We start from the raw sequence: 49224 nt of genomic DNA, 5'->3' as shown, positions 1-49224 counted from the left end.
GCGGCAGGGCTATCGCATATGAGCGAGGACTCGATGAGGCGACTTCGTTGTGGCCATCCTTCGAGACGCCCGCCTTTGGCGGGCTCCTCAGGATGAGGTCTTGTTTCGTGGCAAAATCCTAGAACCCTCATGGTGAGGAGCGCCGCCTGCGGCGCGTCTCGAACCATGAAGGCCGGGCTCGCTCACACGCTCAATGGGCCATATGCGATAGCCCTGCTTCCCGCAGGGGCGGTGGTGCCGATGCACAGCCACGCCGACCGGGAGACGTTTTACATGCTGTCGGGCAAGCTCGATGCCCTGAATGGAGACCGGTGGCAGCAGCTTGGGCCAGGCGATGTATTCGATGTGCGGGCCGGAATGAAGCACGCATGGAGAAACTCGTCGCAAGCCGCCGCTACGATGATCTGCGTGACCACCAACAAGCTGGCCGGATTCCTGCAAGAGATATCTATCCCGGAAGCGGGTTCGTCCGGCGAAGAGCAGGCTCAGCGCTTCTTCAAGCTCGTTCAAGCCCACGGCTATTGGCTGGCCAGTCCGGAAGAGAACGCGGCGATCGGGCTGGATGTCAACTGGAACGGCTGACTTGCCGCGCAACCCGCTACGGCCGTTCCAGCGCGCGGCCGAATTCGACCGGGCGTAGCGCTTGCGTGTGGCACTGCCAGTCGCCGCTCTTCGACTTCCTGAACGCGAATGATTTCTCGATCCGGACGCGGTAGGCAACGGCAAGGTTCTGCCGGACGATCAATGACGGCTCCGGAAAGTTTTGCCGGACCGTCGTCGACGCTTTCGGCTGGCCGGTTTGCGGATCCCAGCACGTGCCGGTGCAGTTCGATGCGATCGGGCTGCACACCGCAAACGGCGCCAGCACCTTCATCTCGATCTCCGCGGTAACGATGGCTTCCTGCGCCGACACTTCGGTGTCGAGCTGGCTGACGCGGCTGATCCGCAGGAAATTCTCGCAGGTGTTGGTGGAATGGATTTTTCCGACGCAGAGATCGACCGCGTCGGCATCAGGCGAGGGCGAGAGCACTTCGCGGCCGAAGATTTTCCGGGGATCGCCCTTGGCGTCGGCGAGCTCTGCCGATTTCTGCTTCATGTAATCGGCGAGGCACGGCTCGGTGCTCTCCAGTTCTTCCAGCGGCACATTGTCCTTGTCGTCGAGGCCGCACAGCCGGTCGCGGATCCGGGTCCACCTGGCGTATTCGGTCAACGCGCCCTTGACCTCGTCTTCCCTCAGCTTGCCGATCAATCCTACGAACAGCGTGTTGATTTCCCGATTTGCGATCGCAAGCGCCGGATCGCTACAGATCACCAGGCCCGCGGTCGTATTGGTCGCAAGGCAATCGAAATTGGCATCCTCCAGAATCGCGATCCTGTCCGCGGTCACCTTCAGCAGGCACGCTTTCACGCGCGAAAAGTTTTCCGGCGCGACCGCAACGCCTTGCCGGACGAAAATCCCGCAGCTCGAATTGCGGCTCCTGATCCACTCCACATTCTCTTCGATCGCCATCCGGCGATCGGCGATCCGGTTCAGCCGGGCATCGACGGCGCTGCCGAGCCGCGCGCCGGCCCGGTTGAGATCGGGATCGCCGCAGAACAATTGCTCGGCGGCATCCCTCACTTCGGCACAGCGATTTTTTGCAAACAGCGGCAACATCTCCGCAATCGGCGGGGCACTTGCTTGCGTGCCTTGCGCGCAAGCAGGTTGCATCCAGCCGAGCTGGATGGCGGCGATCGCCAGCACAGTGAAGCGCATCCGGATTCCCTGCCCCAACAGATGCAAAACAAGCCGGCGTTCTGCCGGCCGGTTCAAAATGGAATTGCAAGCCGGATGTTTGTCAACCGGCTTGTGCGCTGTGCGCCGCGGCGTTTGGCCTAGTATGCCTGTGAGACCGGGCCAGGGGCGGCGGCGATGCTGAGCACGGCCGGCGGGGCGGGGCGCGGCAGGCCGGCGAGCAGCGGCACGGCGTCATAGCGTTTGGCGCCGTCGCGATCGATCACGAACAGCGGCCGGTAATTCCTGGCGTCGGCATCCTCGACCATCGCCATGCGGCGGTTGTCGAGCGTCAGCCAGCGTCCGTCGAGCTTTGCGGCTGCAATCGCGTGGTCCTCGCCGCGCATGGGATCGTGCACGATCACGATCCGCAGGTCGTCCGGCGCGATGCCGGCAAGCCGCAGCGCCACGAATTTGGCGATCGCGTAATCCTCGCAATCGCCGGCGCCGCGGGTGAAGGTGACGAGCGGCGAGGTCCAGACATCGATTTCGCCATATTGCGCCAGATCGCTGGTCGACTTGATCGCAAGGTTGATCGCGCGGTTGATCTCGCCGATCCGGGCGCGGCCTTCACGCGCCCGCGCTGCATCGACGATGGCGAGGAGTTTTAGCGCGGCCGGCGAGACGCACCCGTCGCGGTCGCCGTCGCATAGCGCAAGCTGCACCAATTCGTCGTCGAGGCGGGTTTGCACGGCAAGCCACTTTTGCAGCAAGCGTCCGCCAGGCAGGGGCGAGGCCGGAAGGCCGAACGGCTGATGCGCGGTCTCGGCGGCCGCCGGCGTATCCGGCACCTCGGCCCGCAGGCTGGACGCAGGTCCCAGCCAAATCAACCCGCACGCGAGCACGATCGCACGCAATGCGTGCAATTTCCCGAAAAGCCCCATCTAACGCCCCATGTCCGGGCATCGACGGGCGCTTTGGGCCTCGCACGTGACCGGATCGTTTCGCAGGGGCGAGGATGCGCGGGGGAACTTTTGATTGGCTTAAAGCGGCGGGAAACCGGGGAAAAAGCGCGAAACAGGCTGAAATCGGCCTCGCCGACTTGCTGAAAATTTTATCGATTGCCGCTCGGGTGTGTCCAAATAGCCGCTAACGGACTGTTATCCTTGATTTCTCGTAAAAATGGCTAATGCACAGCAGCAACACGCGATCTGTAAGCCAAATCACAGTTTCAACTTGCAAATTGCCGCATTATGCCGCCGTGGAACTACGGTGAAGCTGACCGAAGTATAGATTTCGATTTTTATACTATGAATACGCATGAAGGGGGCTACATTGGCCTCAATTGGGGGAAGTATTCTTATGAAGACAACACAGAATACTTTTGATTCTCAGTTTGTGCAGAAGAAATCAGGGCGTCCGGGCCCAGCCAGTTCATCTTGCACAAGCAATGGATGGTTTCACGAAGCACCTCCCAATGATATGCAAGCTTAACCTTTTGAGTATTTATTGAAAATTAACCTTCCGGGCAGGGTGGGTTCCTTTTGAACTTTGTCGACAAATTCGACGCTGGCCTACCTCTTTCGGGTGCCGGGCTGCACCCGAAGGCGTTACCGCATGTCGATTCGGTATCGGGCCATGCGCCGTCGGGTTCCGTCGTCGTCAAGGACGCCCACCTGCTCTTCAACGGCGACTACAGGAAGGCCGGTCTCGATCTCGTGATTTCAAAGGACGGCCAGGAAGTGGTCGTCCCGGAGTACTTCAAGGGCGACAAGCGCGCGGCGTTGGCTTCGCCCGATGGCGCGCACCTTACCGGCGACATCGTCAGCGCGCTCGCAGGTCACGCGCAGTACGCGCAGACCGCTGACGGCAGCGCGAGCGCGGCGAAGGTGATCGGTCATGTCACCAAGCTGGCCGGCAACGCGACCGTCGTCCGCAACGGCGTCTCGATCGTCCTCAACCTCGGCGACACCGTCAACCAGGGTGACGTGGTCCAGTCCGGATCCAATTCGACGCTCGGCATCACCTTCATCGACGGCAGCGTGTTCGGCCTCGGCTCGAACGCGAGGATGGTGCTGAACGAGATGGTCTACGACCCCAACGGGTCGAGCAACTCCTCGCTGCTCAGCCTGGTGCAGGGCACCATCTCCTTTGTTGCCGGCGCGACCGCCAAGCACGGCGACATGAAAGTCGACACGCCGGTCGCGACCATGGGTATCCGCGGCACCGCGGTGCTGGTCGAGATCGACTTCGAAATCCCGGGATCGGGCATCGCCCCGCCCGCCCGCTTCCAGGTGCTGGTCGAGCCCGACGGCACCACCGGCTCCTATGTGCTGCTCGACAAGGTCACGCTGTCGCCGATCGCGACCGTCAACCAGGCGGGCACGCAGACCACCGTCAGCGGCCAGGGCCTTGTCACCTTCCTGTCGTCGGCGCAGCTTTCGCAGGAAGCGCAGGACGTCATCAACAAGGTCTTCGCGCTGAAATTCACCGAGACCAATCCGAACACGACGACCCGTTTCTCCGACATCGGTGTGCCGGAAAACAAATTCATCCAGTTGGCGAATGGCCAGTTTGTCCCTGTGACGCTGCTCTCGACCTACGTCCCGAATGGCGCGAACCAGGGACCGCAGACGTCCAATCCCAGAGCAGGCGATCATATCCCCGGCCCGCCCTCGGTTACGACCTTCGACAGGGAGTTCGTCGAAAAGGTCGGCCTCAAGGCGAGCTCGGTGATCAACGGCGTCTCGGGCGGTATCAGCTATACCGACCCCAACGTGGGTGACGTCCCCACGGTCAAGACCGAATTCAATTCCTTTGTGTATCGCGATGCGAACCACCAGAGCGTGGCAACGCTCACGGACGAGCAGCGCACTGCGATTGGCGCGGTTACGATCCCGCTGCACGTAACGCAGGATCCCGCCGGCAAGAACGACGGCACAGCGACCTGGACCTACAGCATCGAAGACGGTGCGCTCGACTTCCTCGCCGAGGGCGAGCAGCTCGTGCTGACCTACATCGCGGAGGTCGCGAACAACTATCCGCTGAACAACGAAAGAGGGTACGGCTCCTTCACGATCACGATCACCGGCACCAACGACACGCCGATCATCGCGACCACCCATGGCAGCTTCACCGAGCTTCCCGGCACGGCCAACAGCGCGATCGACCATGCCGGCGGCACCATCACCTTCGCGGACGTCGACCTGACCGACCGTCCGACGGTGACCACGGCGTTCACCTCCTACACCTATCAAGACCGCAGTGGTAACGACGTCACGGACGCGCTGACGAGCGAGCAGCAGGCCGATATAGCGGCGGTCCAGGCCGTGCTGACGCTGACCCCGGCGTCAACCAACGGGCACAATGGTTCGGTGAACTGGTCCTACGACGTCGCCGACGCCAAATTCGACTTCCTCGCCGTCGACGAAGTGCTGATACTGACCTACACCGCCACCGTCGACGACCACCATGGCGGCACGGCGACCATCCCGGTCACGGTGAAAATCACCGGCACCAACGACGTGCCGACGATCGCAACTTCGGGCGATTCCATCACCGAGCGGATCGGCACCGGCAACACCGCGGTCAACGTCGCGCAGGGTACGGTCACCTTCACCGACGTCGACCTGACCGACCGGCCGGTTGTCACTACCTCGTTCGGCTCGTTCCAGTATCTGGACGAGAACGGCAACGACGTCACCGCGACGCTGACGGCTGAACAACTAGCAGCGATCAGCGAGGTCGATATCGACCTCATCGTCACGCAGACGGCCGGAAACGGCAACAACGGCTCCGCAACGTGGGTCTACAGCCTCGTCGACAGCAAGTTCGACTTCCTTGCCGAAGGCGAGACCCTGATCCTCACCTATGTCGCACACGTCGACGACGGCCACGGCGGATTCGTCTCCACGCCGATCACGGTATCGGTGAACGGCGCCGATGTGGCGGTTGGCGGCACCAACGATCTGCCGGTGGTGAATACCACCGACAATGCTTTCACCGAATTGGTGGAAGCGACGGGATCGACCGTAAACGATCAGGTCGCCGGCTCCATCACCTTCACCGATCCCGATCTCACCGATACGCATTCGGTAACGATCTTGAGCGTCACCGCGTCGGGCGTGACGTCGGGCCTCGCTGCCAACGGCACTGTGCTGAGCTGGCTGTCGCTGGGCACGCTCGTCGATTCCACCAACGGCGCGACCGGCTCCCGCCCGTGGACCTTCAAGGCGCCGGACAACAATTTCGACTATCTCGCCGATGGCGAAGTGTTGACGCTGACCTACACGATCGAAGTCGACGACCATCACGGCGGCGTCGTCACAAAGCCGCTGCATGTCACCGTCACCGGCACCAATGACACGCCAGTAGTATCCACCACGGACGGCTCATTCACCGAAGCCTCGAATACGAGCCAGCCGAACCCCACCGGGTCGACCGCGCTGGACACGGTGACCGGCAGCATCAGCTTCACCGATGTCGACCTCAGCGATACTCATTCGGTGACAATCGAGAGCGTCAGCGCGGACGGCGTCACGTCGGGCCTTGCTGACAACGCGACGGTGCTCGGTTGGCTGTCGCTGGGCACGCTGACCGATTCCACGGGCGGCGTGAACGGGTCGCGGCCCTGGACTTTCCAGGCTCAGGATCGGAATTTTGATTACCTCGCCGATGGCGAGCAATTGACGCTCACGTATACGATCAAGGTCGACGATCACCATGGCGGCGTGGTGACCAAAGAGGTGACGATCACGGTCACCGGCACCAACGACACGCCTGATGTTTCGACGACCGATGGCGCGTTCACCGAAGCCTCGAACGCGAACCAGCCGAACCCCACCGGCTCGGCTGCGCTGGATACGGTGACCGGCAGCATCAGTTTTGCCGATGTCGACCTCAGCGACACTCATTCGGTGACGATCGAGAGCGTCAGCGCGGACGGCGTCACGGCGGGCCTCGCCGCAAACGCGACGGTGCTGGGTTGGCTGTCGCTGGGCACGCTGACCGATACCGCCAATGGCCTGAACGGGTCGCGGCCCTGGACCTTCGAGGCCGAGGATCAGAATTTCGATTATCTCGCCGACGGCGAGCAATTGACGCTGACCTATACGATCAAGGTCGACGATCATCACGGCGGCGTGGTGACCAAAGAGGTGACGATCACGGTCACCGGTACCAACGATACGCCTGACGTCTCGACCACGGACGGCGCGTTCACCGAAGCTTCGAACGCGAGCCAGCCGAACCCGACCGGTTCGACCGCGATGGACACGGTGACCGGCAGCATCAGCTTCACCGATGTCGACCTCAGCGACATCCATTCTGTGACGATCGAGAGCGTCAGCGCGGACGGCATCACGTCGGGGCTTGCTGACAACCCAACGGTGCTGGGCTGGCTGTCGCTGGGCACGCTGACCGATACCGCCAATGGTCTGAACGGGTCGCGGCCCTGGACCTTCGAGGCTGAGGATCGGAATTTCGACTATCTCGCCGACGGCGAGCAACTGACGCTGACCTACACGATCAAGGTCGACGATCATCATGGCGGCGTCGTCACAATGCCGGTGACGATCACGGTCACCGGCACCAACGACACGCCCGTCATCACCAGCGGCAAGCAGGACGCCACGCTCTATGAACTGACGGATACCCACGGTTCGGCGTCGCTGCAAACCACTTGGGGTTCGGTGACATTCACCGATGTCGATCACTCCGACACGCATTCGGTCGAGATCACCGGCGTCAGTATTACGGGCGCCGATGCGGGCGCGCCGGACGAGGCAACCGTGCTGGAGTGGCTGAAGCTCGGCGCCTTCACCGATTCCGGCAACGGGGCAACCGGCTCCCGGGGGTGGGATTTCTCGGCCCATGATCATTATTTCGACTATCTCGCCGACGGCGAACAATTATTCCTGAGCTACACGATCGAAATCGCCGATCTGCATGGCGGCGTGGTCACACAGGCCGTCAACATTACCATCACCGGCAGCAACGATGCGCCGACGATTGAAGCGACCAACGGGTCGCTCCAGGAATTGCTGGACATGACCGGATCTTCGGCGATCGATACCGTCGGGGGTGCGATTACCTTCAGCGACGTCGACCTGACCGATCGCCCGGCCGCGAGCACGGATTTCGCATCCTTCACCTACACCGATGTTTCACAGAACCCGGTGACGCTGACAGCGGACCAGCAGGCCGCGGTGGCGGCCGTGGAAGCGACGCTGATCGTCACGCCGGCGCCGGCCAACATCAATGACGGCTCGGCGACCTGGACCTACAGCATCGACGACAGCGCCCTCGATTTCCTTGCCGAAGACGATACGCTGACGCTGACCTACACCGCGACCGTCGACGACGGCCTTGCCTCGGTGACGACGCCGTTCACCGTCACGATCACCGGCACCAACGATGCGCCGGTCGTTGCCGCGGCGCTGACGGATAGTGCGCACGAAGGCGATGCGGCCTTTACCCGGGACCTGCTTGCCGGCGCTTCGGATGTCGACCGCGGCGAGACTGCAACGTTGTCGGTCACGAACCTGTCCTTTCAAGTCGACAACGGCGGCGTTTCGTCCGCGGCGCCGTCAGGCATCTCTCTCGGTGCCGACGGCCGTACGCTCACCATCGACCCGAGCAATCCGGCGTTCAATTATCTGGCGGACAACGAGCAGACCGTCATCACGGTCTCGTACGACATTACCGACGTGCACGGCGCGACCGTGCATCAGACTGAAACGATCACCATCGACGGCATCAACGACGCGCCATCGATTGTCGGCGAAACAAATCCCTCGGCCCACGGCTTGATGGTCGTCAATCCGGTTTCCGTCACCATCGAGCCGGCAGGACAGAACACCAATTCGCTCGGTCTCAATACCGAGACCTTCAACAGCAGGACCGCCGGCTCGGTATCCAACAATGGGGCCGGCAGCGGCGATTTCACGAGCTCGGATCTCGGCGCCACGTTCGATGGCTCCGGCAACGCGGGCGTCGTGCAAGGCTCGTCCTCGGTCTCCGCTGCACCGTTCATGGGCCCGTTGCCCGGTAGTCAGGACACCACGAAATATCTGAGCATCGGTGCGGGCGGGACCGAGACCATCACCTTCACGACGCCGAAAAATGCGTTTGCCCTCTATTGGGGCTCGATCGATTCCTACAACACGATCAAGTTCTACGATGGGTCGACGCTGGTTGCTTCCTATACCGGAGCGGACGTCAGCCCGCTGTTGGCGAACGGAAATCAGGGTTCGTTCGCTTCGAACGGCTATGTCGAGTTTGTCAGCCTGCACAACTTCAACAAGGTCGTGCTTGGCACCGGCAATTCGAACGCGTTCGAAATCGACAATATTTCGGCCGGCACCGTTGCGGCGCCTCATGTCATGCTTGCGAGCGAGGTGTCCGGAACGCTCAGCGTTCATGATCCCGACATTGGTGACACGCTGACGGGATCGGTGACGGCGAGCGCGAGCGTTCTCTACAATAATTCGACGACGCTGCCGAACGGGGTCGACGTTTCGGACCTCATCAAGGCCGGGAACATCTCCTTCGACAGCGTCCAAAGCGACGGCGGGACGGACGTTCTGCACTGGAACTACGATCCGCACGGCGCAAATCTCGATTTCCTGCATGCGGGCGACGTGCTCAAGCTCAACTACACGGCGCAGGTTACCGACGGGCATGGCAGTAACGGAAGCCAGCAGCTTACGATCACCCTGGTGGGCGCCAACAACAATACGAACGTTTCCACCTTGCCGGTCGTCGACGGCACATCCGGCAACGACACCTTCAACAATGTCGGGGGGGATACCACGGTCTTCGGCAATGGCGGCCACGATACTTTCGTGTTCAAGCCGGGATTTGGCAGCGCCACCATCGCGGATTTCGATACGACCAACGACACCATCCATATCAGCTCGGCACTGTTCCCGAGCGTTTCTGCCATCCTGGCCGCAGCGGCGCCGGCCAATCTCGGCCACGATACGATCATCACCGATGCGGCTCACGACACGATCATCTTGAAGAACGTCACGGTCGACCAGCTGCATGCGTCGAACTTCCATCTGATCTGACGCCGCAAACGACGGTCCGCATGGCGGATCGATGTCGAGCCGAACGGATTTTCGCATCTGGCCCGATGCAAAAAATTGCCTGTGACCTGCGCCTGTGTGGTATGCAGACGGCATGAAGCTGAGAGCGATCCCGAGGTGGTTCAATCGGCGGTTCGGCTACGCCCGACTGATCTGCCTCGTGCTGCTGATCGGCTTTGCCGCCGCAAGGGTCTGGGACCCCGCGCCGGTCGAGGAGCTCCGGGTCCGCACCTTCGACACCTTCCAGCTCATCGAGCCGCGGGTGAAGACCATCCGGCCGGTCACCATCGTCGACATCGACGAGAAGAGCCTTGCCGATCCCCGGCTCGGGCAATGGCCGTGGCCGCGTACCAAGATCGCCGACATCGTCAGCCATTTGACGCGGCTCGGCGCGGTCGTGATCGGCTTCGACGTCATCTTCTCCGAGCCCGACCGGCTCAATCCCGATATTGCCGCTGACAATTTCCGCAATCTCGACGAAGCCACGCGCGAGAAACTGAAGGCGCTGCCGAGCAATGATCAGATCTTTGCCGATGCCATTCGACAGTCGCGGGTCGTGCTCGGCGAATTCGGTGGCCCCAACGTTCACGCCCTTGACAAGAACCTGCCGTTGACCGGGCTTGCAATGCTGGGCGACGAACCGCAGCCCTTCATGCTTCAGTTCCCCGGCCTGCTGCGGAATGTCGAGGTGCTGGAGCAGGCCGCTGCGGGACGCGGCCTGTTCACCATCAAGCCCGAACGCGACGGCATTGTCCGCCGTGTGCCGATGATCATGATGGCGCAGGGCGTGACGATGCCGTCGTTGAGCTTCGAGATGCTGCGGGTGGCCAGCGGCTCAAGCACAATCCTGATCAAGGCCGACCAGGCCGGCATTCAGTATATCGCCGTGAAGAGCATCCGGATCCCGACCGACGCCAATGGCCAGCTCTGGGTGCACTACGCGCGCGCCGATCCCTCGATTTACGTGTCCGCCATCGATGTGCTGGACAACCGTGTGCCGCAAGACCGGATCGCCGGCAAGCTGGTGCTGATCGGCACCTCGTCGATCGGGCTCAACGACACCAAGACCACGCCGGTCTCGCCCGCGATGCCAGGCGTGGAGATCCACGCCCAGATGCTGGAGAGCGCGCTGACCGGCGCGGTGGTGCAGCAGCCGAACTATGGATTGGCAGTGGAATTCTTCGCCGCACTCGTGCTCGGCCTGCTCGTCATCGCTTTTGCGCCGAATTTCGGTCCGATCACGCTGGTGGCGGTCGGTGCGGTGTTTGCGAGCGCGCTGGCCGGCACGGCTTGGTTCTTCTACACCCAGCACAAGCTGCTGGTCGATTTCACCTATCCGCTGATGTCGACCACCGCGATCTACCTCACGCTGATCTTCGCGAGCTTCGTGCGCGAGCAGGCGCAGCGGCGCCAGATCCGCTCGGCGTTCGGCCAGTACATCTCGCCCGCGCTGGTCGAGCAGCTCGCCCAGTCGCCGGAAAAGCTGGTGCTCGGCGGCGAGGAGCGCGAGATGACCATCATGTTCTCCGACGTCCGCGGCTTCACCTCGATCTCGGAATCCTACAAGAACGATCCGCAGGGCCTCACCTCGCTGATGAACCGCTTCCTGACGCCGCTCACCAATGCGATCCTCGAGCGCAAGGGCACCATCGACAAATACATGGGCGACGCCATCATGGCGTTCTGGAATGCGCCGCTCGACGACAAGCAGCATGAGATCAACGCCTGCGAGGCGGCGATCGACATGCTGGAGCGGATCGACGAGCTCAACGCGATCCGCGAGCAGGAAGCAAAGGACGCCGGTAACGCCTATATCCCGCTCAATGTCGGCGTCGGCCTGAACACCGGCGTCTGCGTGGTCGGCAATATGGGCTCCGACGTGCGCTTCGACTATTCGGTGCTGGGCGACAGCGTCAATCTGGCCTCGCGGCTCGAAGGGCAGTCCAAGGAATACGGCTTTCCGATCATCGTCGGCTCCAAGACCGCGATGGCGGTCAAGGACAAGTTCGCGATCCTCGAGCTCGACTTCATCATGGTGAAGGGCAAGAAGGAGCCGGAAGTGATCTATGCGATCGCCGGCCGCGAGGACGTCGCGCAATCCGGCCGTTTCCAGCGCCTGCGCAACCTCACCATCGAGATGCTGGCCTGCTACCGCAGGCGCGACTGGGAAGGCGCGCTCGCCGCGATCGAGCGCGGCCGCAAGAGCGATGACGGCCAGGCCCTGTCGCTGCTCTATAATCTCTATGAAGCCCGCATCCGCAGCTACATCGAAACCCCGCCGCCAGACGACTGGAACGGCGCGTTTGCGCTGCTGACGAAATAGTATTGTCGTCCTGCCCAGGCCACCGGTCGTGCGATGGGCGTCCGCCCAGGCCCCGCGCGAGCTGCCATCAAGCCGGGCGCTAGAAGCATGATCCGGACCCGGAGGGCCGCGTTAGCGCAAAGTGGACACCGGTTTTCCGAAAAGATCATGCTCAAACAAAAAGATAGAGCGGGGTGACGATTAAGAAAAGTCATCCGGCGCTAGCCGCCGAGGCCGGGGTCGGCCCAGCGTTCGATCTGCGAGGGAGGGACAATCTGCTTGGGCTGATAGGGATTGAGCGTGCCGGCGCTGGCGGTCCAGCCCTTCGCCAGTATCTGCATCGCAAACAACTTGGCGTCGATCTCGGATTTGAAGGTCCGGGTCGATCGCTGGGCACCGCCGTCCAGGGAATTTTCCTGACTAAATGTGACGTACCAAATATCGGGCTTTGTCATGCATTGTTAACGCCGTTGCAACATCCGGGTTCCCGTTTCCCGCCGCCCCGGCCGCAACGGCCATCGCCACCTTCCGGTCCCGTAAAATTCCGGCCGTCCGGACCTGCCGGGGCTGTTGCTTCCTGCCGGCGTTTAGGGTTAACGCGACATAAATGGACGATCCCTGCAAAGATCGGTAAAACGGCAGGAGTCGCGACCGTCACTTTTTTGAAGAGATCGTTTTTTATGCCAGCCATTCCCGGGCGATCCGAACTCGGTGAAGCCCTGCGCTCATGCCGCAACGCCTTCATCGGCGTCGGCATCATGAGCTGCATGATCAACATCCTGTATTTGACAGGATCGATCTTCATGCTCGAGGTCTACGACCGTGTGATCCCGAGCCGCAGCGTGCCGACGCTGGTCGGCCTCATCGTCCTGTGCGCCGGCCTCTACATCGCGCAGGGTATTCTGGACATGCTGCGCGCCCGCATCCTCGGGCGGATCGGCACCTCGCTCGACGAGGCGATGAGCGCCCGGGTGTTCGAGACCATCGTGCGGCTGCCGCTGATGATGGGCAACCGCAGCGACGGCATGCAGCCGCTGCGCGATCTCGACGCCGTGCGTTCCTTCCTCGGCAGCATGGGGCCGGGCGCGTTCTTCGATCTACCCTGGCTGCCGTTCTATCTCGTGATCTGCTTTGCGTTCCATTGGATGATCGGCGTGGCCGCCCTGATCGGCGCCATCATCCTGGTGACGCTGACCCTGATCACCGAATTCATGTCGCGCCGGCCGGCCCGCGACACGCTGGTGCTGGGCGTACGCCGCAACGACATTGCCACCTCCAGCCGCCGCAATGCAGAGGTGCTGGTCGCGATGGGGATGTCGGGCCGCCTGACCAAGCGGTGGACGGAAGCCAACGAGAAGTATCTGTCGGGCAACCAGACCGCCAGCGATGTCACCGGCGGCCTAGGCGCCATCGCCAAGGTGTTGCGCATGATGCTGCAATCGGCCGTGCTCGCGGTTGGCGCCTACCTCGTGATCCATCAGGAAGCGACCGCCGGCATCATCATCGCCGGCTCGATCCTGAGCGCCCGGGCGCTCGCCCCGGTGGATCTCGCGATCGCGCACTGGAAGGGGTTTGTCGCCGCCCGCCAGAGCTGGCATCGCCTCAACAAGCTGCTCGAAACCATCCCGGAGCGGAAGGAGCAGACCCTGCTTCAGGCCCCGGTCAAGCGGCTCTCGGTCGAGGCGATCACCATGGTGCCGCCGGGCGACCAGCGCGTGATCGTGCAGGACGTCAGTTTTGCGCTGGAAGCCGGCACGGGCCTCGGCGTGATCGGGCCGAGCGGCTCCGGAAAGTCATCGATGGTGCGGGCGCTGGTCGGCGTCTGGCAGCCGGTGCGCGGCAAGGTGCGGCTCGACGGCGCGGCGCTCGACCAATGGCCGTCGGATGTGCTCGGCCGCTATGTCGGCTACCTGCCACAGGACGTCGAATTGTTCGGCGGCACGATCGCGCAAAATATCAGCCGCTTCGATCCCGAGGCGAAGTCGGAAGCGATCATCACCGCCGCCAAGGAAGCCGGCGTGCACGACATGATCATCAAGATGCGCGAGGGCTACGACACCCAGATCGGCGAGGGGGGCGGCGCCCTTTCCGCCGGCCAGGCGCAGCGTGTCGCGCTGGCGCGCGCGCTCTACGGCAACCCGTTCCTGATCGTGCTGGATGAGCCGAACTCCAATCTGGACTCCGAGGGCGACGAGGCGCTTACCCGCGCCGTGCGCGGCGCGCGCGGGCGGGGCGCCATCGTGGTGGTGGTGGCGCACCGGCCGGTCGGTATCGAGGCGGTGGACCAGCTCCTGGTGCTGAAGGACGGCCGCATGCAGGCGTTCGGTCCGAAGGAGCAGGTGCTCGGCCAGGTGCTACAGCGCGTGCCGACACCGGCGCCGGCGCCGATCAAGGTCGTCTCTGAAGCGGGAGTGGCCAAAGCATGAGCGAAAAGCCAACGGGCGCGCGGGCTTCGATCCGCGTGCATCTGATCGCGGGCCTGGTGGTCGTGCTAATCCTCGCCGGTGGTTTCGGCACCTGGGCCTCCACCGTGCAGATATCGGGCGCGTTGATCGCGCCGGGACAGGTCGTGGTCGATTCCAACGTCAAGAAGGTGCAGCACCCGACCGGCGGCGTGGTCGGCGAGGTGCGCGTGCGCGACGGCGATACCGTCAAGGCCGGCGATATCGTCGTGCGGCTGGACGAGACCGTGGTGCGGGCGAGCCTTGCGATCGTGGTGAAGACCCTCAACGGATTGTGGGCACGCGCCGCCCGGCTCGAGGCCGAACAGCGCGGCTCCGACAAGATTACGTTCCCGCCGATGCTGACCGATCGCGCCAACGATCCCGACGTCAAGGACGTGATGTTGAGCGAGACCAAGCTGTTCGATGTACGCGTCACCGGCCGCGCCGGGCAGAAGTCGCAGCTGCGTGAGCGGGTTGCCCAGCTCAACGAGGAAATCGAGGGCCTCTCCGCGCAGGAGCGGGCCAAGGACAAGGAAATCGCGCTGGTCGAGAAGGAACTGGTCGGCGTACGCCAGCTCTACGAACAGAGGCTGATCCAGATATCGCGGTTGACCCAGCTTGAGCGTGACTCCGCGCGGCTGAACGGCGAGCGCGGGCAATACATCGCCTCGCGCGCCCAGTCCAAAGGCAAGATTACAGAGACCGAATTGCAGATCATCCAGATCGACAAGGACGTGGTCAGCGAAGTCTCCAAGGATCTGCGCGAGACCAACGACAAGATCGGCGAATTCGTCGAGCGCAAGGTGACCGCGGAAGACCAGCTTCGCCGCATCGACATCCGCGCGCCGCAGGACGGCGTTGTGCTGCAATCGACGGTCCACACCGTCGGCGGCGTCATCACCGCGGGCGATGCGATCATGATGATCGTGCCGAAAGCCGACGATCTCTCGGTCGAGGCCAAGGTCAATCCGCAGGACATCGACAAGCTCCAGATCGGTCAGAAGACGCTGCTGCGCTTCTCCGCCTTCAACCAGCGCACCACGCCTGAACTCAACGGCAAGGTCAGCCGCGTCTCCGCCGACGTCACCACCGACCAGCGCACCGGGCAGACGTACTACACCATCCGTGTCTCGATGACGCCTGAGGAGGTCGCCCGTCTCGGCGAAGTCAAACTAGTGCCGGGCATGCCGGTGGAAGCCTTCGTGCAGACCGGCGAACGCACGATGTTCTCGTATTTGCTCAAGCCCTTCAGCGACCAGTTTATGCGCGCGTTCAGGGAGCGGTGAGCGGTTGGCTTTGCCGACACTGCTGCAACACCACCGCTGTCGTCCCGGCGAACGCCGGGACCCATACGCCGCGGCCGTGATGGCTTACGGGCGGTACTGATGGCCTTTTCCAATCGATAGCACAACGCGGTATGGGTCCCGGCGTTCGCCGGGACGACGCTCTACATTTGTTCAGAGATTCTTCAACAATAGCTCCAGCGCCGTCTTCGCAAACACCTGCATGTTCGCCTGCCGGTCGGCGCTGCCCGTCTCCAGCGTGAACACCGCCTCGTTCGGCCCCGCCACCGCCATGCAGCTATGGCCGGCGGCATCGCCGTAGCGGTTGCCGGTGGGACCTGCGGCGCCGGTCTCCGACAATCCCCATGTCGTGGAAAAGCGCCGGCGCATCTGATTGGCAAGCAGCTTCGCGTAAGGCTCGGAGGAAGAGCGAAGGCCCTTCATCTCAGCATCGCCAATCTCCATCAAGAGCCGCCGCGCATCGCGCGTATAGACCACGGCGCCGCCGAGGAAATAGGCGGAGGCGCCCGGCACGGCGAGCAGCGCGGCCGAGATCAGCCCGCCGGCGGAAGATTCCGCAACCGCGATCGTCTGTTTGCGTTCGATCAGCCTGGCCGCGATCTGCTCCGCGATGGCAACGAGTTCTTTCATGAAGGATCAGCCTCTCCCGCCGGTTCTGCCGATTCCCTAGCACAGGAATGCATGGCTGCCGAGTTGCGGGTCCTTTGCGGGCCTGCTTGAATGCCATGCAGAAGCCGGCCGCACAAAATGCCGGCGCGAGGAAACCTTAGGCCATGACGTCGCCGGTCGCGGGCGGCGTGGATTGCGATCTGCATCCCGCCGTGCCCCATTTGACGAGCCTCTTGCCGTACATGAACGATTACTGGCGCGACCAGGTGACGACGCGAGGCATGACCGATCTGGTCTCGCAATCCTATCCGGCCAATTCGCCGATCTCCGCGCGGCCGGACTGGCGGCCCGCGCAGGGCAAGCCCGGCTCGAGCCTTGCCGATATGCAGCAGGAGGCGCTCGATCGGTTCGATGTCGCCTACGGCATCTGCAATCCGCTCTACGGCGTGCAGATGGTATTTTCCGAGGACATGCAGGACGCATTTTGCCGCGCGCTCAACGACTGGCTGGTCAAGGAATGGCTGGAGAAGGATACGCGGCTGCGCGGCTCGATCGTGATCCCGACGCAGAGCGTGGAAAAATCCGTCGCCGAGATCGAACGCTGCGCCGGGGACAAGCGCTTCGTGCAGGTGCTGATGCTGGTCATGGGTGACGTGCCGCTCGGCAAACGCGCGCTGTGGCCGATCTATGCCGCTGCCGAGAAGCACGGATTGCCGATCGGCATTCACGCCGGCAGCGCCTATCACAACCCGCCGACCTCGGTTGGCTGGGGCTCCTATCACATCGAGGATTATGTCGCGCAGGCACAGGCGTTCCAGACCCAGCTCACCAGCCTGATCGTCGAAGGAGTATTCGCAAAGCATCCCAATCTCAAAATGGTGATGCTCGAATCAGGCTTCACCTGGCTGCCGGCGTTCCTCTGGCGGCTGCACAAATTCTGGCGCGGCGTACGGATGGAAACGCCATGGGTCGACCGCGCGCCGCTGGAAATTGTGCGCAGCAACATCCGCTTCTCGCTACAGCCGGTCGACGCGCCGCCGGAACCCGAGGTGTTAAATCGCCTGTTCGACCATATGCAGTCGGACGAATTGATCTTATTCTCTACAGACTATCCGCATTGGCAGTTCGACGGTGATGAGGTGCTGCCTGAAGGGCTGTCGCCCGATCTCGTGCGCAAGATCATGATCGATAATCCAATGGCGACATACAGCCGCCTGAGCCAGCCGGCGACGAAGGAGATGACGCGATGAACGTGCAACTGCGCGACCGTCCCGAAGCTGCGTCGACGACGGCAATCAAGACCGCGATCGCCGATTGCGATATCCATCCCGCGCGGGCGACGAAGGACGAGTTGTATCCTTATCTGGCAAAGCGCTGGCACACGCATCTCGAAACCTATGCCGTGCATGCCTATCAGGGCATGATGGAGGGACCGCCCTATCCGAAGGCGCAGCCCAACGCATCGCGCCGCGATGCGTATCCGCCGGAGGGCGGGCCGCAGGGCTCCTCGCTGTCGTTCATGCAGAAGCAGCATCTCGATCCCAACAATGTCGTGCTCGGCGTGCTCAACCCGCTTGGCGCAACCGGGCAGGGCCAGCGCAATCATGATCTGGGCGCAGCGCTCGCCACCGCCATCAACGACTGGCAGATCGAGAAATGGACCAGCAAGGACAAGCGCCTGAAAGGCTCTATCGTCGTCGCCAATGAAGACGGCGTGACGGCGGCCGCGGAAATCCGCAAGCGCGCGGGCGACAAGAACTTCGTGCAGGTGCTGCTGCTCAGCCGCAATGTCGAGCCGCTCGGCCAGCGCCGCTATTGGCCGATCTATGAGGCGGCGCAGGAGACCGGTTTGCCCATCGGCGTGCACGCCTTCGGTTTCGGCGGCAACCCGATCACGGCTTCGGGCTGGCCAAGCTATTACATCGAGGAAATGGTCGGGCACTCGCAATGCCAGCAGACCGCGCTGGCCAGCCTCGTGTTGGAAGGCGTGTTCGAGCGGTTTCCGAAACTGACCATGGTGATGGTCGAAGCCGGCTTCGGCTGGGCGCCGTCGCTGGCCTGGCGGCTCGACAAGGTCTTTGACAAGCTGCACAGCGAAGTGCCGCATCTCAAGCGCAAACCGTCCGAGTATATCAAGGATCACATCTGGTGGACGACACAGCCGATGGAAGATCCCGAAAGGCGCGAACACCTGTTCCAGATGATCGAATGGATCGGCTGGGACAAGCTGTTGTTCGCCACCGACTATCCGCATTGGGATTATGACGAGCCGTCACGCGTGCTGCCGGCCGGCGTCAGCGATTCCAACAAGCAGGCGTTCTATCTCGACAACGCGCGGAAGGTTTACGGAGTCATTTAGTGGCGCGGCATGTGGTGGCGGCGGTGGATGAACTGCCGCCGGGGACGCGAAAATTTCTCGAAATCGACGGCCGGCCGATCGCGGTGTTCAACGTCAAGGGCGAGTACTTTGGCCTGTTGAACCGCTGCCCGCATCAGGGCGCTGCGCTGTGCGAGGGTCCGCTGATCGGGCTCGCAATGTCCAGCGATCCCGGCGAGATCGAATACACAAAACTCGGCGAAATCATCCGCTGCCCCTGGCACGGCTGGGAGTTCGACATCCGCACCGGGCAGTCCTACTGCGACCCGAAACGCTTTCGCGCGCGCGCCTATGCCGCGCATGTCGAGCCGGGCGCGAGCGTGGTGAAAGGCCCGTACATCGCGGAGACGCTCAAGGTCTCCGTGGAAAGCGACTACGTGGTGGTGGATTTGTAGGGGTGGCTGCGAATGAATGACGGATCACTCAACGGCGGTAGGGCGCCGCGGCCGATGCTGTTCGAGCCGTTCAGGATTCGCGGCCTCACGCTGAAGAACCGCCTCGTCGTGCCGCCGATGGTTCATTACCGTTGCGACCCCGGCAATACCTGCGGCACCTTTCACGTTGTGCATCTCGGCCGCTATGCGCTCGGCGGTTTCGGCCTTGTCTTTGTCGAGGCGACAGGCGTCGAGGAAGTCGGGCTCATCAATGAACATGACCTCGGCATTTGGAACGACGCGCAGGTCGAAAGCTTCAAGCCGCTGATCGCCTTCATGAAGCGTCAGGGCACGGCGATCGGCATCCAGCTCGCCCATGGCGGCCGCAAGTCGTCGTCGCAGACCGCCATGCAGGGCATGGGACCGCTGACCGAGCAGAATCTGAAGGACGGCGCGAGGCAATGGCAGCCCGTCGGCCCGACGGCCGAGCCGGTCGCCAAGGGCTGGTTGACGCCGCGGCAACTCACCACCGCCGAATGCAAGGCGATGGTCGGCACCTGGGCGAATGCCGCGAAGAACGCCGTCGCCGCCGGATTCGATACCATCGAAATCCACACCGCGCATGGCTATCTGCTCGCCTCGTTCCTGTCGCCGGTGTCCAACACGCGCAACGACGAATACGGCGGCGACCGGGCCGGACGCATGCGGCTGCCGCTCGAGATCGTCGAAGCCGTGCGCCGCGAAATGCCGGATACGATGCCGCTGTTCCTGCGCGTCTCGTCCGTCGACGGCACCCAGGAAGGCTGGAACATGGACGACACCGTCGCCTTTGCGCGCGAATTGAAGGTGCGCGGCGTTGACGTGATCGACTGCTCCTCGGGCGGCATCGCCGGCGCCGCCACCGCGGCGCAGGTGCCGCGCAGCCTCGGCTTCCAGGTGCCGTTTGCGGAGCGCGTTCGGAAAGAAGCCGATATTCCGACCATGGCCGTCGGCATCATTCTCGAAGCGCAGCAGGCGGAAGCCGTCCTCAGGAACGGGCAGGCCGATCTCATCGCGGTCGGCCGCCAGTCGCAGTTCAATCCGAACATCGCGCACCATTGGGCGCACGATCTCGGCATCAATTCGCGCTTCGAGGACTGGTCGCCCGAATATGGCTGGTGGCTGGAGAAGCGGATCAAGACGCTGGAAGGCTTTGCCACGCCGACCGGTATCGTCACCCGCCGCTCGTGATGGCGCGTTGAGGGAGAGAAGCGATGGACCTGAAGGGCGCAGTTGCACTGGTGACGGGCGGCAATGGCGGGCTGGGCCAGCGCATCTGCCACGCGCTCGCGCAGGAGGGCGCACATGTAGCTGTCATGTACGCGCGCAGCCGCGACCAGGCAGAAAGTGTCGCTCGCGAACTGACGTCGCGTCATCAGGTCAACGCCCAGGCATTCGCCTGTGACATCACCGACGACGCGGCCGTGGATCGGCTGGTGGGCGAGGTGCAAAAGGCCTTTGGCCGCCTCGATGTTCTGATCAATGACGCCGCCTACAACGTCTCAATCCCCTTCGGCGATCTCGACAATCTGACGCTGGACGTCTGGAGCAAGATCATGGCCGTCAACCTGACGGGGCCGATGCGCCTGACCAAGGCGGTAGCTCCTGTCATGAAGGCCCAGGGGCGAGGCCGCATCGTCAACATTGCTTCGGTGGCGGGGCTCAGCCCGACTGGCTCTTCCATCGCCTATGCCGTGTCGAAGGCGGGGCTGATTCATCTGACGCGTTGCATGGCGGTAGCGCTGGCGCCCGAGACGCTCGTCAATTGTGTGGCGCCGGGCCTGCTGGAAGGCACGCGCGCGACAGCCAATCTCCGGTCCGAGCAGATCGAGCGCTCCGCATCCAGCTCGCTCTTGAAAAAGGCCGCCGACAAGGACGACTGCGCCGACATGGTGATCGCGATGTGCCGCACCGAGACCATGACCGGCCAGACCGTCGTCATCGACGCGGGGCGCATCTTCCACTGAGGTTTCTTTTGGCGAGAATGCGATGAAGCTGCAGAAGATGCTTTTCAGCTTCGAAGGCCGGATCGGCCGCCGCGTCTATTGGCTGGCGATCCTCGGCCTCATCGCTGCGGTGCTGGTCCTGACCTGCGCTCCGTTTCTCCTCAGCGAAGAGGCGGCAGTCCTGATCCTCGCCCTGACCTCGCAATTCATATGGGTCTTCAGCCTGTGGCCAATACTGGCCGTGGGTACCAAGCGATTGCACGACCGCAACAAGAAGGGCTGGTGGCTGCTGGTCTTCTGGGTGCTCCCCTTGGCCCTGTTCGCTGTTGGCCTCAGCGTTGTCCTCTTCAACGACCCCAGAACGGGCCGGAGCGGAGATTTGTCGACCGGTTCGATCCTGATGTTTGCAAGCCTTGTGCCGGCGCTATGGGGCATCGTCGAACTCGGCATCCTGCCGGGCACCAAGGGTCCGAACCTGCACGGCGCCGACCCGGCGCAACATTCCGGGCCCGCGAGCCTCGAAACGACGAACAGCTAGATATGCCCCATCATCCGCCGCTCGCGCGCGTAGCGCACCAGCGCGACAAAGCGGTAGATGCCGTGCACGAATTTTCCGTAGGGCATGGTGATGAACAGCGCGAACACCACGCCGAGATGCAGCGCCAGCAGCGGGCCCATCGCAGGCGTCGCGCGCAGGATCAGCAGCGCCATGCCGGTCAGGCTGGTGAGAAACAACATGACGATGAACGCGACGTCCATGCCGTAGCGCGTCTCGTCCGCGAGCACCGGATCGCGCTTCCATTTCGCAGCGAGCAGTCCGATCGGCCCGATCAAAAGCCCGATGCCGCCGAGCGTCCCCAGCACGACCGGCAAATCCCACCAGGGATATGGCGCCTCGCGCGCGAAAAGGTAGTGATAGAGCGTCGCGACTGACGTAGAGGCAAAGCACAGCGCAAAGCCGTAGAACGTGAAGTGGTGATACAGCTTGCGGCGATCGGTCGGACGATCATCCTCGTTGAAGCAGCCGACGCCGCCGCCATCGAGATAGCGCAGTTCGCTGGCATCGCGGATCGCCTGCCAGATCGAGGCCGCATCTGTCTTCATGCCGACGGGCTCGCCGATGTCGCGCCAGAAGGCGCGGATGCCCATGATCAGCGCGACGATCGAGTAAAGGAAAGCGGCGCCGAACAGTGCGGCCATCGCGTTGTGCGGCATCAGCTTGTAGAACGCGCCCGGGCCGGTGTGCACGCCGAACAGGATTTTCGGATCGTGAACCACAACGAAGCCGAGGATGAAGGCGGCGACGCTGAGCGCGGCGATCAGGCTGATGACGAGGCCGTTGCGTGCGAACGTGCCGGCAAAGGCGCGCGGCCAGGCATAAGCCGCATAGGAATCGTTGCGCGCGATCGCCAGCGTCTGCGGCACATTGACGTTGAACTCATGCGGGGGCGAGAACTGGCAGTCGGTGTAGCAGGCGCCGCAGGAATGGCAGAGATTGGCAAGATAGTTGAGGTCGCCGTCGGAGAACGAGCGCCGCATCTCCATCGCCGGAAATACCGCGCACAGCCCCTCGCAATAACGGCAGGAGTTGCAGACCGTCATCAGACGGTCGGTCTCATCCAGAATCCTAGTTCCGTGCATTTCCTGTCGCCTTCTCCCTCTCCCCGCTCTTCGCGGGGAGAGGGTCGGGGTGAGGGGCTCTATCCACGAGTTCGATTCGCTGAGAGTCCCCCTCACCCGGATTGCTGCGCAATCCGACCTCTCCCCGCAAGCGGGGCGAGGTGGAAGAGTGCGGTTCTCGGGTCCCGTACATGACGCTACTTCGTCAATCCCTTGCCCTCGAGCCATTTCTGGATCAGCAGGGCGACGTCGGCATTGTTCTTGTCCATCATCACCATGTGCGAGTTGCCCTTGATACCGGCCTGCGGCAGGTCGACGACATCGACGCTGCCGCCGGCCGCTTTGATGCTGTCGGCAAACGCGACGCCGGTGGCGCGGATCTTCGGCCAGCGCGAGTCGCGCTCGATGTAGTCGCCATAGATGATCAGGGTCGGGATGTTCTTGAGCAAATCGGCCTTGGCGGGATCGCCGACGCCCGCCGGCTCGACCGCGATCAGCGCCTTCACCTTGTCGGGGCGCGCCTGCGCGACCTTGAAGCCGAAGCTCCCGGCCTGGCTGTGGAACAGGATGATGCTCGGCCCGACGCGGTCGATCTCCGCGATATAGGCGGCGATGATCGCATCGTCCGTCGTGGTCCAGCGCGGCACGTTCTGCTTGACGAAATTCTCGTAGCCTTCATTCGGGAACTGGCTGCCCGGCATCAATTTCCGTTTCGCCGGATCGGGATCGTAGGAGTTCGGCCCGTCGCCGATGCGAAAGCGCTCGAACGGATTGGCGGTGGTCAAAAACACCGGCTCGCTCTTGAAGATATCGGGGTATTGCGCCCAGCCGGCGCGGCCGCGCTCGACCGCGTCGGAATTGTAGACCGCCCAGCCCTTGCGCAGGAAATAGTTCAACCAGCCTTCGCGTCCGTCCGGCGTCGTCTCATAGGTGACGCCGGTGAGGCCGCCGCCGTGCCACATCAAGAGCGGATATTTGCCGCGTTCGTTGGCCGGCAGGAAATACTGCACATACATCTGCTCGGCCTGATAGGTGCCGTTCGGATCGACCTTTGCGGGCACGCCGCCCGGCGTGAAGGTGACTTCCTTCACCGGCTTGCCGGAAATTTCCACGAGGCGACCGCCGACATGGAAGGAGCCCATGTCGCGAAGCGCGATCGGCTCGGCGGCGTTGGCCGCGCCTGTGATCAGGATGGCTGCGATGGAAGCAATGGCTGTGCGCGACATGTTTCCTCTCCTTGTCTTCTCCCTCTCCCCGCCCTTCGCGGGGAGAGGGCAGGGGTGAGGGGCTCTCTCCGCGAGTGCAGGACGTCGATGGACCTGTACCCCCTCACCCGGATTGCTTCGCAATCCGACCTCTCCCCGCAAGCGGGGCGAGGTGAAGTGAGCGCGCGGCGTCTCAGTTCTTTGCATTTCTCGCCGCTTCCCGCCCCGCCACGCGCCCGAACACGCTGCCGATGGTCATGCCGATGCCGGCTGCGTAGCCCTTGCCGAGCACGTTGCCCGCCATGATCTCGCCGGCCGCGAACATGTTGGCGGCGGGCTTGCCGTCCTTCATCACCATCCGCGCCTGCTTGTTCACGCGCGTGCCGAGATAGGTGAAGGTGATGCCGGGCCGCACGGGATAGGCGAGATAGGGCGGCGCATCGATCTTGCGCGCCCAGTGAGTCTTGGCCGGCGTGATGCCCTCGGTGCGGCAATCGTCCAGAATGGTGTGATCGAACGTGCCGGGCTGCACGGCGGCATTGAAATCAGCGACGGTCTTTTCAAGCGCCGCCGGATCGAGACTGAGTTTGCCGGCGAGCTCGGCAATCGTCGGCGCGCCGATCGGCGGAAACAGCGTCGGCATGAAGCTGGTAACCACGCTGGAATCGAAAATAATGTAGGCGATCTGGTCGGGCTGCGCCGCCACTAGCCGGCCCCAGATCGCGTAGCGTTTTGGCCAGATGTCCTCGCCCTCGTCGTAGAAGCGCTGGGCGTGCTTGTTGACGACGATGCCGAACACGACGGAGTCATGCCGGGTGATGATGCCGCCGTCGAATTTCGGCGCGCGGGCGTCGATCGCCACCGCATGGCACTGGGTGGGATCGCCGATCTCCTGCACGCCCTTGGCCAGCAGCATCTTCAGGATCGAGCCGCGGTTGTAGGGCGTGCCGCGGATCAGAAAATTATCGGCGGCCTCGCCCCAATATTCCCTGAGCCATTCGATATTGGCCTCAAACCCGCCGGCGGCGGCGACCAGCGCGGAGGCGCGAATTTCGGAGACGCCGCCATTCGGCTGCTTCAGCGAGGCGGACAAGAACATGCCGTCTTCGATATGGAGGTCGCCGACCTCGGCGTCGTAGCGGATCTCCACGCCGAGTTTTTCCGCGGTGAGATAAAGCGCGTTCAGCATCGCCCGGCCGCCGCCGAGGAAGAACGAATTGGTGCGGCCCAGACTCAGTGTGCCGCCGAGCGAAGGCTGCCAGCGCACACCCTGTTCCACGATCCAGCCCAGAATGTCCTTGGACTCGCGGATCATGAATTTTGCGAGCTCTTCGTCGGTCTGCCCGCCGGTGATGCGCAAGAGATCGTCCCAGAATTCCTCCTCGGTGTAGGGACCGGTGAGAATTTCGGTCGCGGCATCATGGGCGCAGCGCATGTTGCGGGTGTGGCGCGTATTGCCGCCGCGATAGAATTTTGGCGCGCCTTCCAGCACCAGCACGGAGGCCCCACTGCGGCGGGCGCTGATGGCGGCACACAGCGCGGCGTTGCCGCCGCCGATCACCAGCACGTCGAACTTGCGGGTCAAATCAACCATGGCGTCTTGTTAGCTTGATCCGCGCCGAAATCAAACGTGCGGCGGCGCGCAGGCGCCATGCCCGCGCGTCTCCTCGCGCGGAATATCAGGCCGTGACGGCGTTCTGCACCGCGATGGTCTTGCCGCCACGGTAGATGACCAGCGCCGCGATGATGCCGAGCGAGGCGGCGCACATCAGCCAATAGCCGGGAGAAGCCTTGTCGCCGGTCTTGTCGATCAGCCAGGTCGAGACGAAGGGCGTGAAGGTGCCGAACAGCGCGGCGGCCAGCGCAAAGGCGAGCGAGAAGCAGGTGGTGCGGACATGGGCCGGCACCACCTCGACCAGCGCGCCCAGCATGGTGCCGCTATAGACCCCGAAATAGAACGAGAACATCATTTCCACCGCCAGCATCTTGCCGAAGGTCGGTGCGGCAATCAGCCAGTTGAGCGCGGGATAGGCTGTCACCAAAGCCAGACATGCGATGGTGAGCAGCACCGGCTTGCGGCCGAGGCGGTCGGAGACCGCGCCGCCAACCGGATTCCAGATGAAGTTGGTGACCGCGACGAGCAGCGTCACCAGCAGGGCGTCCTGCGTGGAGAGTTTCAGCACGGTCTTGCCGAAGGTCGGCGTGTAGACGGTGACGAAATAGAACGTCGTGGTGGTCAGCACCGCCATCATCATGCCGAGCACGACGATGCGCCAGTTTGCCACTGCCGAGGCAAACACTTCCGACGCGGTCGGGTGCTTCTTCATGGCGAGGAACGCCGGCGTCTCTTCCAGCGTCCGCCGCAGCAGGAAGATGAAGGGGATGATCAGGCAACCGATGAAGAAGGGAATACGCCAGCCCCAGGCAGAGACGACGTCGGCGGGCATCAGCTCGCTCAGGACGAAGCCGACGATCGCGGCGACGAAGATCGCGACCTGCTGGCTGGAGGACTGGAACGAGGTGTAGAAGCCGCGATTGCCGGACGTGGAGATTTCCGCGAGGTAGACCGACACGCCGCCAAGCTCGACGCCGGCGGAAAAGCCCTGGAGCAGGCGGCCGAGCAGCACGATGATCGGCGCCGCAATGCCGATGGTGGCGTAGCTCGGGCAGAAGGCGATGACGACGGTGCCGATCGCCATGATGGCCAGGGTCACGATCAGGCCGCGGCGGCGGCCGATGCGGTCGATATAGGCCCCCAGCACGATGGCGCCGACGGGACGCATCAGCGCGCCGAGCCAGAACACGCCGAACGTATTGAGCAGCGACGCGGTCTCGTTGGTCGAGGGAAAGAACGCCTTGGCGATCGCGCTGGCGTAGAAGCCGAACAGGAAAAAATCGAACTGTTCGAGGAAGTTGCCGCTGGTGGCGCGCAGGATGGCGCCGATGCGCGATTTGATCTGCGGCAGGTCTGTTGTGGTCTGTGGCGCCATGGCGTTCCCGTTTCTCCCCCCGGTTCGCGACCGGCGGATTGATTTGTTTGCTTGCGACAATTTGGCACAGGGGAGGGGCGACACAACCCCGCAAGGGGGCGGGCAGCTCTGCTGAAACTAGCCCGCTTGGCGGCGCCTCGGGGGCACAGGCTCGGCCAGTGCTTCCGGCTTGTTCTGCGCGGTCGCGACCAGCCAGTTCCGGAATGCGGAAAGTTTTGGCGAATCCGCCCGGCCCTCGGGCGAGACCAGATAGAAGCCGGCATCGGCCGGCAGCGTGATGTCGAACGGCACCACCAGGCTTCCCTTGGCAATGTCGTCCTTGACGTAGGACGTCCGGCCCATCGCGACGCCGATGCCGTCGATCGCGGCCTGAATGGTCATGAACACCATGTCGAAGGTGATGCCGGGCTGTTTGGAGAGATCGGTCGGCAAGCCGGCCGCGGTGAGCCACAGCCGCCAGTCGTCGTCATTGGCGGCGCTGGTGTGCAGCAGCACGTGATCGGCGAGGTCCTCGGGCTTGCGCAGCGGTCTTTTGCCGGTCAGCAGGGCAGGGCTGCAAATCGGGAATAGCTGGTCCGCCATCAGCCAGTCGGCGCGCAGGCCCGGCCACTGGCCGCGGCCGTAACGGATGGCGGCGTCGACGCTGCCGTCCTTGAAATCGACCAGCGCGGTCGAGGTCGTGATGCGGACGTCGATGCCCGGATGAGCCCCCTGGAAGGCGGCCAGCCGTGGCAGCAACCACTTCGCCGCCAGCGAGGCCAGCGTTGAAACCGTCAACACATGATCGTCATCCCGCCGCAGCAGGCGGTCGGTCGCCAGCCGCAAGTCATTGAACGCGGCCCGGATTCCCGGGAGGTATTCTTTCGCTTCGGCGGTCAGGGACAGCGCCCGGTTCTGGCGGATGAACAGGCGGATGCCCAGCTCTTCCTCCAGCCGCTTGATCTGATGGCTGATCGCGGTCTGCGTGACATTCAGCTCGGCGGCGGCCTGGGTGAAGCTCAGGTGGCGGGCGGCGGCCTCAAAGGCCCGCAAGCCGTTCAGCGAAGGCAGTCTTGCTGTCATCTGCTGCCATCCAATTCATGAATTTATATCATCCGAAACGGTACAAAGTGTCGTTTGTGGAAAGCCCGTCTCGCGCAGATATTAACGGCAACAGATTAGCCGCAGGAGCTTTCCATGTCCACTTTCACTCACGAATCGATGATAAATCATCATGCACCTGGCCTGTTTTCGCAGGCCCTCGATACCCTTCATGTCTGGCATCAGCGCTACCGCGCCCGCCGCGAGCTCTCCCAATGGTCGGAGCGCGAGCTGCACGACATCGGCCGCTCCTGGAGCGACATCGCCTACGAAGCCGACAAGCCGTTCTGGCGGGCCTGATCAGGCCGCCACCCGCCGGCGCCGCCTCCATAGAGGGGCGCCGGCCAATTTCCTTCGGGAGCGCCCCCATGAGCACGCTGCGTCTGGACGATCTGAGGCAATACTCCGATATGCTGCGTTCGCGCGATGGCGAGGCCATCACGGTGCGCTTCGTCGAGCCGCGCGATGCGGACGAGTTGCAGAGCTATTTTCGCGGCCTGACCTCGCGCTCCCGCTACAACCGCTTTCTCGGCGCCATGAGCCAGTTGCCGCCGACCCTGCTCGACCGCTTCATCCATGTCGGCGAGGCCAACCAGTTCAGCGTGATCGCCACCATGGCGGTCGACGGCATCGAGACCATCGTCGGCGAGGCGCGATACGCCTTCAATTTCGAGACCTCGGGCTTCGAGTTCGGCCTGTCGGTCGATGACCGCTGGCAGGGCCATGGCATCGGCAAGGCGCTGTTGAAGAATCTGGAATGCCGCGCAGCCGCCTTCGGTGCGGAGCGGCTGTTCGGCGACACCTTGCGCTCCAACGCTTCGATGATCGCGCTGGCCCGCAAGTCGGACTACGCCTTCGCCAATTCGCCCGGCGACTGGAAGCTGGTGCGCTTCGAAAAGCATATCGATCTCGCGCCGCAGGACATTCCCTGCGCCAGCTGGAGGCTTGCCGCCGCCTCCCGAAATGTCTCCCCCGCTGTAGTCGCGGGTTGATCGACTGGAGCGGGATGAAGGCCTCCATCTTCATCCCGCTCCGTCTTTTTGTTTTCGAGCACGATCCGACTTCCCTTCCGGATCACGCTCCGGGCCCGGTCCTGCGGCAACAGCACCGGGCCCGCTTTTTTTACGCCGCCTGTTCGGTGAAGTCGGTCGAGGTCGCGACCGTGCGCCAGGCGGCAATCTCCTTCGCCACAAAGGCGTTCTTGGCTTCGATCCGCTCCAGCGTATCGCTGCCGAGCGGCAGCCGCAGCGGCGGATTTTTGGCGTTGGCCAACTGCATGAAGGCCTGCGCCAGCTTGCGCGGATCGCCGCGCTGGCCGTGATTGACGTCGGCCGCATGCGCGCGGGTCCTGCCGACCGTCTCGCTGTAATCCTCGATATGCTGCGCCGTGCGCGCGAGCGAGGTCTCGTCGAGGAAATCGGTGCGGAAGAAGCCGGGCTCCACCACCGTCACCTTGATGCCGAGCGGCGCCACTTCGCCGGCCAGCGCTTCGGTGATGCCTTCGACCGCGAATTTGGTCGCGCCATAGACGCCCCAGCCCGGGAAGCCGGCATAACCGCCGACCGAAGAGACGTTGATGATGTGGCCCGAGCGCTGGCGGCGCATGTGCGGCAGCACGGCGCGGGTGACGCCGAGCACGCCAAACACATTGGTGTTGAACAGCCGCTGCGTCTCCTCGGCGCTGGCTTCCTCGATCGCGCCGAGCAGGCCATAGCCGGCATTGTTGACGAGGATGTCGATGCGGCCGAATTTTTTCACCGCCTGTCCCGCCGCCTCATGCGCCTCGGCCTCGCTGGTGACGTCGAGGCGCGTTGCCAGCAGCCGCTCGTGCGAGCCGAGGCGCGCGGTGACCGTCTGCGGATCGCGGGCGGTCGCAACCACCGCGTCGCCGGCGGCCAGCGCCGCCTCGGCGATCAGCGCGCCAAAACCCCGGGAAGCTCCTGTGATGAACCAGACACGCATGTTCTTGCCCTTTCCTGATATGGCCCGGCGATATCGCCGGCCTGATGGGCAGAAACTAGCGGCTGGCGATAAATGAGATAATCTGCTATATTTTCGATAGGCTAGTGAATATTTCTCATCAATGCGTATCGACCCCTCCGACCTCGCGACTTTCCTCGCCATCGCCCGCCACCGAAGTTTTCGCGCGGCGGCGACCGAGCTCGGCGTCTCGCCCTCCGCGCTCAGCCATGCCTTGCGCAATATCGAGGAGCGGCTGGACCTGCGGCTGATCAACCGCACCACCCGCAGCGTCGCGCTGACCGAAGCCGGCGAGCGGCTGTTCTCGCGCATCAGTCCGGCCTTCCGCGACATCGACGATGCGCTGGAGGACCTCAACCTCTTCCGTGGCAAGCCCGCTGGCACCTTGCGCTTCAACGCCGCGCGGCAATCGACGCAGCTCGTGCTGCTGCCGATCGTAACGCGGTTCCTGAAAGAATACCCTGATGTCAATGTCGAGATCGTCATCAACGATGCGCTGATCGATACGGTCGCGGCCGGCTTCGACGCCGGCGTGCGCTTCGGCGAAACCCTCGCTGCCGACATGATCGCGGTGCCGATCGGCCCGCGGCATCGCTTCGCGGTGGTGGGCTCGCCCGGTTACTTCGAGCAGCACAAGCGGCCTGTAACGCCGCATGACCTCAAGGGCATGCCCTGCATCCGCTATCGCTTCACGTCAGGCGCCGTCTATCGCTGGGAATTCGAGCGCGGCGGCATGGAAGTGGAGATCGACGTCGAGGGGCCGCTGACGCTGAACGACCAGGATCTGATGGTGCACGCCGCGCTCGACGGCACCGGCCTCGCCTTCGTGTTTGAGGCGCAGGTGGAGGAATTGATCGCGAAGCAAAAGCTGGTGCGTGTGCTCGCCGACTGGTGCCCGGCCTATCCGGGGTTCTTTTTGTACTATCCGAGCCGCCGGCAATTGCCCGCTGCGCTGCGCGCCTTCGTCGATTTCGTGCGGCAGCCGGTGAAGTGAGCGCCAGCGTGGTGCTTCTTACCTCTCCCCGCAAGCGGCCGCCTGCGGGGAGAGAGCCTGCCCTCGGGCTTGACCCGAGGGTCGGATTGCATCGCAGATGCAATCCGGGTGAGGGGGACTCTCCGCGAGTTCCGCTGTTAAGGCAGCCCCTCATCCCGACCTTCTCCCCGTAAGAACGGGGAGAAGGGGAATAATCCCGTTGCCGCTGCTTATTTGCCCGCGAATACCGGCTTGCGCTTGTCGATGAACGCCTGCACCGCCTCGCGATGATCCGCGGTCTTTTGCGACCGGATCATCCGCTCCGCTTCATGATCCCTGGCGGTGGCAAAATCGAACATCAGCGCCTCGTCCAGATTGTCCTTCATGTAGCGCAGTGCAATCGTCGGCCCCGCCGCCACGCCCCTGGCGAGCGCAAAAGCTTCCTCCTGCAATTTCTCGTCCGGCACCACGCGGTTGACGAGGCCGATCGCCTCGCAGCGCGCGGCGGTCACCCGCTCATTCGTGAACATCAGTTCCCGTGCGCGCGAGGTGCCGACGAGGCGCGTGAGCAGCCAGGCGATGCCGTAATCGCCGCTCAGTGCGACGTTCAGATATCCAGTCGCGAGAAATGCCGATTGCGCCGCGATGCGGATATCGCAGGCCATCGCCAGCGCAAGCCCGGCGCCGACGGCTGGGCCGGGCAGGGCGGCGATGGTCGGCTTGCGCACCGAAACCAGGGCGCCCGTGAGCAGGCGCTGCCGTTCCTGTAGATCGGCGATCTTGTCCGCGTCCGACATTTCCTGCCGCTTCTTGTCGCGATGGGCGCCCATGCCCTTGACGTTGCCGCCGGAGCAGAACGCCTTGCCCGCGCCGGTGAGCAGCAGCGCGCCGACTTGCGGATCCTCGCCGCAGGTTTTGATCATGGTGCGCAGCGCCGGGGTGAGCTCGTCGGAAAGCGAGTTGCGGGCATCGGGCCGGTTCAGCGTGATGATCGCGACGCGGTCGCGGATGACGCAGAGCAGTTCGCCGGTGCCGGTGTCGATGGTGGTTTCGGTGCTCATGTTTCCCCCTGTTTTGTTGTTTCCGCCATTGCGAGGAGCGAAGCGACGAAGCAATCCATTCTTTCTTTTTCGCGGCAAAGCTGGATTGCTTCGAGAAGTTTATCATCGGGCGGCGCTTCGCGCCGACCCGTTGGCCCGCAATGACGGTGGTGGTTGCTAAAACTTCTCCACCCACGGCCGCAATTCGATCTCCCAGGTCCAGGCGCTGCGCGGCTGTTGTAGCATGTGCCAGTAGCTCTCGGCGATCGCATCGGGATCGAGCATGGAATCCGGTCGATCAGTCGGCTCGGCACGAGCCGCGCTTCGGATGCCGCCGTCGATCACAAAATGCCCGACATGAATGCCCTGCGGCGACAATTCGCGTGCCATGCTCTGCGCCAGCCCGCGCAGTGCAAACTTGCCCATCGCAAACGGCGCCGATTGCGCATAGCCCTTCACGCTGGCGGAGGCGCCGGTGAACAGGATCGCGCCGTGCTTGCTCGGCAGCATGCGCTTTGCCGCCTGCTGTGCGACCAGGAAGCCGCCGAAGGCGCTGACCGCAATCGCCTGCTCCACCTCGGCCGGCACCAGATCGACAAACGGACCACGCGAGCGGCCACTGGCGTTGTAGACGACAATGTCAGGCGTGGCGATCTCGCGCTCGACAAGGCCGAACAACCGCTCGACCTCCTCGGCATTGGTGGCATCGCAGGCAAAGGCCTTGGCGCCGGTCTGCGTGCAGAGCTCGCCGAGCTTTTCGATCTTGCGCGCGGCCAGCGCGACACGGATGCCTTCGCGGGAGAACAGTCGCGCCAGCGAGGCGCTGAGCCCCGTGCCAACGCCAACGATGAGAGCCGTCTTGTAGGTGGGTGTTGCCATGCGCGCCTTCCTCGATATCAGGGAGTTCCTATCTAGGCGCCCGCTCCGGTGAGGCAACCCGCCGCGGTCTCAAGGCCGGCGTTCGGGGCCATGGCGTGGCATTTGGTGGTCCAGCGGTATCCCTCAGCCACGGGGGCCTCCTCCGATGATGACGGTTGACGGCCCGCCCGCCTGCGTTATCGGTAGATGATCCATAACATCCAATAATCGGCGGAAACGACAAGGGCCAAAAATGCAGCAGCTCGATCACGATCGCGCATCCTTTGGCGGCCAGCCGGGATTGCTCGCGCCCGACACCACAGGCATGAATTTCTACCGGGCCGATCCGGCGCTCACGGATCTGTTGCGGCTGCATCTGCCCGAATCGCTGTTCCGCCACATCGAACCGCATCTCGATCGCCTCGGCGAACTCGCCGGCGGCCATCTCGACGAATGCGCGCGGCTCGCCGACCGGCACACGCCGGTGCTGCATCAGCGCGACAAGTTCGGCCGCGATGTGCAGTGGATCGAATATCATCCGGCCTATCGCGAACTGGAGAACGCCGCGTTCGGCGAGTTCGGCATTCACGCGCTGTCGCTGCGCAAGGGCATCATGGGCTGGCCGAATAAATATCCTGTTGTGGCCAAACACGCCTTCACCTTTCTGTTCAACCAGACCGAATTCGGCATGGGCTGCCCGATCAACGTCACCGACGGCTGCGGCAAGTTGCTGGCGAATTTCGGCAGCGAGGCGCTGAAGGCAAAATACTTGGACGGGCTGACGCAGACCGACATGAGCAAGCTGACCCAGGGCGGCCAGTTCATGACGGAGAAGGAAGGCGGCTCCGACGTCGGCACGCTGACCACGCGCGCGGTGCAGGAAGGCGACCACTGGCGGCTCTATGGCGAAAAGTGGTTCTGCTCGAATGCGGATGCCAAGGTGGTGATGCTGCTGGCGCGCCCAGAAGGCGCAGGGCCGGGCACGCGCGGCGTCGGCCTGTTCCTGATGCCGCGCTTCCTCGACGACGGCTCGCAAAACCACTACCGGATCGTCCGACTAAAGGACAAGCTCGGCACCCGCTCGATGGCGTCCGGCGAGATCAAGCTGGAAGGCGCGATTGCCTATGCCGTGGGAAAACTCGACCGAGGCTTCGTGCAGATGGCCGAGATGGTCAATTCCTCGCGGCTCTCCAACGGCGTCAAATCCACCGCGCTGATGCGCCGCGCACATCACGACGCGATGATGGTGGCAAAGAACCGCGTGGTGTTCGGCCAGCGCATCATCGATCTGCCGCTGGCGCGGCGGCAGTTGATGAAGATCATGCTGCCGACCGAGCAGGCGCTGTCGATGAGTTTTCTCACCGCCGACGCGCTCGATCGCGGCGAAGCCGGCAGCCAGGATGCCGCGGCGCTGCTGCGCATCCTGACGCCGACGCTAAAGTATCGCGCCACGCGCGATGCGCGAAAGGTCTGCGGCGATGCGCTCGAGATGCGCGGCGGCATCGGCTACATCGAGGAATTCGCCACCGCACGCCTGCTGCGTGATGCGCATCTCGGCTCCATTTGGGAAGGCACCGGCAACATCGTCGCGATCGATGCGCTCAAGCGCGCCGTCGGCCGCCACGGCGCCGACAGTGCGCTGGCCGCCGACCTGCACGCCCGGCTCGATGACGGCACCAATGTGCCGCAGGCTTGGCGCAGCCGTTTGCACGATCTCACCGATCGCGCCGTCGCTTTTGCGCGCGAAGTCGCCGGCCGTGTGGACAATGAAGGCGATGCGCGGCGCGCCACTAGCTTGCTCTACCATGTCGCAAGCGCGGTAGCCTTGGCATGGGAAGGCGGCCGCATCCACGAAATGCGCGGCGATGCGCGGCGCCTGCTGCTGTCGCGCATGGTGATCGATCACCGAGTGTCGCCAAGCGATCCGTTCCAGCTCACGGAAAATCCCACGCAGCGCGCGATCACAGGCCATCTGCTCGGCGACCGCGACGTCGGCATGGCCGAGGTTGGCGAATTGCTGACGGCAGCATAAGCTGCCCTCACGCTCGTTCAAAAAACAGAAAATCCAATGGGAGAAGTACGCGATGAAGGCCGCCGTTCTGCAAGAGATCAATAAGCCGCTGGTGATCGAAGACGTCAGCGTCCCCAATCCGGGTCCGCGTGAAGTCCTGATCCGCACCCGCGTCGCCGGCCTTTGCCACTCCGACCTGCATTTCATGGAAGGCCTCTATCCGCATCCGCTGCCCGCCGTGCTCGGCCATGAATCCGCCGGCGTGGTCGAAAAGGTCGGCTCCGACGTCAGCTATGTAAAACCGGGCGATCACGTCGTGACGTGTCTTTCGGTGTTCTGCGGCACCTGCGACAACTGCACCACCGGCCGCACCGTGCTCTGCACCGACACCACGGTAAAGATGCTGCCGGGCCAGTCCAACCGCCTGTCCTGGGCGCGCTCCGAGAAGCTGAACCAGTTCCTCAATCTTTCGTCCTTTGCCGAGCAGATGCTGGTGCACGAAAACGCCATCGTCAAAATCCGCAAGGACATGCCGCTGGAGCTTGCCGCGCTGATCGGCTGCGGCGTCATCACCGGCTACGGCGCCGTGGTGAACACCGCAAAAGTGCAAGCAGGCGAGACTGTGGCTGTCGTGGGCTGCGGCGGCGTCGGCATGGCCGCGATCAACGGCGCCGCGATCGCGGGCGCCGGCCGCATCATCGCGATCGACACCAATCCCGTAAAATTGCAGCTCGCGACAAAACTCGGCGCCACCGACATCGTCGATCCCGCCCGCGGCGACGTGGTGCAGCAGGTGCGCGAGCTCACCGGCGGCGGCGTGCACCATTCCTTCGAGGTGCTCGGCCGCAAGGAAACCGCCGAGCAGTGCTTTGGCATGCTCGCCCCCGGCGGCACCGCGACCATCGTCGGCATGATCCCGTTCGGCCAGAAGATCGAGCTGCACGGTTTTGATTTCCTGCGCGAGCGCCGCATCCAGGGCTCGTCGATGGGCTCCAACCACTTCCGCGTCGACATGCCCCGCCTGGTCGAATTCTACATGCGCGGCAAGCTGCACCTGGAAGACTGGATCTCGGCCAAGCTCAAACTGTCCGAGATCAACGAAGGCTTTGCCAACATGAAAGCCGGCAAGACGCTGCGCAGCGTGATCATGTTCGATGCGTGACTCAGCTCGTCATCGCCCGGCTCGACCGGGCGATCCAGTACGCCGCGGCCGGAATTGTGTACTCCAATAGGCAACACGGCGTACTGGATGCCCCGCCTGAAGCGGGGCATGACGGCGGTGGGCTTGGCTACCGCGTCACATGCGCCGACACCGCCAGCCACTTGCCGTTCTGCCTCGCCCAGCAATCGGTGTAGCGGCCGTGAGCCTGCTGTCCATCAGGCATGGTGTAGCTGGTTGCCGCGTGGATGATGGCGAAGTCGCCGAGGATGCGGATTTTGACGTCTTCGGCCTTCAGGTTCTTGATCGCGACCGGCTTTGCCGTCTGCTGGAGGAATGCGGCGCGGTCGACCAGGGACTTGTCGGGATTGGAGCAATAGAAGTCCGCGGCGAGGATTTCGTCGAAGCGTATGACGTCGGAGTTTTGCACGGACGCGACGTAGTCGTGGTTGAGCTTTGTCAGCTCTGCGATGTCGTTGTTCATTGTCATCCTCCTTGTGTCCTCGTCATTGCGAGGAGCGAAGCGACGAAGCAATCCAGCTTTCTTGTTGCAGCAAAGCTGGATTGCTTCGCTTCGCTCGCAATGACGGAAGCATCAATCGTCAAACATCTCCGGCGGCACGAAGCCGCCGAACTCGCGCTCGATGAGTTCGGCCAGTTTCAGCGGCGTGCGGTCCTCCAGCCACGGTCCCAAAATCTGCACGCCGATCGGCAGTCCGTCCGGCGCAAAGCCCGTGGGGATTGCCGTGGAAGGCAGGCCCGGCAGTGTCGCAATGCCAGGCCAGGCCAACTGATCCGGATAGACATGTTCCTTGCCGTCGATCTTGATGCGGCGCTTTTCCTGCTCGGGCGAATGATCGTGCGGGAAGGCCGGGATCGGCATGATCGGACAGATCACCGCATCGAAACTCTCGAACAGCTTGCGCCACTGCGCGCGCAGCCGGGCGCGCGCGCCGTCGTCCAGCACCCAGTCGCGATGGCTCTGCGCCGCGCCGCGTAGACGCTCGGCGGCGAGACTGTGGTCTCCCGGCGGCAAGGCCGCTGCTCCAGCTCGCATGTTGGAATAGATGTCGGGCGGGAAGAATGCCGTGAGGAACGACATCAGCCTGCGCATATAGAGCCGCGTCGTCTCGGCAAAGTCCGGCAGCAGCGGACTGCCGCGCTCGACCTTGACGCCGGCCTTGGCGAGATTGGCGGCGAGCGCATCGATGGTGCCGCGGATCGAGGCGTCCGTCGGCATGACAGGATCGGTGTCGATTACCAACACGCGAAAATCCTTGAGCGCGCCATGCCGCGGCGGCGGCAGCGCCAGCTTGTACCCCACACCCACGTCGAGCGGGTCGGGCCCGGCCATCACCTCGAGCAGCAGCGACAGATCGGCGGCGCCGCGCGCCATCGGGCCGATCACGGCCATGTCGCGGTCGATCGGGATCGGCGGAAACGGCGGCGGCGTGTGGCCGCGCACCGCCACGAGGTTGTAGCTCGGCTTGTGCGCATAGACGCCGCAATGAAACGCCGGCGCGCGCAGCGAGCCGCCGATGTCGGAGCCGAGCGACAGCGCGCCATAGCCCGCCGCCAGCGCCGCCGACGATCCGCCGGAGGAGCCGCCGGGCGTGCGGCCGAGATCGTAGGGGTTGTTGGTGACGCCGTAGACGTCGTTGTAGCTTTGCCAGTCAGCGAGACCGAGCGGCACATTGGTCTTGCCGAGGATGACGCCGCCGGCGTCCTTTACCCGCGTGATCGACAGCGCATCGGCCGGCGGCACGAAGTTCTTCTGCTCCGGAATGCCCCAGGTCGTGGGCAGGCCCGCGATATTGTAGGATTCCTTCACCGTCAGCGGGATGCCGAGCAGCGGCTTGTCTTCGCCGCGCGCCAGCGCAGCATCGGCGGCGCGCGCAGCATCCAGGGCGCGGTCGAAATCGCGCACGCAGATCGCATTGATCTTCTGGTCATGGCGCTCGATGCGGGCGATGGCGTCCTGCGCCAGTTCGACGGCCGACACTTTCTTTGCCGCGAGTGCTGCCGACAATTCGACGGCGGTCTTGAAACTCCATTGCGATTTGGCCAAAGGCGTGCTCCCCGGATACGTTGCCTGAATGATGCTCAGTTTGCGACGCCGCCGCAAGACAGATGCGTCACGCATCGATGCGTCGCGCGAACCTTCGCTATGCGGCGTTGATAGAAACTCGTACGTGTTTGCGCTTGACCGCAATTGCGGTTCGCACCATGGCGGCAGGAGTCAGCGGCTACGCGCCGCCGATCAATATGCCGACGCCGAGCACAATGGCGCCGCCGAGCACGATCTGGTAGGCGGCCTGTAGGAACGGCGTATCCATGTATTTCGCGCGGATGAAGGCGATCGCCCACAATTCGAAGAACACCACGATGCTCGCAATCGCGGTCGCGATCCAGAACGCGTTCGGCCAGGAGTCCGGCACCAGATAGGGCAGGGTGTGGCCGAGGCCGCCGAGCGCGGTCATGGCGCCGCAGGTGATGCCGCGCAGCCAGGGCGAGCCGCGCCCCGTCAGCGAGCCGTCGTCGGACAGCGCTTCGGCAAATCCCATGCTGATGCCGGCGCCGATCGAGGCGGCAAGGCCGACCAGAAAGGTCTGCCAGTTGTTGTGCGTGGCGAACGCCGCAGCGAACAGCGGCGCCAGCGTCGACACCGAGCCGTCCATCAAGCCGGCGAGGCCCGGCTGGACATATTGCAGCACGAACATGCGCCGCCGCGTCCGGTCTTCCTCCGCGCGTATGTCGGGCTTGAGGATGTCGCCGGTGAGCTTGATCGCGAGATTTTCGTGGTGCTTTTCTTCCTCGGCAAGATCACCCAGCAGGCGGCGCACGCCGACATCCTGGGCCTGCTCGGCGGCCTTGCTGTAGAACTGCTCGGCTTGCAGCTCCATCGTCTCGACCTCCTTGCGGACGGTGTCGAGCGGCAGGTTTTTGGTGAGCCAGATCGGCCGGCGCTTCAGGAAACCCTTGACGTCCTCGCGGCGGATCGGCGGCAGATGCGCGCCAAAGCGCTTCTCATACATTTCCAGCAGGCGATGACGATGGCCGCGCTCCTCCTCGGCCATCTCCTCGAAAATCTTCGCCGTGTCCGGATACCGCTCGGCGAGGTCCTCGGCGAACGTCATGTAGATCCGGCTGTCCTCCTCTTCCGAGGAGATCGCAACCGCCAGCACCTCGCGCTCGCTGAGATCGGCAAAGTTCTTCACGGCCGGCCATCCAGCAATTTAGAATGATTCTAAATTGGTTATAGACAGCGGCGCGCGCGGGGTCAATCGTCCCGGATGCTACTGTCCATGGGGTTGTTTTCGCATTTTCGTGTCGACGGCCCGCGGCTCTAGCTGACGGGGCGGGCCGATTGGAGAAACGCCAGCAGCAGCCGGCTGACTTCTTCCGGCTGTTCCTGCTGCACCCAATGTCCGGCGCCGTCGACGAGGTGGCAGCCGATCATGTTGGTGCAGGCCTTGGTCTGCATCGCCTCGAATACGCCCGGCCGCTGATAGGTGCCCCAATCCTGCTTGCCGGAGATGAAGCACGAAGGCTGGTCGATGGTGCGGCCCGACCATGTCTGCAATTCCGGAATGAACGCGCCTGACGTGCCGCAGCGATACCATTGCAGCCCGCCCTGGAATCCGGTGCGCTGATATTCGGCGCTGTAGAAGGCAAGCTCGCTGTCGGGCAACCATTGGTTGGCGGCGATCTCGGCCGGCGACGGCATCTCCTTCGCCACCGTCGCGGCCATGTCTTCCGCGAGATCCATCACGTAGTAGGTCGGCAGTTTTGCCAGCTCGCCGGCGGACCAGGATTGCAGCGGATAGGGCGCGTTGGCTTTCCAGTCCGCGCTCTTGTGATGGTAGTAGGCGCGCAGGAAATCGTGCACACCCTGCGGCGCACTGTGCATGTCGGCGTTGGCCTCGCGCGTCGAGTAATACCATTGATAATGCTTGCGGGGGCGCGGCAGCGCGGCGAGATCGCGATGCACGGGATCGTCCGGCGCGGGCTTTGCCGGAGCGTCGGCCGTATTGAACGGCAGTGACGGCGTTCCTCCAAACGGCGCGCTCATCATCGCCACAGCGCGAAACACGTCGGGCCGGATCAGCGCGCACCAGGAAGCGACCGGCGAGCCGAAATCATGGCCGATCACGGCATCGACGCTGCGATAGCCGAACGCCGCCACCAGCCCGAGCACATCGCGCACCAGATTGGGTATCCGGAATTGCGAGAGATCGCCGTCGTAGCTCGCATCCCAGCCGGTGGTGCGGCCATAACCGCGCTGGTCCGGCGCGATCACGTGATACCCGGCGGCCGCAAGCGCCGGCATCACCTTGCGCCAGCTAAAAGCGAGTTCGGGAAAACCGTGCAGCAAAAGCAGACAGGGCCGGCCCTTGGTCTCAAAGCCGGCTTCCAGCAGATGCATGCGCAAGCCGTTGATGTCGTCGACATAGCGCGAGCGGATAGTTGGTGGGAGCGGGATGTCGGGGAGAGAGGCCATGGTGCTCCTTTTCTTCCCTTCTCCCACAAGGGGAGAAGGGAAGGAAGCGCTTTGAACCTCCACCTCTCCGGTACCGTCTAAGCATGGAAACGCCATCTGAAGGATGCATTCCACATGCGTGGACTGGATATCGCCAATTTTCACCGCCTGTTTTCGCGCCTCGGCATCGCGATCGCGGCTGCATGTCTTCTCTTTGCTTCCGTCGTCCACGCGGCCGAGCCAAACCTGGTCCGGGATATGCCGCGGGGCTATCTCGGCGAATTTCGCTGGGATGGCGACAGCACCGTGCAGAACGTCGTCATCACCCTCGACTCGGTGCGGGCGCTGAACGGCCGCGCTGCCGAAGCGTTCGGATGCGGCTCCTATGAGGTCGGCCGCCAGGTGACGAAGATCAAGGTTCGCATGCTGGTCCGCCTGTCGGATTTGCAGGTGGAGATTTTCGAACTCGCGCCCGAGGGCAACAGCGCATTCGAGACCGGCGGCAGCCATCGCGGCAAGCTGTCGAAGGATCTTCAGCAGATCGATGCCCAGTGGATTACGACGGCCAGCGGTCAGAAGGGCCAATTGAATTTGCGCGCGGCGTCATCGCTCACTTGCGCGCCGGCGGCTTCGACGTAGTTCCTTCTCGTGGCGGCGTTACGCCTTCACCGCCGTCTTCGGCCAATATCGATCGCGCAGATGCCGCTTCACCAGTTTGCCGGTGGGCGTGCGCGGCAGCTCGGCTTCGAAGTCGATGCTCCTGGGGCATTTGATCGGCGACAGATGTTTTCGGCAGAACACGATCAATTCGGCCTCCAGCTCCCTGCCGGCCTTCGCCATATCGTGCGGCTGCACCACCGCCTTCACCTCTTCGCCCATCTCCTCGTTCGGCACGCCGAACACCGCGACGTCGGACACCGCGGGATGGGTGATCAGCACATCCTCGGTCTCCTGCGGATAGATGTTCACGCCGCCGGAGATGATCATGTAGCTCTTGCGGTCGGTGAGGTAGAGGAAGCCATCCTTGTCGAGATAGCCGACGTCGCCGAGCGTCGACCATCCCTTGCCGTTATAGGCGCGCTTCGTCTTGTCGGGATCGTTGTGATAGCTGAAGACCGGCGCATCGGCGAAATAGACCGTGCCGATCTCGCCGACCGGCCGCTCCTCATCGTTCTCGTCCAGAATCTTGACCTTGCCGACCACGGCGCGGCCGACGGTGCCGCGATGCTCCAGCCATTGCTGCGAGGTCGAGACTGTGACGCCGTTGCCCTCGGAGCCGGCGTAATACTCGATCAGGATCGGTCCCCACCATTCGATCATCTTTGCTTTCACGTCGACCGGACACGGCGCGGCGGCGTGGATCGCGCCTTTCAGCGTCGAGACGTCGTAGCGGGTGCGCACGTCCTCCGGCAGCTTCAGCATGCGCACGAACATCGTCGGCACGAGCTGCGACTGCGTCACCTTGTATTTCTCGACCAGCTTCAGGAATTCCTCGGCGTCGAAATGCTCCATGATGACGGAGGTGCCGCCAAGGATCGTCACCATCATGTTGAAGCGCAAGGGAGCTGCGTGATACAGCGGCGCCGGCGACAGATAAATAGTGTCGGCGTTCATGCCGCACATATCGGCGGTGAGCACCTTCAGGAACTGATTGGGCTCATCGATGCGCTTGCCCTCAAAATCCTTTTTGATGCCCTTCGGCCTTCCGGTGGTGCCGGAGGAGTAGAGCATGTCATAGCCGGCGACTTCGTCCGCAATCGGTGTCGTCGGTTGTTTGGCCGCTTCCTTGTCCCAGGAACGGAAACCCGGCTCCGGCTCGTCCATCATGTAGAGCAGCGGGCCATTCGGCTGGCCGACGAGGCCCTTGACCTGCTCGTAGCACTTCGGCGTGGTGATAAAGATCTTGGCGCCGCAGTCTTTCACGATGTAGTCGATCTCTTCCTGCGTCAGGTAGCGGCTGATCGCGGTGTAGTAGAGCCCGCTCCGTTGCGCGGCCCAGCAAATCTCCATGAAAGCGAGGCGGTTTTCCATCAGCAGCGCGATATGGTCGCCGGCCTTCAGGCCGAGCGAGCGGAACAGATGCGCGCCCTGGTTCGAGAGCTCGTCGAGCTCGCGATAGGTGATGGCCTTGCCCGTGCCCGCCATCTGGTAGGCGATCTTGTTCGGATGCGTGCGGGCGTGAACGGTCGGATGGGTCATAAGTACTCGCCAAGAAAACATGGTGCCCGGTTTCGGCCTCGTGCATTTGCGCAAGGAGGTCGCGATCCGGGCCACCGGTTCGAATGTGGAAATGAGCCGAAATTTCAGCTCGCGATGACCACTCAAATCTGTGGTCATGCGTCCCGGCTCAAGCCGGGACGCTACTTTGTGATGCCGTCGTGATTTGTGATGCGTGAGGTCGTTCGCGCCTACAGCCGCTCGACGATAGTCACATTCGCCATGCCGCCGCCTTCGCACATGGTCTGCAGGCCGTAGCGCTTGTCCCGCTGCTGGAGCGCGTTGACCAGCGTGGTCATCAGCTTGGTGCCGGAGCCGCCCAGCGGATGGCCGAGCGCGATCGCGCCGCCGTTGACGTTGAGGCGGGCCGGATCGGCGCATGTGGTCTTCAACCACGCGGTCGGCACCGAGGCGAAAGCTTCGTTGACCTCGAACAGGTCGATGTCGTCGATCTTCATGCCGGCCTTCTTGAGCGCCCGCTCGGTCGCATGCAGCGGTGCGTCGAGCATGATGACGGGATCGCCGCCCATCATGGTCATGTGGTGGATGCGCGCCAGCGGCTTGGCGCCGAGCTGCTTCAAACCCCTCTCGTTGACCACCACCACGCCGGAGGCGCCGTCGCAGATCTGGCTGGCGCTGGCGGCGGTGAGCTTGCCGTTCTCGGCGATCAGCTTGACGCCCTTGATGCCCTCGATGGTGGCGTCGAAGCGGATGCCTTCGTCGATGTGGTGGGTATCGGTCGTCCCGTCGGCACGGGTGATCTGCACCGGCACGATCTCGTTCTTGAAGGCGCCGGCCTGCGTTGCCGCAATCGCGCGCTGATGGCTTTGGTAGGAATATTCGTCGAGCTCATCCTTGGAGAGCCCGTATTTCTCCGCCATCATCTCCGCGCCGGTGAACTGGCTGAACACGATGTTCGGATACTTTTTCTCGATGCCGGGGCTCTTGTAATGGCCAAAGCCGTTCTTGGCCGGCAGTTGCGAGGCGAGGCCCATCGGCACGCGCGTCATCGATTCCACGCCGGCGGCGATCACGATGTCCATGCTGCCGCTCATCACCGCCTGCGCCGCGAAGTGCAGCGCCTGTTGCGAGGAGCCGCACTGGCGGTCGATCGAGGTGCCCGGCACGCTCTCGGGAAGTTTCGAGGCCATGATGGCGTTGCGCGCGATGTTGTTGGACTGCTCGCCCGCCTGCATGACGCAGCCCATGATCACGTCCTCGATCTGCGCGGGATCGGCGCCGGAGCGCTCGACCAGCGAGTCCAGCACGGTGGCGGCAAGGTCGGCCGGATGCCAGCCTGCGAGACGTCCCCCCTTGCGGCCGCCCGCGGTGCGTGCAGCGGCGACGATATAGGCCTCGGCCATGTCTGTTCTCCCTGATTGTTGTGAATGGCTGTTTTGGAAATTGGGCCGGATTTAAAGGGCCGGACCGGTCTTAGTCAATCGATCAATTAACTCTTGAGTGCGGCCCGGTCATGCGCTTATGTGCGGCCCGCAAGATCAGCGGGAACAAGGACCGCAGTGAATACCAGCGTACCGACCAGACTTCAGACCGGCAAAAATCCCACCGCGGAAAAACTGCTGGTCGCCGCCAGCGAACTGATGATTGAGCGCGCCTCGATCGAAGTGTCGCTGTCGGACATCGCGCAGAAGTCGGGCGTCAACGCCGCGCTGGTGAAATATCATTTCGGCAACAAGGACGGGCTGCTGATGGCGCTCTTGGCGCGCGATGCCGCCACCGAGATGTCGCAGCTCGAATATCTGCTGGCGCAGAAGATCACACCATCAGCGAAGTTGCGCCTGCATATCGGCGGCATTATCCGCGCCTATTATCAGTTCCCCTACATGAACCGGCTGATCCATTATTTGCTGCACGAAAGCAGCGCGGAAGCAGCCGACGAAGTCTCGAAATTCTTTGTGGCGCCGCTGCTGGATTTCCAGCGCCGTCTGCTGGCCGAGGGCATCAAGGCCGGCGAATTCCGCAAGGTCGATCCGGTGCTGTTCTACACCAGCCTGGTCGGCGCCTGCGATCACCTGTTCTTCGGCCGCCACGCGATGTCGCGTGCGATCGGTGTCGGCCCTGTGACCGAGGATGTCTGCCGCGAATACATCAAGCACATGGAAGCGCTGATTTTCGGCGGCATTCTGAAGCCGGACAAGGCGGCAATGGCTGCCGAATAGAGTCCACCGTTACCCAAGTCGCGAGCATGATCCGGAAAAGTGGAAACCGGTTTTCCGATCAGATCATGCTTAAAAAGTAGAAAAGAAACGACCCAAGGAAAGGTTAGTTGCGATGCAGTTGAAAGACGTTGCCGTTCTCATCACCGGCGGTGGCTCCGGTCTCGGCGCCGCGACCGCGCGCGCCATGGCGGCCAAGGGCGCCAAGGTCGGCGTGATCGACCAGAACAAGGAGAACGCCGAGAAGGTCGCCGCCGAGGTCAAGGGCGTTGCCCTGCATGCCGACGTTACCAGCGAGGAGCAGATCAAGGCCGCGATCGCCAAGGCCGAAGCCGCGCACGGCATCGCCCGCGTGCTGATGAACTGCGCCGGCATCGGCGGCTCGCAGCGCACCGTCGGCAAGGACGGCGTCTATCCGCTGGAAAAATTCGTCCGCATCATCAACGTCAATTTGATCGGTACCTTCAACGTGCTGCGCCTGTTCGCCGAGCGCCTTGCCACCGAGGCACCGATCGGTGAAGAGCGCGGCGTCGCCATCAACACCGCCTCCGTTGCGGCCTATGAAGGCCAGATCGGCCAGATCGCCTATTCGGCTTCAAAGGGCGGCGTTGTCGGCCTGACGCTGCCGGCCGCGCGCGACCTCGCTTCCCTCAAGATCCGCGTCAATACCATCGCGCCCGGCCTGTTCCTGACGCCGCTGCTGATGGGCCTGAACGAAGAAGCCCGCAAGAGCCTGGGCGCCCAGGTGCCGCATCCGGCGCGTCTCGGCGATGCCAGCGAGTACGGCAATCTCGCGGTTCATATTGTCGAGAACCCGATGCTGAACGGCGAAACCATCCGCCTCGACGGCGCCATCCGCATGGCGCCGCGGTAACTTCCTTCTCCCCTCCTGTCCGCCGAAGCCCTTGGGCGAAGGCGGATGCGGGAGAAGGTGACGCCTCACGAAGTGAGGCGACGGATGAGGGGTTGTCTCCGCGGAAACAGACCCCTCACCCAAGCGAATGCGTGGCGACTGCCGGCGATGCCCTCTCCCACAAGGGGAGAGGGCGCAGCAACTGGCACCGCGATCTGCTGAACGCGCAGGAGTACCTCGTGACTCAACCGCTGCTGATCGAACATCATGACGGCGTCGATTGGGTGACACTCAATCGCCCGGACAGCCTGAACGCGCTCGATCCGTCCCTGATCGACGCGCTCAACGTCTACTTCCAGGGCCTCCAGCGCAACCGCGACACCCGAGTCGTCGTGCTCAAAGGCGCCGGCGCCTCCTTCTGCGCCGGGCTTGATCTCAAGCACGCCATGAAGCGGCGGGCCGGGCAGCAGGAGCCGCCTGGTGTCACCGAGTCGCTGGACTCGCAGCGGCGCATCGCCGATATCGTGATGCTGATGCGGCGCTGTCCGCAGCCGATCGTCGCGCTGGTCCAGGGTGCGGCGGCCGGTGGCGGCTTTGCCCTGGCGCTCGCGGCCGACATCCGCATTGCGACGAAGAACGCGCGGATGAACTGTGCCTTCATCAAGCTTGGTCTTGGCGGCTGCGACATCGGCACCAGCTATTTCCTGCCACGTCTGGTCGGCGTGTCGGTCGCTTCCGAACTGATCTTGACCGGCCGCTTCATCGGCGCCGAGCGCGCGCTCGCGGTCGGCCTCGTCTCCGAACTGGTTGAAGATGCCGCGGCGCTCGATGCCGCCGCAGAACCCTATGTCGATGCGATGATGACGGCCTCGCCGATCGGGCTTCGGCTGTCGAAAGAGTGCCTCAACATGGCGGTCGATGCCGGCTCGATCGAAGCCGTGATCGCGATGGAAGACCGCAACCAGGTGCTGTGCAGTCGCTCGGAAGATTTCGGCGAAGGCATCAGGGCCTTCCTTGAGAAACGAAAGCCTGTCTATATCAGGCGCTGACAACAAGATCCGCAAAGGACAGGAATTCCGGGAGACGCAAAATGGATGGGAATGCCGCCGCGGTGCTCGACAAGCCCGGCTTTCGCAAGATCGACTGGCTGGAGCGCGACATCGCCGTCGAGCGCCGGCCGGACGGCGTCATCGTCCTCAAGTCGCGCATCCCGCTCCAGGCTTACGAAAAGCATATTCCGGCTTCGCTCGCGAAATGGGCAAGGGAAGCGCCCGAGCGCATCTGGCTGGCGCAGCGCGGCGGTCCCGACCGGCAATGGCGCAAGGTTTCCTATGGCGAAGCCAAGCGCACCGTCGATGCGCTGACGCAGGGCCTGCTCAATCTCGGCATCGAAGAGGGCCGCCCGGTCACGATCCTGTCGGGCAATTCAATCGAGCATGCGCTGATGACGCAGGCCGCGATGCAGGCGCGCCTGCCGGCAGCACCGGTGTCGCCGGCCTATTCGCTGATGAGCCAGGATCACGCGAAACTCAAATATCTGTTCAATCTGATCAAGCCCGCCGTCGTGATGGCGCAGGACGGCCCGACCTTTGAGAAGGCGCTGAAAGCGCTCGATCTCACCGGCGTCACCGTGGTGCACGTCGTGCGTCCCTGTGAAGGCATCAAGAGCGTGTCCTTTGCCGATCTTGCAGCAACGCCCGTGACGAAGGATGTCGAGGAATCGATCGCAAGGATCACGCCCGGCACCGTGGGAAAACTGCTGTTCACCTCGGGCTCCACCGGCATGCCAAAAGCCGTCATCAACACGCAGGAGATGATGTGCGCCAATGCGGCGATGATGATGCAGGTCCGCCCGCGCGATCCGAACGGCCCGGTGGCGACCATGCTGGACTGGATGCCGTGGAATCATACCATGGGCGGCAACGCCGCGTTCCATCCGATCCTGGTCGATGGCGGCACGCTCTATATCGACGACGGCCGGCCGATGCCGGGCCAGTTCGACGAGACCATCAGGAATTTGCACGAGGTCTCGCCGACCTACTACGCCAACGTGCCGGCCGGCTACGCCGCGCTGGCGGCTGCGATGGAAAAGGACGATTCGCTCTGCCGCAGTTTTTTCAAGAACCTCACCGTGATGGCCTATGGTGGCGCGCGGCTGCCTGATGATCTCTACGATCGCATGCAGGCGCTGGCGGTAAAAACCACCGGAGAGCGCATCGTGTTCTACACCGGCTGGGGCTCGACCGAGACCGCGCCGACTTCCACCGGAACCTATTGGGACACCGAGCGCGTAGGCCTGATAGGCCTGCCGTTCCCCGGCGTCGAACTGAAGATGGTACCTTGCGGTTCGAAATATGAGCTGCGCCTGCGCGGCATCAACGTCACGCCGGGCTATTTCGGCCAGGCCGAGCTGACGAAAAAGATGTTCGATGAGGAAGGCTTTTACTGCATCGGCGATGCCGGCATCTTTGTCGACGATAACGATCCGTTGCAGGGCATCATCTTCGCCGGGCGCGTGGTCGAGGATTTCAAGCTGACGACCGGCACCTTCGTGCATGTCGGCTCGCTGCGCACCGACGCCATCGCCGCCGCAACGCCGGTGGTGCACGACGCGCTGGTGGCCGGACAGGACCGCGAATTCGTCGGGCTATTGGCCTGGCCGAACCTGCACGCATGCCGTCAGGTCGTCGGGAGTCCGGATGCGACGTTCGAGGACGTCGTAAAACATCCCGACGTGATCGCCTGTCTGAAGCGCGGGCTGGAAGCGCATAACACGGCCTGCAAGGGAACCAGCATGCGCATCGCGCGCGCGATGCTGATGGCCGAGCCGCCCTCGATCGACGGCAACGAGCTCACTGACAAGGGCTACATCAACCAGCGCGCCGGCCTCGACCGCCGCGCCGATCTGGTCGAGCGGCTCTATGCTGCCAAACCGGATAACGACGTGATCGTGTTGCAATGAAGACGAATCTCTCGCCACTCGTCATTCCGGGACGCGCCACTTGGCGCGGACCCGGAATCCATACTCCCGATCGTGGTTATGGATTCCGGGCTCGTGCTTCGCACGCCCCGGAATGACGGAAGAATAACGACAAGTACAAGGTAACCCGCCATGAATTTCGATTTCTCCGACGACCAGAAGCAGATGCGCGACGCTGCGCGCAAATTCCTGTCCGAACAATGCTCGCCGAAGGCCGTCCGCGTCGTGCTCGACGGCAAGGCGCCCTATGACAAGGCGCTCTGGAAAGGCCTCGCCGAGATGGGTTTTCTCGGCGTTGCAATTCCCGAGGAGTTCGGCGGCGCGGGCGCGGGCCATCTGGAGCTGTGCGTGATCGCCGAGGAAATGGGCCGCGCCAATGCGCCGGTGCCGTTCTCCTCCACC

At 63.4% G+C, this 49224-nt stretch carries 40 protein-coding genes (1 of these 40 cut by a window edge); 22 read left to right on the top strand and 18 right to left on the bottom strand.

The genetic code is table 11. The features are described from left to right. Positions 1-129 precede the first annotated feature (129 nt). On the top strand, positions 130-582 hold the full coding sequence (locus JQ628_RS30380) for a cupin domain-containing protein (RefSeq protein WP_349628139.1): 453 nt from the start codon (positions 130-132) through the stop codon (positions 580-582). Positions 583-598: 16 nt separating this feature from the next. On the opposite strand, the gene JQ628_RS30375 is transcribed toward JQ628_RS30380, so the two are convergent. Further along, a complete protein-coding gene (locus tag JQ628_RS30375; RefSeq protein WP_212229055.1) occupies positions 599-1756 on the bottom strand; it encodes a hypothetical protein in 1158 nt (385 codons plus the stop codon). 119 nt (positions 1757-1875) lie between these two features. Beyond that, the gene (locus JQ628_RS30370) at positions 1876-2658 is read right to left on the bottom strand and encodes a transglutaminase-like cysteine peptidase (protein ID WP_212229053.1); all 783 of its coding nucleotides are present in this window, start codon (positions 2656-2658) and stop codon (positions 1876-1878) included. A gap of 600 nt (positions 2659-3258) precedes the next feature. On the opposite strand from JQ628_RS30370, the gene JQ628_RS30365 reads away from it, so the two are divergent. Together JQ628_RS30365 and JQ628_RS30360 are read left to right on the top strand one after the other, a co-directional pair. Next, positions 3259-9786, top strand: a complete 6528-nt coding sequence (locus JQ628_RS30365; protein ID WP_212229051.1) for a VCBS domain-containing protein — start codon at positions 3259-3261, stop codon at positions 9784-9786. A 112-nt stretch (positions 9787-9898) separates the two neighbouring features. Further along, positions 9899-12127 carry a CHASE2 domain-containing protein gene (locus tag JQ628_RS30360; RefSeq protein ID WP_212229049.1) on the top strand — a complete coding sequence of 743 codons (2229 nt, stop codon included), beginning with the start codon at positions 9899-9901 and terminating at the stop codon, positions 12125-12127. Positions 12128-12327: 200 nt separating this feature from the next. Here the strand turns inward: JQ628_RS30360 and JQ628_RS30355 are convergent, their stop codons facing one another. Next, a complete protein-coding gene (locus JQ628_RS30355) occupies positions 12328-12561 on the bottom strand; it encodes a hypothetical protein (RefSeq protein ID WP_212229047.1) in 234 nt (77 codons plus the stop codon). Positions 12562-12786: 225 nt separating this feature from the next. On the opposite strand from JQ628_RS30355, the gene JQ628_RS30350 reads away from it, so the two are divergent. Both JQ628_RS30350 and JQ628_RS30345 read left to right on the top strand, forming a co-directional pair. After that, complete coding sequence (locus JQ628_RS30350; protein WP_212229045.1) at positions 12787-14532, top strand: type I secretion system permease/ATPase; 1746 nt, start codon at positions 12787-12789, stop codon at positions 14530-14532. Beyond that, positions 14529-15836, top strand: coding sequence for an HlyD family type I secretion periplasmic adaptor subunit (locus JQ628_RS30345; RefSeq protein WP_212229043.1), 1308 nt, complete (start codon positions 14529-14531; stop codon positions 15834-15836). The genes JQ628_RS30350 and JQ628_RS30345 overlap by 4 nt, the downstream gene beginning before the upstream one ends. A gap of 171 nt (positions 15837-16007) precedes the next feature. Here JQ628_RS30345 and JQ628_RS30340 read toward each other — a convergent pair whose 3' ends face one another. Further along, entirely contained in the window at positions 16008-16484 is a 477-nt protein-coding gene (locus JQ628_RS30340; protein ID WP_212229041.1) for a CinA family protein, read from the bottom strand. A 143-nt stretch (positions 16485-16627) separates the two neighbouring features. On the opposite strand from JQ628_RS30340, the gene JQ628_RS30335 reads away from it, so the two are divergent. From JQ628_RS30335 to JQ628_RS30310, 6 genes are read left to right on the top strand one after another with little or no spacing between them, the layout of a single operon-like run. After that, complete coding sequence (locus JQ628_RS30335) at positions 16628-17713, top strand: amidohydrolase family protein (RefSeq protein WP_212229033.1); 1086 nt, start codon at positions 16628-16630, stop codon at positions 17711-17713. Then, positions 17710-18822, top strand: a complete 1113-nt coding sequence (locus tag JQ628_RS30330) for an amidohydrolase family protein (protein WP_212229031.1) — start codon at positions 17710-17712, stop codon at positions 18820-18822. The genes JQ628_RS30335 and JQ628_RS30330 overlap by 4 nt, the downstream gene beginning before the upstream one ends. Continuing rightward, on the top strand, positions 18822-19235 hold the full coding sequence (locus JQ628_RS30325; protein ID WP_212229029.1) for a Rieske (2Fe-2S) protein: 414 nt from the start codon (positions 18822-18824) through the stop codon (positions 19233-19235). Before JQ628_RS30330 ends, JQ628_RS30325 begins: the two co-directional genes overlap by 1 nt. Before the next feature lie 12 nt (positions 19236-19247). Next, the gene (locus JQ628_RS30320) at positions 19248-20444 is read left to right on the top strand and encodes an NADH:flavin oxidoreductase/NADH oxidase (RefSeq protein WP_212229027.1); all 1197 of its coding nucleotides are present in this window, start codon (positions 19248-19250) and stop codon (positions 20442-20444) included. A gap of 23 nt (positions 20445-20467) precedes the next feature. Next, complete coding sequence (locus tag JQ628_RS30315) at positions 20468-21220, top strand: SDR family NAD(P)-dependent oxidoreductase (protein WP_212229025.1); 753 nt, start codon at positions 20468-20470, stop codon at positions 21218-21220. Between the two features lie 22 nt (positions 21221-21242). Beyond that, positions 21243-21737 (top strand): DUF805 domain-containing protein, encoded by a 495-nt coding sequence (locus JQ628_RS30310; RefSeq protein ID WP_212229023.1) that lies wholly within the window; start codon positions 21243-21245, stop codon positions 21735-21737. Here JQ628_RS30310 and tcuB read toward each other — a convergent pair. From tcuB to JQ628_RS30285, 5 genes are all read right to left on the bottom strand, one after another. Further along, positions 21734-22840: a tricarballylate utilization 4Fe-4S protein TcuB gene (gene tcuB, locus JQ628_RS30305; protein WP_212229021.1), complete on the bottom strand. Its 1107-nt coding sequence runs from the start codon at positions 22838-22840 to the stop codon at positions 21734-21736. The genes JQ628_RS30310 and tcuB overlap by 4 nt on opposite strands. A 176-nt stretch (positions 22841-23016) precedes the next feature. Continuing rightward, positions 23017-24045 (bottom strand): esterase, encoded by a 1029-nt coding sequence (locus JQ628_RS30300; protein ID WP_212229018.1) that lies wholly within the window; start codon positions 24043-24045, stop codon positions 23017-23019. A 172-nt stretch (positions 24046-24217) separates the two neighbouring features. Beyond that, positions 24218-25618, bottom strand: a complete 1401-nt coding sequence (tcuA, locus tag JQ628_RS30295) for an FAD-dependent tricarballylate dehydrogenase TcuA (protein WP_212229016.1) — start codon at positions 25616-25618, stop codon at positions 24218-24220. A gap of 85 nt (positions 25619-25703) precedes the next feature. Then, positions 25704-27014, bottom strand: coding sequence for an MFS transporter (locus tag JQ628_RS30290; RefSeq protein ID WP_212229014.1), 1311 nt, complete (start codon positions 27012-27014; stop codon positions 25704-25706). 117 nt (positions 27015-27131) lie between these two features. Beyond that, entirely contained in the window at positions 27132-28076 is a 945-nt protein-coding gene (locus JQ628_RS30285; protein ID WP_212229012.1) for a transcriptional regulator GcvA, read from the bottom strand. A 114-nt stretch (positions 28077-28190) separates the two neighbouring features. Here JQ628_RS30285 and JQ628_RS30280 point away from each other — a divergent pair, with 114 nt between their 5' ends. Both JQ628_RS30280 and JQ628_RS30275 read left to right on the top strand, forming a co-directional pair. Continuing rightward, the gene (locus tag JQ628_RS30280) at positions 28191-28394 is read left to right on the top strand and encodes a DUF1127 domain-containing protein (protein WP_212229010.1); all 204 of its coding nucleotides are present in this window, start codon (positions 28191-28193) and stop codon (positions 28392-28394) included. A 68-nt stretch (positions 28395-28462) separates the two neighbouring features. After that, entirely contained in the window at positions 28463-29086 is a 624-nt protein-coding gene (locus JQ628_RS30275; RefSeq protein ID WP_212229001.1) for a GNAT family N-acetyltransferase, read from the top strand. Between the two features lie 130 nt (positions 29087-29216). Here JQ628_RS30275 and JQ628_RS30270 read toward each other — a convergent pair whose 3' ends face one another. After that, on the bottom strand, positions 29217-30056 hold the full coding sequence (locus tag JQ628_RS30270; protein WP_212228999.1) for an oxidoreductase: 840 nt from the start codon (positions 30054-30056) through the stop codon (positions 29217-29219). A gap of 121 nt (positions 30057-30177) precedes the next feature. Here JQ628_RS30270 and JQ628_RS30265 point away from each other — a divergent pair, with 121 nt between their 5' ends. Then, entirely contained in the window at positions 30178-31068 is an 891-nt protein-coding gene (locus JQ628_RS30265) for a LysR family transcriptional regulator (RefSeq protein WP_212228997.1), read from the top strand. 209 nt (positions 31069-31277) lie between these two features. Here JQ628_RS30265 and JQ628_RS30260 read toward each other — a convergent pair whose 3' ends face one another. Beyond that, positions 31278-32108 (bottom strand): enoyl-CoA hydratase, encoded by an 831-nt coding sequence (locus tag JQ628_RS30260; RefSeq protein ID WP_212228996.1) that lies wholly within the window; start codon positions 32106-32108, stop codon positions 31278-31280. Between the two features lie 156 nt (positions 32109-32264). Further along, positions 32265-32966 carry an SDR family NAD(P)-dependent oxidoreductase gene (locus JQ628_RS30255; RefSeq protein ID WP_212228994.1) on the bottom strand — a complete coding sequence of 234 codons (702 nt, stop codon included), beginning with the start codon at positions 32964-32966 and terminating at the stop codon, positions 32265-32267. A gap of 232 nt (positions 32967-33198) precedes the next feature. Between JQ628_RS30255 and JQ628_RS30250 the strand changes: the two genes are divergently transcribed. Both JQ628_RS30250 and JQ628_RS30245 read left to right on the top strand, forming a co-directional pair. Continuing rightward, a complete protein-coding gene (locus tag JQ628_RS30250) occupies positions 33199-34977 on the top strand; it encodes an acyl-CoA dehydrogenase family protein (protein WP_212228992.1) in 1779 nt (592 codons plus the stop codon). A 52-nt stretch (positions 34978-35029) separates the two neighbouring features. Continuing rightward, entirely contained in the window at positions 35030-36118 is a 1089-nt protein-coding gene (locus tag JQ628_RS30245) for a Zn-dependent alcohol dehydrogenase (RefSeq protein ID WP_212228983.1), read from the top strand. A 127-nt stretch (positions 36119-36245) separates the two neighbouring features. Here the strand turns inward: JQ628_RS30245 and JQ628_RS30240 are convergent, their stop codons facing one another. The 4 genes from JQ628_RS30240 to JQ628_RS30225 form a co-directional block, all read right to left on the bottom strand. After that, positions 36246-36599, bottom strand: coding sequence for a nuclear transport factor 2 family protein (locus tag JQ628_RS30240; protein ID WP_212228980.1), 354 nt, complete (start codon positions 36597-36599; stop codon positions 36246-36248). A gap of 111 nt (positions 36600-36710) precedes the next feature. Then, positions 36711-38183 (bottom strand): amidase, encoded by a 1473-nt coding sequence (locus JQ628_RS30235; RefSeq protein ID WP_212228978.1) that lies wholly within the window; start codon positions 38181-38183, stop codon positions 36711-36713. A gap of 178 nt (positions 38184-38361) precedes the next feature. Beyond that, positions 38362-39333, bottom strand: coding sequence for an iron exporter MbfA (mbfA, locus tag JQ628_RS30230; protein WP_212228976.1), 972 nt, complete (start codon positions 39331-39333; stop codon positions 38362-38364). A gap of 128 nt (positions 39334-39461) precedes the next feature. Then, on the bottom strand, positions 39462-40616 hold the full coding sequence (locus tag JQ628_RS30225) for an alpha/beta hydrolase (RefSeq protein ID WP_212228974.1): 1155 nt from the start codon (positions 40614-40616) through the stop codon (positions 39462-39464). A gap of 114 nt (positions 40617-40730) precedes the next feature. On the opposite strand from JQ628_RS30225, the gene JQ628_RS30220 reads away from it, so the two are divergent. After that, positions 40731-41234 carry a hypothetical protein gene (locus JQ628_RS30220; RefSeq protein WP_212228972.1) on the top strand — a complete coding sequence of 168 codons (504 nt, stop codon included), beginning with the start codon at positions 40731-40733 and terminating at the stop codon, positions 41232-41234. 18 nt (positions 41235-41252) lie between these two features. Here JQ628_RS30220 and JQ628_RS30215 read toward each other — a convergent pair whose 3' ends face one another. Together JQ628_RS30215 and JQ628_RS30210 are read right to left on the bottom strand one after the other, a co-directional pair. Beyond that, complete coding sequence (locus JQ628_RS30215) at positions 41253-42794, bottom strand: acyl-CoA synthetase (protein ID WP_212228970.1); 1542 nt, start codon at positions 42792-42794, stop codon at positions 41253-41255. A gap of 209 nt (positions 42795-43003) precedes the next feature. Next, entirely contained in the window at positions 43004-44176 is a 1173-nt protein-coding gene (locus JQ628_RS30210; protein ID WP_212228968.1) for an acetyl-CoA C-acetyltransferase, read from the bottom strand. A gap of 156 nt (positions 44177-44332) precedes the next feature. On the opposite strand from JQ628_RS30210, the gene JQ628_RS30205 reads away from it, so the two are divergent. The 5 genes from JQ628_RS30205 to JQ628_RS30185 form a co-directional block, all read left to right on the top strand. Continuing rightward, on the top strand, positions 44333-44992 hold the full coding sequence (locus tag JQ628_RS30205; RefSeq protein ID WP_212228958.1) for a TetR family transcriptional regulator: 660 nt from the start codon (positions 44333-44335) through the stop codon (positions 44990-44992). Positions 44993-45104: 112 nt separating this feature from the next. Beyond that, positions 45105-45863, top strand: a complete 759-nt coding sequence (locus tag JQ628_RS30200) for an SDR family NAD(P)-dependent oxidoreductase (RefSeq protein WP_212228956.1) — start codon at positions 45105-45107, stop codon at positions 45861-45863. A 218-nt stretch (positions 45864-46081) separates the two neighbouring features. Further along, positions 46082-46891, top strand: a complete 810-nt coding sequence (locus tag JQ628_RS30195) for an enoyl-CoA hydratase/isomerase family protein (RefSeq protein ID WP_212228954.1) — start codon at positions 46082-46084, stop codon at positions 46889-46891. Positions 46892-46932: 41 nt separating this feature from the next. Continuing rightward, positions 46933-48804 (top strand): AMP-binding protein, encoded by a 1872-nt coding sequence (locus JQ628_RS30190; RefSeq protein WP_212228952.1) that lies wholly within the window; start codon positions 46933-46935, stop codon positions 48802-48804. Between the two features lie 150 nt (positions 48805-48954). Next, on the top strand, positions 48955-49224 hold the 5' end (the start) of the coding sequence (locus JQ628_RS30185) for an acyl-CoA dehydrogenase family protein (RefSeq protein ID WP_212228950.1). The gene runs 858 nt beyond the window's last position; 270 of the gene's 1128 nt are visible here — the first part of the coding sequence; its start codon is at positions 48955-48957; the stop codon falls past the right edge of the window.

Origin of the sequence: Bradyrhizobium lablabi (genome assembly GCF_018129385.1) — a bacterium.
Lineage (GTDB): Bacteria > Pseudomonadota > Alphaproteobacteria > Rhizobiales > Xanthobacteraceae > Bradyrhizobium > Bradyrhizobium lablabi_C.
The sequence above is the reverse complement of the archived record's forward strand: the minus strand, read 5'-3'. Positions and strand labels throughout refer to the sequence as shown.

What these genes read in the sequence shown, in the direction of transcription:
- JQ628_RS30380 (WP_349628139.1), top strand. Translation starts at nt 130, where the DNA reads ATGGTGAGGAGCGCCGCCTGCGGCGCGTCTCGAACCATGAAGGCCGGG.
- JQ628_RS30375 (WP_212229055.1), bottom strand. Translation starts at nt 1,756, where the DNA reads ATGCGCTTCACTGTGCTGGCGATCGCCGCCATCCAGCTCGGCTGGATG.
- JQ628_RS30370 (WP_212229053.1), bottom strand. Translation starts at nt 2,658, where the DNA reads ATGGGGCTTTTCGGGAAATTGCACGCATTGCGTGCGATCGTGCTCGCG.
- JQ628_RS30360 (WP_212229049.1), top strand. Translation starts at nt 9,899, where the DNA reads ATGAAGCTGAGAGCGATCCCGAGGTGGTTCAATCGGCGGTTCGGCTAC.
- JQ628_RS30355 (WP_212229047.1), bottom strand. Translation starts at nt 12,561, where the DNA reads ATGACAAAGCCCGATATTTGGTACGTCACATTTAGTCAGGAAAATTCC.
- JQ628_RS30350 (WP_212229045.1), top strand. Translation starts at nt 12,787, where the DNA reads ATGCCAGCCATTCCCGGGCGATCCGAACTCGGTGAAGCCCTGCGCTCA.
- JQ628_RS30345 (WP_212229043.1), top strand. Translation starts at nt 14,529, where the DNA reads ATGAGCGAAAAGCCAACGGGCGCGCGGGCTTCGATCCGCGTGCATCTG.
- JQ628_RS30340 (WP_212229041.1), bottom strand. Translation starts at nt 16,484, where the DNA reads ATGAAAGAACTCGTTGCCATCGCGGAGCAGATCGCGGCCAGGCTGATC.
- JQ628_RS30335 (WP_212229033.1), top strand. Translation starts at nt 16,628, where the DNA reads ATGACGTCGCCGGTCGCGGGCGGCGTGGATTGCGATCTGCATCCCGCC.
- JQ628_RS30330 (WP_212229031.1), top strand. Translation starts at nt 17,710, where the DNA reads ATGAACGTGCAACTGCGCGACCGTCCCGAAGCTGCGTCGACGACGGCA.
- JQ628_RS30320 (WP_212229027.1), top strand. Translation starts at nt 19,248, where the DNA reads ATGAATGACGGATCACTCAACGGCGGTAGGGCGCCGCGGCCGATGCTG.
- JQ628_RS30315 (WP_212229025.1), top strand. Translation starts at nt 20,468, where the DNA reads ATGGACCTGAAGGGCGCAGTTGCACTGGTGACGGGCGGCAATGGCGGG.
- JQ628_RS30310 (WP_212229023.1), top strand. Translation starts at nt 21,243, where the DNA reads ATGAAGCTGCAGAAGATGCTTTTCAGCTTCGAAGGCCGGATCGGCCGC.
- tcuB (WP_212229021.1), bottom strand. Translation starts at nt 22,840, where the DNA reads ATGCACGGAACTAGGATTCTGGATGAGACCGACCGTCTGATGACGGTC.
- JQ628_RS30300 (WP_212229018.1), bottom strand. Translation starts at nt 24,045, where the DNA reads ATGTCGCGCACAGCCATTGCTTCCATCGCAGCCATCCTGATCACAGGC.
- tcuA (WP_212229016.1), bottom strand. Translation starts at nt 25,618, where the DNA reads ATGGTTGATTTGACCCGCAAGTTCGACGTGCTGGTGATCGGCGGCGGC.
- JQ628_RS30290 (WP_212229014.1), bottom strand. Translation starts at nt 27,014, where the DNA reads ATGGCGCCACAGACCACAACAGACCTGCCGCAGATCAAATCGCGCATC.
- JQ628_RS30285 (WP_212229012.1), bottom strand. Translation starts at nt 28,076, where the DNA reads ATGACAGCAAGACTGCCTTCGCTGAACGGCTTGCGGGCCTTTGAGGCC.
- JQ628_RS30280 (WP_212229010.1), top strand. Translation starts at nt 28,191, where the DNA reads ATGTCCACTTTCACTCACGAATCGATGATAAATCATCATGCACCTGGC.
- JQ628_RS30275 (WP_212229001.1), top strand. Translation starts at nt 28,463, where the DNA reads ATGAGCACGCTGCGTCTGGACGATCTGAGGCAATACTCCGATATGCTG.
- JQ628_RS30270 (WP_212228999.1), bottom strand. Translation starts at nt 30,056, where the DNA reads ATGCGTGTCTGGTTCATCACAGGAGCTTCCCGGGGTTTTGGCGCGCTG.
- JQ628_RS30265 (WP_212228997.1), top strand. Translation starts at nt 30,178, where the DNA reads ATGCGTATCGACCCCTCCGACCTCGCGACTTTCCTCGCCATCGCCCGC.
- JQ628_RS30260 (WP_212228996.1), bottom strand. Translation starts at nt 32,108, where the DNA reads ATGAGCACCGAAACCACCATCGACACCGGCACCGGCGAACTGCTCTGC.
- JQ628_RS30255 (WP_212228994.1), bottom strand. Translation starts at nt 32,966, where the DNA reads ATGGCAACACCCACCTACAAGACGGCTCTCATCGTTGGCGTTGGCACG.
- JQ628_RS30250 (WP_212228992.1), top strand. Translation starts at nt 33,199, where the DNA reads ATGCAGCAGCTCGATCACGATCGCGCATCCTTTGGCGGCCAGCCGGGA.
- JQ628_RS30245 (WP_212228983.1), top strand. Translation starts at nt 35,030, where the DNA reads ATGAAGGCCGCCGTTCTGCAAGAGATCAATAAGCCGCTGGTGATCGAA.
- JQ628_RS30240 (WP_212228980.1), bottom strand. Translation starts at nt 36,599, where the DNA reads ATGAACAACGACATCGCAGAGCTGACAAAGCTCAACCACGACTACGTC.
- JQ628_RS30225 (WP_212228974.1), bottom strand. Translation starts at nt 40,616, where the DNA reads ATGGCCTCTCTCCCCGACATCCCGCTCCCACCAACTATCCGCTCGCGC.
- JQ628_RS30220 (WP_212228972.1), top strand. Translation starts at nt 40,731, where the DNA reads ATGCGTGGACTGGATATCGCCAATTTTCACCGCCTGTTTTCGCGCCTC.
- JQ628_RS30215 (WP_212228970.1), bottom strand. Translation starts at nt 42,794, where the DNA reads ATGACCCATCCGACCGTTCACGCCCGCACGCATCCGAACAAGATCGCC.
- JQ628_RS30210 (WP_212228968.1), bottom strand. Translation starts at nt 44,176, where the DNA reads ATGGCCGAGGCCTATATCGTCGCCGCTGCACGCACCGCGGGCGGCCGC.
- JQ628_RS30200 (WP_212228956.1), top strand. Translation starts at nt 45,105, where the DNA reads ATGCAGTTGAAAGACGTTGCCGTTCTCATCACCGGCGGTGGCTCCGGT.
- JQ628_RS30190 (WP_212228952.1), top strand. Translation starts at nt 46,933, where the DNA reads ATGGATGGGAATGCCGCCGCGGTGCTCGACAAGCCCGGCTTTCGCAAG.